Genomic DNA, 56,352 nt, shown 5'->3' with positions numbered 1-56,352 from the left:
GCCGGCACCGTCGCGGTCACCAACCCCAACACGTACAAGGGCATGGCGGCGACGGCTGGCCTGGACCACACGCTCGGCGGCGGCGGGGCGTGCCGGTTCGACGGCGGATCGGGGGACGTGGTCCTGGCCGCGGGGGAGACCGCGGTGCTCGCGTACGGCTGCACGTTCGCGCAGCGGCCCGCGTCGACGGGCCGGAGCCTGGCGTCGGTGGAGTGGCGGGGCGCGTCCGGCGGGGCGGCGGCGGAAGAGGCGACCGACGTCGTGTTCGCCCCCGCCGCAGAGGCGCACCGGACCGTCACGGTGGAGGACGACGGCGCGCGTCCGGGTGCCCGGCCGCTGGTCCTGGGCAGCGCCGCGTGGAACGCCGAGGGCGCGCCGCAGATTTTCGCCTACGACCTCGAGCTCGGCGTCGAGGCCGGAACCTGCGAGCCCCGCATCAATACGGCCACGATCGTGGAGACGGGCGACTCGGCGTCGGCCACGGTCACGTTCTGCGGCGTCGCCGGCCGCCTGCAGGCCGTCCAGCCGTCGACGGCCCTGCCCAGCACCGGCGCCGACGTGGGCGCCCTGGTCGCCGCATCCCTCGCGATGCTCGCCGCGGGGACCGTCGCTCTGCTGGCCGGGACGCGGAGGCGCCGATGACCTGACGGGACGAGGACACGACGGCAGGTCCCCCCGCTGCCGCCGCCCGCCCGCAGGAGGGGCCCGGACCGCGTCCGAGCCCCAGGGGGGAGGAATCCGCTCCTGGCTGCGGACTCCTCGTCCCCCGGCCGGGGCCCGGCAGGCGCCACGCCTCCCAGGCCCCGGCCCTGGGCGGCGCCACTCTCCCTGATCCCGGCCCTGCGAGGTGCACCGTCTCGAAACCCGCGTGGCGGCGCCACTCTTCCGAGCCCCGGGCGTAGGAGGCGCCAGCACCGGTCCGCGCCAGCGCAGACCCTCCGGATCAACGGAGCCCGCGCGGAGCCAGCGGATTTCCACCCCCTCAGGGGAGCCGCTTGTGTCCGGCGGTTAGACATGGTAGGTAAGGCCGTGTAGAGTAGATCTTTGCGTCTTCCCTCTTTACCTTCGGCCTTCATATAGCGGTGGGCTTGATTAAACGGTGGTCTCCCGGGTTCCTCATCCCGGGTGGGGGTCGGCGCCGGAAACCTGACGGTCTGTGGAAGGATCCATCTTGGTCGCCTCGAGCACCTCTCATCAAGAAACCGCTAGTTCGGCCCGCAGTGCGGAAGCTGCCGGCCGAATCTCATTCGCAAAGATCCACGAACCGCTGGACGTGCCCAACCTGCTGGCGCTCCAGACGGAGAGCTTCGACTGGCTCGTGGGCAACCAGCGCTGGAAGGCCCGCCTCGAGCGTGCCATCGCCGAAGGCATCCAGGGCGTAGCCTCCACCTCCGGACTCGCCGAGATCTTCGAAGAGATCTCCCCGATCGAGGACTTCCAGGGCACCATGTCCCTGAGCTTCTCCGAGCCGGAATTCGCGGACCCGAAGTACACCATGGCCGAGTGCAAGGACCGCGACGCCACGTACGCCGCGCCGCTGTACGTCAAGGCCGAGTTCATGAACAACAACACGGGCGAGATCAAGCAGCAGACCGTGTTCATGGGCGACTTCCCCCTGATGACCGACAAGGGCACGTTCATCATCAACGGCACCGAGCGTGTCGTCGTCTCCCAGCTGGTCCGTTCCCCGGGCGCCTACTTCGAGCGCACCCCGGACAAGACCAGCGACAAGGACATCTTCACCGCGAAGATCATCCCCTCGCGCGGCGCCTGGTTCGAGCTCGAGATCGACAAGCGCGACCAGGTCGGCGTCCGCCTCGACCGCAAGCGCAAGCAGTCCGTCACCGTGCTGCTCAAGGCCCTCGGCTGGTCCGAGAGCCGCATCCTGGAGGAGTTCGGCAGCTACGACTCCATCCGCGCCACCCTGGAGAAGGACGCGACGGAAACCAAGGAGGAGGCGCTGCTGGACATCTACCGCAAGCTGCGTCCGGGAGAGCCGCCGACGGTCGACGCCGCCGAGGCCCTGCTCGACAACCTCTACTTCAACTCCAAGCGCTACGACCTCGCGAAGGTCGGCCGGTACAAGATCAACCGCAAGCTCGGTGTCGACAAGTCCCTGGCCGCGCCCGACGCGTCCGTCCTGGACATCGACGACATCGTCGCGATGATCAAGTTCCTCGTCGCCCTGCACGCCGGCGAGAAGACCGTCCCGGGCACCCGCGAGGGTTCCGAGGTGGAGCTGCGCGTCGAGGTCGACGACATCGACCACTTCGGCAACCGCCGCATCCGCGCGGTCGGCGAGCTCATCGAGAACCAGGTCCGCACCGGCCTGTCCCGCATGGAGCGCGTGGTCCGCGAGCGCATGACGACCCAGGACGTCGAGGCCATCACGCCGCAGACCCTGATCAACATCCGCCCTGTCGTGGCCGCGATCAAGGAGTTCTTCGGAACCTCCCAGCTTTCGCAGTTCATGGACCAGAACAACCCGCTGGCCGGCCTGACGCACAAGCGTCGCCTGTCCGCGCTGGGCCCGGGCGGCCTGTCCCGCGACCGCGCCGGCATGGAAGTCCGCGACGTCCACCCGTCGCACTACGGCCGCATGTGCCCCATCGAGACCCCTGAAGGCCCGAACATCGGCCTGATCGGCTCGCTGGCCACCTACGCGCGCATCAACGCGTTCGGCTTCATCGAGTCCCCGTACCGCAAGGTCGTCGACGGCAAGGTCACCGAGCAGGTCGACTACCTGACCGCCGACGAGGAGCTCGAAAGCCTCATCGCGCAGGCCAACGCCCCGCTGCGCGACGGCGTCGAGTTCGTCGAGGACCTGGTCCTCTGCCGCGAGCGCGGCGGCGGCGGCGAGCCCGTGCTCGTCGAGCCGTCCGAGATCGACTACATGGACGTCTCCCCGCGCCAGATGGTCTCCGCGGCCACCGCGCTGATCCCGTTCCTGGAGCACGACGACGCCAACCGCGCGCTCATGGGCGCCAACATGCAGCGCCAGGCCGTGCCGCTGCTGGCCTCCGAGGCGCCGCTGGTCGGCACCGGCATGGAGAAGTACGTAGCCGTCGACGCCGGCGACTCGATCACCGCCGTCCAGCCGGGCGTCGTCACCGAGGTCTCGGCCGACCTGGTCACCGTCATGAACGACGACGGCACCGAGTCTGCGTACCCGATCATGAAGTTCGCCCGCTCCAACCAGGGCAACGCGTACAACCAGCGTGTCCTGGTCTCCGAGGGCGACCGCGTCGAGTACCAGAGCATCATCGCCGACGGCCCGTCCACGGACAACGGCGAGCTCGCGCTCGGCAAGAACCTGCTGGTCGCGTTCATGTCGTGGGAGGGCCACAACTTCGAGGATGCGATCATCCTCTCCCAGCGCATGGTCTCCGACGACGTCCTCACCTCGATCCACATCGAGGAGCACGAGGTCGACGCCCGCGACACCAAGCTGGGCGCCGAGGAGGTCACCCGGGACATCCCGAACGTCTCCGAGGAGATCCTGGCGCAGCTCGACGAGCGCGGCATCATCCACATCGGTGCCGAGGTCGAGGCCGGGGACATCCTGGTCGGCCGCGTCACGCCCAAGGGCGAGACGGAGCTGACCCCGGAGGAGCGCCTGCTGCGCGCCATCTTCGGCGAGAAGTCCCGCGAGGTCCGCGACACGTCCCTGAAGGTGCCGCACGGCGAGTCCGGCACGGTCATCGGCGTGCGCATCTTCGACCGCGACAACGACGACGAGCTGCCCCCGGGCGTCAACCAGCTCGTCCGCGTGTACGTGGCGCAGAAGCGCAAGATCACGGACGGCGACAAGCTGGCCGGCCGCCACGGCAACAAGGGCGTCATCTCCAAGATCCTGCCCATCGAGGACATGCCGTTCCTCGAGGACGGGACCCCGGTCGACGTCGTCCTGAACCCGCTGGGTGTTCCGGGCCGCATGAACGTCGGCCAGGTCCTGGAGATCCACCTGGGCTGGGCCGCGAAGCAGGGCTGGAAGATCGAGGGCGAGCCGGAGTGGCTCAAGAACCTCCCGAACCTTCCGCGCGAGTCCGGCTCGACGACGGTCGCCACCCCGGTGTTCGACGGCGCGGCCGAGGACGAGATCCGCGGCCTGCTGGACCACACCGCCGTGACCCGCGACGGAAACCGCCTGATCGGCAACTCCGGCAAGGCGCGCATGTTCGACGGCCGCTCCGGCGAGCCGTTCCCGGACCCCGTGTCCGTGGGCTACATGTACATCCTGAAGCTGCACCACCTGGTGGACGACAAGATCCACGCCCGCTCCACGGGCCCGTACTCCATGATCACCCAGCAGCCGCTGGGCGGTAAGGCGCAGTTCGGCGGACAGCGCTTCGGTGAGATGGAAGTCTGGGCCCTCGAGGCCTACGGCGCGGCGTACACCCTGCAGGAACTGCTGACCATCAAGTCCGATGACATCCACGGTCGCGTGAAGGTCTACGAGGCGATCGTCAAGGGCGAGAACATCCCCGAGCCGGGCGTTCCCGAGTCCTTCAAGGTCCTCATCAAGGAAATGCAGTCGCTCTGCCTGAACGTGGAAGTGCTCTCCACCGATGGCACCACCATCGAAATGCGGGACTCGGACGAAGAAGTCTTCCGGGCCGCGGAAGAACTGGGCATCGACCTCTCCCGGGCCGAGCCGAGCTCCGTCGAGGAGGTCTAGCGGCGGGGCGGGCGCCCGGCACACCGGCCGGGCGCCCGCCTCTCGTACCAGACTTTTTCCCGTCCCCGACGGGCCCAGAGCCCCTCGGAAGCACAGACTTCTTTAGAACAAGAGAGAGACAGGGACCATATGTCCAGCGAATCCTCATTCGGCCTTATGCGCATTGGCCTCGCAACCGCGGAAGAGATCCGCGGATGGAGCTACGGCGAGGTTAAGAAGCCGGAAACCATCAACTACCGCACGCTCAAGCCGGAGAAGGACGGGCTCTTCTGCGAGAAGATCTTCGGCCCCTCCCGCGACTGGGAGTGCTACTGCGGCAAGTACAAGCGCGTGCGCTTCAAGGGCATCATCTGCGAGCGCTGCGGCGTCGAGGTCACCCGCGCCAAGGTGCGCCGCGAGCGGATGGGCCACATCGAGCTCGCCGCCCCCGTGACCCACATCTGGTACTTCAAGGGCGTCCCCTCGCGCTTGGGCTACCTGCTCGACCTGGCGCCGAAGGACCTCGAGAAGGTCATCTACTTCGCCGCCTACATGATCACCTCGGTCGACGAGGACCGCCGCCACGCGGAGCTTCCGAACCTGCAGGCCCAGCACGACCTGCAGCGGAAGAACCTCGTCGACAACCGCGACTCCGACATCGCGGCGATCGCCCGCGACCTGGAGAACGACCTCGCCAAGCTCGAGGCCGACGGCGCGAAGGCCGCGGAGAAGAAGAAGGTCCGCGACCTCGCCGACAAGACGATGGCGCAGGTGCGCAAGCGTGCCGACGCCGAGATCGAGCGCCTCGAGCAGGTCTGGGACCGGTTCAAGAACCTCAAGGTCGCCGACCTCGAGGGCGACGAGGGCCTGTTCCGCCAGCTGCGCGAGAAGTACGGACTGTTCTTCGAGGGCTCCATGGGCGCCGAGGCCATCAAGAAGCGCCTCGAGGGCTTCGACATGGAGGCCGAGGCCGAGCTGCTGCGCGACATCATCAAGAACGGCAAGGGCCAGCGCAAGACCCGCGCCCTGAAGCGCCTGAAGGTCGTCAACGCGTTCCTGACCACCACCAACAGCCCCCTGGGCATGGTGCTGGACGCCGTCCCGGTGATCCCGCCGGAACTGCGCCCGATGGTCCAGCTCGACGGCGGCCGCTTCGCGACGTCGGACCTGAACGACCTGTACCGCCGCGTCATCAACCGCAACAACCGCCTGAAGCGCCTGCTGGACCTCGGGGCCCCCGAGATCATCGTGAACAACGAGAAGCGGATGCTCCAGGAAGCGGTCGACTCGCTGTTCGACAACGGCCGCCGTGGCCGTCCCGTCACCGGTCCGGGCAACCGTCCGCTGAAGTCGCTCTCCGACATGCTCAAGGGCAAGCAGGGGCGCTTCCGCCAGAACCTCCTCGGCAAGCGCGTCGACTACTCCGGCCGTTCGGTCATCGTCGTCGGCCCGCAGCTGAAGCTGCACCAGTGTGGCCTGCCCAAGCAGATGGCCCTGGAGCTCTTCAAGCCGTTCGTGATGAAGCGCCTGGTTGACCTCAACCACGCGCAGAACATCAAGAGCGCCAAGCGGATGGTGGAGCGCTACCGCCCGCAGGTCTGGGACGTTCTCGAGGAGATCATCACGGAGCACCCGGTGCTGCTGAACCGCGCACCGACCCTGCACCGCCTCGGCATCCAGGCGTTCGAGCCGCAGCTGGTCGAGGGCAAGGCCCTCCAGCTGCACCCGCTCGTCTGCGCCGCGTTCAACGCCGACTTCGACGGCGACCAGATGGCGGTCCACCTGCCGCTGTCGCCGGAGGCCCAGGCGGAGGCGCGCATCCTGATGCTGTCCTCGCACAACATCCTGAAGCCGTCCGACGGCCGACCGGTGACCCTGCCCTCCCAGGACATGATCATCGGCCTGCACCACCTGACGACCAAGCGTCCCGGCGAGAAGGGCGAGGGCCGCGTGTTCGCGACCCCCGCGGAGGCCATCATGGCCCTCGACGCCGGCTCGCTGCACCTCAACTCGGTCGTCAAGATCCGCGTCGAGGGCTTCGTCCCGTCCGCCGAGCAGCCCGCTCCGGAGGGCTGGGAAGAGGGAACCCCCGCCCTCATCGAGACGTCGCTGGGACAGGTCCTCTTCAACGAGACCCTGCCCGCCGACTACCCGTGGGTCGAGCGCGTGGCCGGCAAGGACGCCCTCTCCGAGATCGTCAACGACCTCGCCGAGCGCTACCCCAAGGTCGTCACCGCGGCGACGCTGGACAATCTGAAGGACGCCGGCTTCCGCTGGGCGACCCGCTCGGGCGTGACCGTGGCCATCTCCGACATCACGTCGAACATGGACAAGGCCGCGATCCTGGCGCCGTACGAGGAACAGGCGCTGAAGGTGCAGGCCCAGTACGACAAGGGCCTCATCGCCGACGAGGAGCGCCGCACGGAGCTCATCGACATCTGGAACAAGGCGACCGACGAGGTCGCCGAGGCCATGCGCGCCGGCATGGAGGAGCTGAACACCATCAACCGCATGGTGACCTCCAAGGCCCGAGGCAACTGGCTGCAGCTGCGCCAGATCGCCGGTATCCGTGGCCTGGTGTCCAACCCCAAGGGCGAGATCATCCCGCGCCCGATCAAGTCCTCGTACCGCGAGGGCCTGTCGGTCCTGGAGTACTTCATCGCGACCCACGGCGCCCGCAAGGGCCTGGCGGACACCGCGCTGAAGACCGCCAACTCGGGTTACCTGACCCGTCGTCTGGTGGACGTCTCGCAGGACGTCATCGTGCGCGAGTCCGACTGCGGCACCGAGCGCGGCCTGACCGTGCCGATCGCCACGGTCGACGAGATGGGCACCGTGCGCATGCACGAGACCGTCGAGAACTCCGCGTACACCCGCACCCTGGCCGTCGACGTCGTCGACTCCGAGGGCAAGGTGCTGGCCCCGGCCGGCTCCGACGTGGGCGACGTCCTCATCGACGAGCTCTTCAACGCCGGCGTCACCGAGATCAAGATCCGCTCGGTGCTCACCTGCGAGTCCGTCGTCGGAACCTGCGCGCTCTGCTACGGCCGCTCCCTGGCCACGGGCAAGACCGTGGACATCGGCGAGGCCGTCGGCATCATTGCCGCGCAGTCCATCGGCGAGCCGGGCACGCAGCTGACCATGCGTACCTTCCACACCGGTGGTGTCGCCTCCGCGGAGGACATCACCCAGGGTCTGCCCCGTATCCAGGAGCTCTTCGAAGCCCGTACCCCGAAGGGTGTCGCCCCGATCTCCGAGGTCGCCGGCCGCATCACCATCGAGGACAGCGAGAAGCAGCTGCGGATCGTGGTCACCCCGGACGACGGCTCGGAAGAGCTGGCGTACCCGGTCCTGCGCCGTGCCCGCCTTCTGGTCGCCGACGGGGACAGCGTGGCCGTCGGCCAGCAGCTGGTCTCCGGCGCGATCGACCCGAAGCAGGTGCTGCGCGTGCTCGGCCCCCGCGAGGCCCAGAAGTTCCTGGTCCGCGAGGTGCAGGAGGTGTACCAGTCCCAGGGTGTGGGCATCCACGACAAGCACGTGGAGGTCATCGTCCGCCAGATGCTGCGGCGCATCACGGTCATCGAGTCCGGCGAGACGGGCCTGCTGCCCGGCGAGCTGGCCGAGCGCAGCCGCTTCACCAACGAGAACCGCCGCGCGGTCTCCGAGGGCAAGCAGCCTGCATCCGGTCGCGACGAGCTGATGGGTATCACGAAGGCCTCGCTGGCCACGGACTCCTGGCTCTCGGCGGCGTCCTTCCAGGAGACCACCCGCGTCCTGACGCAGGCGGCCATGGAAGGCAAGTCGGACCCGCTGCTGGGTCTGAAGGAGAACGTGATCATCGGTAAGCTGATCCCGGCCGGCACCGGCCTGGACCGCTACACGCAGGTCACGGTGGAGCCCACGGACGAGGCGAAGGCCAACCTCTTCACCGGCCCCAGCGCCTTCACCGGCTTCGACTACGACGGCGTCGAGCCGGGCATGGCGCCCGAGTTCCATGCCATTCCGATGGACGACTACGACCTCGGCAACGACTTCCGCTAGGAGGTCTCCGGCGGGCTGACGCCCGCCGGAACCGAAGTGGCCGGCACCCCTCTGGGTGCCGGCCACTTCTCTTTGTTCGGTGTCTCTATGTTCGGTGTCTCTTTGTTCGGTGCGGGCGCATTTCTGCCATGCCTACGATGGCCGGATGCCGGATGCCGGATGCCGGATGCCGGATGCCGGATGCCGAAGGTCGGAGGCCGGATGGCCGGAGATGGCCGGAGATGGCCGCGGGCGACGGGATGGCCGGACGCGGCGCCAGAAAACGGGATGACCGGCGGCGACCGGCGGCGACCGGCGGCGCCCTGATGGACTGGATGATGGACAGTGGGCGACGGATGCGCGTCCTGGAGCTGAATTCTCATGGTCCACTAGCTGACTTGTCGACTCGATTGCCTGCCGTATGGGTGGTCCCGGCGCCCGCTCGGCGGCGTTCCGCGCCGCGTCCGGCCCGGTCCCGGCGTTGGGCGCGGACACCAGGCCAAGGGTTCGTTGCCGGCCCGGTCCTGGCGTCGGGCGCGGCCTTCGGGCCATGGGTTCGTTTTACCCCGGCCCCCGGGAGAGCCCCCGGTTTCAGGCGACACCCCGTGCCGTGGTAGTCTTAAGTCAATTGTTTTAGGTGTGGCAAATGGACTCGGTCCGGGTTGCGGGGAACTTGCGCAACGGATGCCACACTTTTGCACGCCTACGGTCGAATCCGCGGACGGTGCGATGAAACGACCAAAAGCGCAGTGCCCCCGGCCCAACGCGGCTCGGGGCGCGGCAGAACCAAGAAACCGGAGGACACGAAAGTGCCTACTATTCAGCAGCTGGTCCGCAAGGGCCGCTCGCCGAAGGTCAACAAGACCAAGGCCCCTGCCCTGAAGGGCAACCCGATGCGCCGTGGCGTGTGCACCCGTGTGTACACCACCACCCCGAAGAAGCCGAACTCCGCGCTCCGTAAGGTCGCCCGCGTCCGCCTCGCCGGCGGCATCGAGGTCACCGCGTACATCCCGGGCGTCGGCCACAACCTGCAGGAGCACTCCATCGTGCTCGTCCGCGGCGGCCGCGTGAAGGACCTCCCGGGTGTCCGTTACAAGATCGTCCGTGGAGCACTCGACACCCAGGGTGTGAAGAACCGTCAGCAGGCACGCTCCCGCTACGGCGCCAAGAAGGAGAAGAAGTAATGCCTCGTAAGGGTCCGGCGCCCAAGCGCCCCCTCGTTTCCGATCCGGTCTACGGATCCCCGCTCGTCACCCAGCTGATCAACAAGGTCCTGGTCGACGGCAAGAAGTCCACCGCCGAGCGCATCGTCTACGGCGCGCTCGAGGGCGCGCTGGCCAAGACCGGCAGCGATCCGGTGGCGACCCTCAAGAAGGCCATGGACAACGTCCGCCCGGCCCTCGAGGTCCGTTCACGCCGCGTCGGCGGCGCCACCTACCAGGTCCCGGTCGAGGTCAAGCCGGGCCGCTCCACCGCGCTGGCACTCCGCTGGCTCGTGGGCTACTCCAAGGCCCGCCGCGAGAAGACCATGATCGAGCGTCTGCAGAACGAGATCCTCGACGCCTCGAACGGCCTCGGCGCCGCGGTCAAGCGCCGCGAAGACACGCACAAGATGGCAGAGTCCAACAAGGCCTTCGCCCACTACCGCTGGTAACAGCGAGCCGAGCACGACGGCGGTCGCGGCACCCAGGTGCCGCAGCCGCCGTCGTACGGGATTCAACAGACTAAGGGAGACACCGTGGCACTCGACGTGCTCACCGACCTCAAGAAGGTCCGCAACATCGGCATCATGGCCCACATCGATGCCGGTAAGACCACTACGACGGAACGCATCCTCTTCTACACGGGTGTGAACCACAAGATCGGCGAGACGCACGACGGCGCTTCGACGACCGACTGGATGGAGCAGGAGAAGGAACGCGGCATCACGATCACGTCCGCCGCCGTGACCTCCTTCTGGAACGGCAACCAGATCAACATCATCGACACGCCGGGCCACGTCGACTTCACGGTCGAGGTCGAGCGCTCCCTGCGCGTGCTCGACGGCGCCGTCGCCGTCTTCGACGGCAAGGAAGGCGTCGAGCCCCAGTCGGAGACCGTCTGGCGCCAGGCCGACAAGTACGACGTCCCGCGCATCTGCTTCGTCAACAAGATGGACAAGCTGGGCGCCGACTTCTACTTCACCGTCGACACCATCATCAAGCGCCTCGGCGCCAAGCCGCTGGTCATGCAGCTGCCGATCGGCTCCGAGAACGACTTCGTCGGCGTCGTTGACCTGATCGAAATGCGCGCGCTGGTGTGGCCGGGCGACTCCAAGGGCGACGTCACCATGGGTGCCGCCTACGAGATCCAGGAGATCCCCGCGGATCTCAAGGAGAAGGCCGACGAGTACCGCGCGCAGCTGGTCGAGGCCGTTGCCGAGTCCTCGGACGAGCTGATGGAGAAGTTCCTCGAGGGCGAAGAGCCCACGATCGCGGAGCTGAAGGCCGGCATCCGCAAGATGGTCATCGACTCCGTCGCGTACCCGGTGTTCTGCGGTTCCGCGTTCAAGAACCGCGGCGTGCAGCCGATGCTGGACGCGGTCGTCGACTACCTGCCGTCCCCGCTGGACGTCCCGCCGATGATCGGCCACGATCCGAAGAACGAGGAGATCGAGCTCACCCGCGCGCCCTCCTCCGACGAGCCGTTCTCGGCCCTGGCCTTCAAGATCGCGACCCACCCGTTCTTCGGGCAGCTCACGTTCATCCGCGTGTACTCGGGCAAGGCCTCCTCCGGCCTCCAGGTGATCAACTCCACCAAGGGCAAGAAGGAGCGCATCGGGAAGCTCTTCCAGATGCACGCCAACAAGGAGAACCCCGTGGACGAGGCCTTCGCCGGCCACATCTACGCGGCCATCGGCCTCAAGGACACCACGACGGGCGACACTCTGTGCGCGACCGACGCCCCGATCGTCCTCGAGTCCATGTCCTTCCCGGATCCCGTGATCTTCGTGGCAATCGAGCCGAAGACGAAGGGTGACCAGGAGAAGCTCTCCACGGCCATCCAGAAGCTCTCCGCCGAGGACCCGACCTTCACCGTCTCCCTCAACGAGGACACCGGCCAGACCGAGATCGGCGGCATGGGCGAGCTCCACCTGGATATCCTGGTGGACCGCATGCGCCGCGAGTTCAAGGTCGAGGCCAATGTCGGCAAGCCGCAGGTGGCCTACCGCGAGACGATCAAGAAGAAGGTCGACAAGGTCGACTTCACCCACAAGAAGCAGACGGGTGGATCCGGCCAGTTCGCGAAGGTCCAGGTGGCCTTCGAGCCGCTGGACACCACGGACGGCACCATGTACGAGTTCGTGAACGCCGTCTCCGGCGGCCGCATCCCGCGCGAGTACATCCCCTCCGTGGACGCGGGCATCCAGGACGCCATGCAGTTCGGTGTCCTCGCCGGCTACCAGATGGTGGGCGTAAAGGCGACCCTGCTCGACGGCGCCTACCACGACGTCGACTCCTCGGAAATGGCGTTCAAGATCGCCGGTTCCCAGGTGTTCAAGGAGGGCGCACGCCGCGCCACCCCGATCATCCTGGAGCCGGTCATGGCCGTCGAGGTGCGTACCCCGGAGGAGTACATGGGCGACGTCATCGGCGACCTGAACTCCCGCCGTGGCCAGATCCAGTCCATGGAGGACGCCGCGGGCGTCAAGGTCATCAAGGCCTCGGTCCCGCTGTCCGAGATGTTCGGCTACATCGGCGACCTGCGTTCCAAGACGCAGGGCCGCGCCGTGTACTCGATGACCTTCGAGAACTACGCCGAGGTCCCCAAGGCTGTCGCCGAGGAGATCATCCAGAAGTCCCGCGGCGAGTAATCGCCCGGTTCAACGACTCGCCGCCACCCCGGATCCCCGGGGTGCGGCACCGTGGAGGCCGGCCGGCCGCCAGCCGGACGGCCGGCCTCCACGAGGCAGACTGAGGGGCCCGATTAGCGGGGCCCGACGGAAACCGCAATTTAAAGAAATATCAAGCCCACAGTAGACTTGCATGAGTTTCGCCCACGAACCGCGTGGGCGGGGTAAGTCTTCTGTATACGTTCTAGGAGGAACCTGTGGCGAAGGCAAAGTTCGAGCGGACTAAGCCGCACGTCAACATCGGCACCATTGGTCACGTTGACCATGGCAAGACGACGCTGACTGCTGCCATTTCCAAGGTGCTTGCAGACAAGTACCCCGATCTCAACGAGAAGCGCGACTTCGCGGCGATCGACTCCGCCCCGGAAGAGCGCCAGCGCGGCATCACCATCAACATCTCCCACATTGAGTACCAGACGGAGAAGCGCCACTACGCGCACGTTGATGCCCCGGGTCACGCTGACTACATCAAGAACATGATCACCGGTGCTGCCCAGATGGACGGCGCGATCCTCGTGGTTGCCGCCACCGACGGCCCGATGGCCCAGACCCGCGAGCACGTTCTGCTCGCCCGCCAGGTCGGCGTTCCCTACCTGCTGGTCGCGCTGAACAAGGCCGACATGGTCGATGACGAAGAGCTGCTGGACCTGGTGGAAATGGAAGTTCGCGAACTTCTCTCCGCCCAGGGCTTCGACGGCGACAACGCTCCCGTCGTTCGCGTTTCGGGCCTGAAGGCCCTCGAAGGCGACCCGAAGTGGGTTGCCTCCATCGAGGAACTGATGGAAGCCGTCGACGAGAACGTGCCGGACCCGGTGCGCGACCGCGACAAGCCGTTCCTGATGCCGATCGAGGACGTTTTCACGATCACCGGTCGTGGCACCGTCGTGACGGGCCGCGCCGAGCGTGGCACGCTGCCGATCAACTCCGAGGTCGAGATCGTCGGCATCCGCCCGGTCCAGAAGACCACGGTGACCGGCATCGAGATGTTCCACAAGCAGCTCGACGAGGCATGGGCCGGCGAGAACTGTGGCCTGCTGCTTCGCGGCATCAAGCGTGAAGACGTCGAGCGTGGCCAGGTCATCGTGAAGCCGGGTTCCATCACCCCGCACACCGATTTCGAGGCCAACGTCTACATCCTGTCCAAGGATGAGGGCGGGCGTCACAACCCGTTCTACTCGAACTACCGCCCGCAGTTCTACTTCCGCACCACGGACGTGACCGGCGTTATCACCCTGCCCGAGGGCACGGAAATGGTGATGCCCGGTGACAACACCGAGATGACCGTTGCGCTGATCCAGCCCATCGCGATGGAGGACGGCCTCGGCTTCGCCATCCGCGAAGGCGGCCGCACTGTTGGCTCCGGCCGCGTCACCAAGATCATCAAGTAGTTTCTCTTGATGTTCTGACCTGACGGTCGACGAAAGGACCCCGTTGCTTCGGCAACGGGGTCCTTTTGCGTGCCCGCCCGTTGCCGGCGCGCGCCCAGGGCGCGGAGACGGAACAGGGCGCGTCCCGCCTTTCGCGGTACGCGCCCGGGATGGCCGGAGGGTCCGGCGTGGGGGACTAGATATTCTGATGCAGGCAGAGGATGTTGCCCTCGCTGTCGGCGAACCACGCGCACTTCTCGTGCGTCGTGGTGGCGATGTGGTCCACGGTCTTCAGCCCGGGCAGGTCGTAGTCCGCGAAGACCACCCCGTTGCCCTCCAACCGCTTCATCTCCACGGGCAGGTCCTCGACCTCGAAGCTCACGGACGTGTGGTCGGACGTGTCGGCGCCCGGCTTGACCATCAGCTCGATCGCGGTGGCGCCGTCGCTGGAGAACAGCTCGCTGCCGTCCTCCATGGTGGCCGTCGGTGTGAGGCCCAGCGTCTTCTGGTAGAAATCGCGTGCGCGGTCGATGTCCTTCACGGGCAGGACCGCGGTCATTTTCGCGGTGCTCAGCATGATTGTTCACTCCTCGAAACGCAACATGCGGACGCTACAAGAATAGGCGCGGGGGAGTGGCGGGGATCCCTCTTCCGACCACAAAGAATGCGCCCAGACGCGGTAGTCTCGGCCTATGGAGTGGCTCGTTTTGTGGATCGTCGTCGGTGTCGTGGTCGCGGCGGGTTCCGCCGCCATCTGGGGCCGGAGGTATTTCCGGCACGAGATCGACCGCGCCAAGCGCATTCGTCGCGCCAACCGCGGCGGCGGCCGTTAGGGGGCGGTCTCGGCTTTCGCTCTCAGAATGTTTTGCGTAACGCACGGCACCGGCTTCGGTACCCGTCGCCCGCCCCGATCCGGGCCCGATCCGGCGACAGCCGGGAGTGCTCCGGCGCCGGTCCCGCGCGTGCGCCGGCGTCGTTCCGGCGTCGGGCCCGGTCGTCGTTACGGCGCCTTCCGGCCCCGGACCCGGGCGTTCCCTCGAGCGCCTTCCGGCCCCGGTCCGCGCGTCGCCGAGAACCCCGCCGATTGGCGTTTGGGCGCCCGATCTGCCAGACTAGACAAGTTGTTCAAGCGCCTCTCCATGTCTTGTGCTCGCCGCTCGGTCTACCGATAGCGGAGCCAGGGCCGGTTTCGACCGAGATCGCGTCCCGCCCGGGATAATGCCCGGGGCGGGGGCGGATACGACGGAAACGGCGGGGCCCATAACGACACCGCCCCCAATCTCTTCGGGTTGTGTAACGGATATTCCGCGACACGCCCGACCGCGGGGGTCGGAGCCTCGGCGGGGTGAGGAACCCGGATCCGTCCGGATTCAGCCCGTGCGGGGAGTGCCGGTCCGCAAGGACCCGTAAGGGCACAGGAAATGTACGTGAAGAGTGCTATCGAGAAAGAGGCATGACGCCATGGCGGGACAGAAAATCCGCATCCGGCTGAAGTCGTATGACCACGAGGTCATTGACGTTTCAGCACGGAAGATCGTTGAGACGGTCACGCGCGCAGGTGCAACCGTGGTTGGCCCCGTGCCGCTGCCGACGGAGAAGAACGTGTACTGCGTGATCCGTTCGCCCCACAAGTACAAGGACAGCCGTGAGCACTTCGAAATGCGCACGCACAAGCGTCTGATCGACATCATCGATCCGACCCCGAAGGCTGTTGATTCGCTGATGCGTCTCGACCTGCCGGCGGACGTCAACATCGAAATCAAGCTCTAGGGGAGGTGCTGAGAGACTATGACCGCAACCCGTAATGTAAAGGGCCTGCTGGGCACGAAGCTCGGCATGACCCAGGTCTGGGACGAGAACCACAAGCTCATTCCCGTGACCGTCGTCCAGGCCGACTCCAACGTCGTGACCCAGCTCCGCAACGCGGACCGCGATGGCTACACGGCCGTCCAGATCGGCTTCGGCCAGATCGACCCGCGCAAGGTCACCAAGCCGCTGGCCGGCCACTTCGAGGCAGCCGGGGTCACCCCGCGCCGCCACGTGGTCGAGCTGCGCACGGCCGACGCCGAGTCCTACGAACTGGGACAGGAACTGTCCGTCGAGGTCTTCGAGGCCGGCCAGAAGGTCGACGTCGTGGGCAAGTCCAAGGGTAAGGGCTTCGCCGGTGTCATGAAGCGCCACGGCTTCCACGGTGTTGGCGCCTCGCACGGTGCCCACAAGAACCACCGTAAGCCGGGTTCCATCGGTGGCGCGTCCACCCCGGGCCGCGTCTTCAAGGGCCTGCGCATGGCTGGCCGCATGGGCGCCGTCCGCCACACGACGATGAACCTCACGGTTCACGCCGTTGACGCCGAGAAGAACCTCCTGTTGATCAAGGGTGCCGTTCCCGGCGCCCGCGGCCAGGTCGTCCTCGTGCGCACCGCCGTGAAGGGAGCATAAGTAACATGGCTATCTCTGCACTGAAGGTCGAGCTTCCCGCGACGATCTTCGACGTTCAGACCAACGTCCCGCTGCTGCACCAGGTCGTCGTGGCCCAGCTGGCCGCGGCCCGCCAGGGCACGCACAAGACCAAGACCCGCGCCGAGGTTTCGGGCGCCGGCCGCAAGCCGTTCAAGCAGAAGGGCACGGGACGCGCCCGCCAGGGCTCGATCCGCGCTCCGCACATGACCGGCGGTGGCGTGGTCCACGGACCGACGCCGCGCGACTACAGCCAGCGGACGCCCAAGAAGATGAAGGCCGCCGCCCTGCGCGGAGCCCTCTCCGACCGTGCCCGCCACGATCGCATCCACGTGATCGAATCCCTGGTCTCCGGCTCCGTGCCGTCGACCAAGGAGGCCCTGGCCACTCTGCGCGCTCTTTCCGAGCGCAAGAACCTGCTCGTCGTCATCGAGCGCGCCAACGACGTTGCAGCACTGTCCGTGCGCAACCTCGAGGCCGTCCACGTCATCTACGTTGACCAGCTGAACACTTACGATGTTCTGGTCTCCGACGAGGTCGTCTTCACCAAGGCCGCATTCGATTACCTGGTCAACAAGGAGGACTCCAAGTGAGCGCCGCCCTCACCAAGTCTCCGCACGACGTCGTCCTGGCGCCCGTCGTTTCGGAAAAGAGCTACGGACTGATCGACGAAGGCAAGTACACCTTCCTGGTCGACCCGCGCTCGAACAAGACCGAGATCAAGCTGGCGGTGGAGAAGATCTTCTCCGTCAAGGTTGAGTCCGTCAACACCATCAACCGTGCCGGTAAGCGCAAGCGCACCAAATTCGGATGGGGAACCCGCAAGGCTACCAAGCGTGCGATCGTCTCCCTCAAAGAAGGCACGATCGACATCTTCGGCGGTCCGCTTTCTTAAGCGGAGACCACTTTAACGAGGAAATAAACCATGGGAATCCGTAAGTACAAGCCGACTACGCCGGGCCTTCGCGGCTCCAGCGTCGCCGACTTCGCAGAAATCACCCGGTCGACCCCGGAAAAGTCGCTGCTCCGCCCGCTCACCAAGACCGGCGGCCGCAACAACTCGGGCAAGATCACGACCCGTCACAAGGGTGGTGGACACAAGCGTCAGTACCGTCTGATCGACTTCCGTCGCCACGACAAGGACGGCGTGCCCGCCACGGTCGCTCACATCGAGTACGACCCCAACCGCACGGCGCGCATCGCGCTCCTGCACTACATCGACGGCACGAAGCGCTACATCATCGCGCCGAACAAGCTGAAGCAGGGCGACGCGATTGAGGCCGGCGCCAGCGCCGACATCAAGCCGGGCAACAACCTGCCGCTGCGCAACATCCCCGTGGGTACGGTCATCCACGCGGTGGAGCTGCGTCCGGGTGGCGGCGCCAAGATGGCCCGCTCCGCCGGCGCCTCCGTGCAGCTGGTGGCCCGCGAGGGCCGCTTCGCGCAGCTTCGCCTGCCGTCCGGCGAGATCCGCAACGTCGACGTCCGCTGCCGCGCGACGATCGGCGAGGTCGGCAACGCCGAGCAGTCGAACATCAACTGGGGCAAGGCTGGTCGCATGCGCTGGAAGGGCGTTCGCCCGACCGTCCGCGGCGTCGCCATGAACCCGGTCGATCACCCGCACGGTGGTGGCGAGGGCAAGACGTCCGGTGGACGTCACCCGGTCAACCCGAACGGCAAGCGCGAAGGCCGCACCCGCCTCGCGAACAAGGAAAGCGACAAGCTCATTGTGCGTCGCCGTCGTACCGGCAAGAACAAGCGATAGGAGCCTGGAAACATGCCACGCAGCCTGAAGAAAGGCCCCTTCGTCGATCAGCACCTCTTTGTCAAGGTCGCTGCTGAGAACGAAAAGGGCACCAAGAACGTCATCAAGACGTGGTCCCGCCGTTCGATGATCGTGCCCGACATGCTCGGACACACGATCGCTGTTCACGACGGCCGCAAGCACATTCCGGTGTTTGTCACCGAGTCGATGGTCGGGCACAAGCTCGGCGAATTCGCTCTGACGCGGACTTTCCGCAGCCACGTGAAGGACGACAAGAAGGGCAAGCGCCGCTAACCCGCAAGGGTTAGCGAGTGCTTAGCACTTCTTCGATAGACGAGAGAAGGAAAGCAATGGAAGCCAAGGCAATTGCGCGTCATATCCGCGTAACGCCTATGAAGGCCCGGCGCGTCGTCGACCTTGTTCGTGGCAAGCAAGCGAATGAGGCTCTGGCGATTCTGAAGTTTGCCCCACAGGCAGCTTCGGAGCCGGTATTCAAGGTAGTAGCGTCGGCAATGGCTAACGCCCGTGTCGCCGCAGATCGCGACGGAGTCGCGTTCAACGATGATGAGCTGTTCATCAGCGAGGCCTTTGTCGACGAGGGCGCGACCATGAAGCGGTTCCGTCCGCGGGCCCAGGGCCGCGCGTTCCGCATCAACAAGCGGACCAGCCACATCACCGTGGTCGTCGCAACCCCGGAGAAGGGTGGGGAAAAGTAAATGGGACAGAAAGTCAACCCGAATGGGTTCCGTCTCGGCATCACCACGGACCACGTGTCGCACTGGTTCGCCGACAGCAGCAAGCCGGGTCAGCGCTACAAGGACTACGTCCGCGAGGACGTCAAGATCCGCGAGCTCATGACCATCGGCATGGAGCGCGCCGGCATCGCCAAGGTCGAGATCGAGCGCACCCGTGACCGCGTCCGCGTGGACATCCACACGGCGCGCCCGGGCATCGTCATCGGCCGCCGCGGCGCCGAGGCCGACCGCATCCGCGGCGAGCTCGAGAAGCTCACGGGCAAGCAGGTGCAGCTGAACATCCTCGAGGTCAAGAACCCCGAGATCGAGGCCCAGCTGGTCGCCCAGGGCATCGCCGAGCAGCTTGCTTCCCGCGTGGCATTCCGCCGCGCGATGAAGAAGGCCATGCAGTCGGCAATGCGCGCCGGCGCCAAGGGCATCCGTGTCCAGTGCGCCGGTCGTCTCGGCGGCGCCGAGATGTCCCGCAAGGAGTTCTACCGCGAGGGCCGCGTGCCCCTGCACACCCTCCGCGCGAACATCGACTACGGCAAGTTCGAGGCCAAGACCACCTTCGGCCGCATCGGCGTGAAGGTCTGGATCTACAAGGGCGACGTGACCGCCAAGGAGCTCGCGGCCCAGGCCGCAGCCGCTCCGGCGCGTGGCCGCGGCGACCGCCCCGGCGGACGCCCGGCAGCCGCCGCAGGTGGCGAGCGTCGTCGTCGTACCGACCGCAACACCGGCGCGCCGGCAACCGAGGCAGCTCCGGCCGCCGAGGCCCCCGCGGCGGCCGCAGAAGGAGGACAGGCTTAAATGCTTATCCCACGCCGAGTCAAGTACCGCAAGCAGCACCACCCGACCCGTTCGGGCGCTGCCAGCGGAGGCACGACGGTCACCTTCGGTGAGTACGGTATCCAGGCCCTGACCCCGGCCTACGTCACCAACCGTCAGATCGAAGCAGCCCGTATCGCCATGACCCGCCACATCAAGCGTGGCGGCAAGGTCTGGATCAACATCTATCCGGACCGCCCCCTCACCAAGAAGCCCGCCGAAACCCGCATGGGTTCCGGTAAGGGTTCCCCCGAGTGGTGGGTTGCAAACGTCAAGCCGGGTCGGGTTCTCTTCGAACTCTCCGGTGTCAGTGATGAGGTAGCTCGCGAGGCCCTGCGCCTGGCGATCCACAAGCTTCCGTTGAAGGCACGCATCGTGCGTCGTGAGGGTGGTGAATAGGGAATGGCAATCGGATCCAAGGATCTCGCAACCGAGCAGCTCGACGGTTACGACAACGGCCGCCTGGTCGAGGAACTGAAGAAGGCCAAGGAGGAGCTGTTCAACCTCCGCTTCCAGTCCGCCACCGGCCAGCTGGAGTCCCACGGACGCCTGAAGTCTGTCAAGCGCGACATCGCCCGCATCTACACGGTGCTGCGCGAACGCGAGCTCGGCATTCGCCAGGAAGTCGTGGTCCCGGTCGAGGAGACCACCAAGAAGACCAAGAAGTCTTCGAAGAAGGCCTCCGACGCCGAAGCGACTGAAGTCACTGAAGCGACTGAGGAAGCCAAGTAATGACCGAGAAGGAGAACGCAGTGGCTGAAGCTACCGAAGCTCGCGGTGACCGCAAGACCCTCCGCGGGTACGTGGTTTCCGACAAGATGCAGAAGACCATCGTTGTCGACGTTGAGGACCGTGTGAAGCACGCCCTGTACGGCAAGGTCATGCGTCGCAACAAGAAGATCAAGGCCCACGACGAGAACGGGATCGCCGGCATCGGCGACCTGGTCCTCATCGCGGAGACCCGCCCCTTGTCCAAGGACAAGAACTGGCGCCTGGTCGAGGTCATCGAGAAGGCCAAGTAGCCTTTTCGGGACCTTCCGAAGATCGGTGCACGACGCCGGTGCGCACCCCTCACGGGTCGCGCGCCGGCGTCGTGCTGTTTAACGGCGGCGCTCCCGATCACTTTCGGGTCAACCTTCCGCGCCGGCGCATGTCAGCGCGGGGCAGCCCGCGGAAACCTGCTCGGGAGGCGCCAAAACCGCCCGGCTGGACGCCCGCAGGGACCGCTGAGGCGCGCCGCGCACCCTATATCACGCGATTATGGATGGCGGCATTCCTCGCGTAGACTGGGTGGTCTGTGCGCTCTGCGTGTCGAGACTATCCACCTCCCACGCAGGCAATCGTGCGCGGCGATCGGGTTCAACCCCGCCGGCGCGCGGCACGGCTCCCCGGCGCATCGCCTCGGCCCTGCTTCCCCAGCAGTGCGGAACCCCTTGGTTCCACACGGTTTGGAGGTGGGGGTAAGCGACAGCCGGGGGTGGACCATATCCGTTCCGCAAGGCTCCCAGAGAGAACCAGCGAGACGACAGGAGTTAATAGTGATTCAGCAGGAGTCGCGACTCAAGATCGCCGACAACACCGGTGCTAAGGAAATCCTTACCATTCGTGTTCTCGGTGGATCCGGACGTCGCTACGCAGGCATTGGCGACGTCATCGTCGCCACCGTCAAGGATGCAATCCCTGGCGGCAACGTCAAGAAGGGCGATGTCGTCAAGGCCGTCATCGTCCGCACCAAGAAGGAACGCCGTCGCATCGACGGCTCCTACATCAAGTTCGACGAGAACGCAGCCGTCATCCTCAAGGGCGATGGCGAGCCGCGCGGTACCCGTATCTTCGGCCCGGTCGGACGCGAGCTTCGCGACAAGAAGTTCATGAAGATCGTTTCCCTGGCTCCGGAGGTGCTGTAACCATGGGTGCAAACATCAAGAAGGGCGACCTGGTTCAGGTCATCACCGGCGCCAAGCAGGACCGCGGCGGAGACCGCGGCAAGCAGGGCAAGGTCCTCAAGGTCTTCACGGCGACCGAGCGAGTCCTCGTAGAGGGCATCAACCGCGTCACCAAGCACACGAAGGCCGGCCAGACCGAGCGCGGCACGAAGACCGGTGGCATCGAGGTCGTCGAGGCCCCGATCCACGTGTCCAACGTTGCGATCGTCGATCCCGAGTCAAAGAAGCCGACCCGCGTTGGCTTCCGCGAGGAGATCGTTGAGAAGAACGGCGTGAAGAAGACCGTGCGCGTGCGCTACGCCAAGGCTTCCGGGAAGGCACTGTAATGACTGAAGCAGCTGTGAAGACCCAGCCCCGCCTGAAGGCCAAGTACGCCTCCGAAATCCGCGAATCCCTGAAGAGCGAGTTCGGCTACTCCAACACCATGCAGATTCCGGGCCTGGTCAAGGTCGTCGTGAACATGGGTGTTGGCGAGGCCGCCAAGGACTCCAAGCTCATCGAGGGCGCTGTCCGCGACCTGACCCAGATCACGGGTCAGAAGCCGCTGGTGACCAAGGCACGCAAGTCGATCGCACAGTTCAAGCTGCGCGAGGGAATGCCCATCGGCACGCACGCCACGCTTCGTGGCGACCGCATGTGGGAATTCGTCGACCGCCTGGTGACCCTGGCGCTGCCGCGTATCCGCGACTTCCGCGGCCTGAGCCCGAAGCAGTTCGACGGCAACGGCAACTACACGTTCGGCCTCACGGAGCAGTCGATGTTCCACGAGATCAACCAGGACGCCATCGACCGCGTCCGCGGCATGGACATCACCGTGGTGACCACCGCCAAGACCGACGACGAAGGCCGCGCGCTCCTCAAGGCGCTGGGCTTCCCGTTCAAGACCGAAAACTAGATCAACTACGTTACAGGTCCGCCGTCGTGCGGAAACCGTAGCGAGGAAGGGCAGAAGCCCACATGACAATGACAGATCCAGTCGCAGACATGCTGACTCGTCTGCGCAACGCCAACTCGGCATACCACGACACCGTGGCCATGCCGTCCTCCAAGCTGAAGGTGCGCGTTGCGGAGATCCTCAAGGCGGAGGGCTACATCGGCGATTTCGCCGAAGAGGCCGCCGAGGTAGGCAAGAAGCTGACCATCAACCTGAAGTTCGGTCCGAACCGCGAGCGTTCCATCGCTGGCGTCCGCCGCATTTCCAAGCCGGGCCTCCGCGTGTACGCGAAGTCCACCAACCTGCCGCACGTGCTGGGCGGGCTGGGCATCGCCATCCTGTCGACGTCGTCCGGTCTGCTGACCGACCGCCAGGCCGCCAAGAAGGGTGTGGGTGGGGAAGTCCTCGCCTACGTCTGGTAACGGGAAGGGAGAACACACCATGTCACGTATTGGACGTCTTCCAATCACCGTCCCCGCCGGCGTCGAGGTCAAGGTCGACGGCGCGCTCGTCTCCGTCAAGGGTTCCAAGGGCGAGCTGAGCCACACCGTGGCCAGCCCGATCGCCGTGGTCCTCGAGGACGGCACGCTCACCGTCAGCCGCCCGAACGACGAGCGGGAGTCCCGCTCGCTGCACGGCCTGACCCGCACCCTGATCGCCAACATGATCCAGGGCGTCACCGAGGGCTACTCCAAGCGCCTCGAAATCCACGGCACCGGCTACCGCGTGCTGGCCAAGGGTTCGAACCTCGAGCTCGCCCTGGGCTACTCGCACCCCGTCTCCGTCGACGCTCCGGAGGGCATCACGCTCACCGCCGAGAGCGCCAACAGGGTCCTCGTCTCCGGTATCAGCAAGCAGCAGGTTGGCGAAGTTGCAGCCAACATCCGCAAGCTCCGTAAGCCGGATCCCTACAAGGGCAAGGGCATCCGCTACGAAGGCGAAGTTATCCGCCGCAAGGTCGGAAAGGCTGGTAAGTAATCATGGCTATCGGAATTAAGGGTAAGAGCAAGGCCGCTGCGCGCGGCCGCCGCCACCTGCGCGTCCGTAAGCGGATTGAGGGCACCGCGGTTCGTCCGCGCCTGGTCGTCAACCGCTCCGCCCGCCACATGTTCGTCCAGGTTGTCGATGACAGCAAGGGCCTGACCGTGGCGTCGGCATCCACCATGGAAGCCGACCTGCGCGTGTTCGACGGCGACAAGACCGCCAAGGCCAAGCGCGTTGGCGAGCTCGTCGCAGAGCGCGCCAAGGCCGCCGGCATCGAGTCGGTCGTCTTCGACCGCGGCGGCAACAAGTACCACGGCCGCGTGGCCGCGGTCGCCGACGGCGCGCGGGAAGGTGGGCTGGCACTGTGAGCGAAGCTACTAACGAGAAGGAAACTCAGGTGTCTGAAGCTACCGAGACCGCTCCCGCGACGACGACGGCTGACGCCGGCGCGCGTCGCGGTGGCGACAACCGCGGTTCCGACCGCGGCGGACGCGGCGAGAGCCGTGGCCGTGGCGAGGGACGTGGCCGTGGCGGCCGCGACTCCCGCGACAGCCGGAACGACGACAAGGACAAGTTCCTCGAGCGCGTCGTGAACATCAACCGCGTCTCCAAGGTCGTCAAGGGCGGCCGTCGCTTCAGCTTCACCGCCCTCGTGGTGGTCGGAGACGGCAACGGCATGGTCGGCGTCGGCTACGGCAAGGCCAAGGAGGTGCCCGCGGCGATCGCCAAGGGCGTCGAAGAGGCCAAGAAGACGATGTTCCGGGTTCCCCGCGTCGGCTCCACCATCCCGCACCTGGTGCAGGGTGAGGCAGCCGCAGGCGTGGTCCTGCTTCGTCCGGCCGCCCCGGGTACCGGCGTTATCGCCGGCGGTCCGGTTCGCGCCGTCCTCGAATGCGCCGGCATCCACGACGTCCTCTCCAAGTCCATGGGGTCCTCGAACCAGATCAACATCGTCCACGGCACCGTGGCGGCGTTGAAGGCCCTCGAGGAGCCGGCATCCGTCGCGGCTCGCCGTGGTCTGCCCCTGGATCAGGTCGTTTCGTCGCAGATGCTGCGCAACATCCAGAACCAGAAGGTAGGTGCGTAGTTATGGCGAAGAACTTTGTCGCTAGCGACGCCACACTGGCAATCACCCAGATCAAGTCCACCATTGGTGGCAAGCAGAACCAGCGCGACACCCTGCGCTCGCTCGGCCTGAAGCGGATCGGACACACCGTGTTCCGCACCGCCGACGCCGTCACCGTAGGGATGGTCAACACGGTTCCGCACCTCGTGAAGGTTGAGGAGGCGAAGTAATCATGGCTATCAAGGAAAATGCACTCAAGGTGCACCACCTCCGTCCGGCCGCAGGCGCCAAGACCGCCAAGACCCGCGTGGGTCGTGGCGAAGGCTCCAAGGGCAAGACCGCGGGCCGCGGCATGAAGGGCACCAAGGCGCGCTACCAGGTCAAGGCCGGCTTCGCCGGTGGCCAGCTGCCGCTGCACATGCGCCTTCCGAAGCTCCGCGGCTTCAAGAACCCGTTCCGGGTCGAGTTCCAGGTCGTGAACCTGGACAAGATCGGCGAACTGTTCCCCGAGGGTGGCGACGTCACCGTCGAGGCCCTGGTCGAGAAGGGCGCCGTTCGCAAGAACCAGCCCGTCAAGGTCCTGGGCACCGGCGACATCGACGTGAAGGTCAACGTGAAGGTCAACGCCTTCTCCGCGTCCGCCGCCGAGAAGATCGCCGCCGCCGGCGGAACGGTGACCGCGCTCTAAGGTCCCCGTGATCGCACGGTACAGCTGAAGGCCCCTGGCGGGCCGGGATATCCCGGCCCTCCGGGGGCCTTTCGCTTCCCTTCCGTCCGCCCCACCACTCAGTCCCCAGATTTGCCCGTAGACTTCCCCACAGAACGACGCCGGTGCGGCGGTGTCCCATTAGCGGACTAGCCGTCCCGTACCGGTAGACTCAGGACGTCAATCCCCGGCCACCTGTGGCCGGCACCACACCACTCAGGAGGACGCTTGCTCAGCGCCATAGCCCGGGTCTTCCGGACGCCTGACTTGCGACGCAAGTTGTTGTTCACGCTCGGCATCATCGCGATCTACCGCCTCGGCGTGTTCATCCCGACCCCGGGCGTCGACTACGGCAACGTCCAGCAGTGTCTCGCGGCCGGCAACACGACCGGCGGCCTGTACCAGTTCGTGAACCTCTTCAGCGGCGGCGCCCTGTTGCAGGTCTCCATCTTCGCGCTGGGCATCATGCCGTACATCACCGCGTCCATCATCGTGCAGCTGCTCCGGGTGGTCATTCCCCGGTTCGAGGAGCTGCACAAGGAGGGGGCGGCCGGCCAGTCCACGCTCACCCAGTACACGCGCTACCTGACCATCGCGCTCGGCCTCCTGCAGGCGACGACGCTGGTCTCCCTCGCGCGCAGCGGCAACCTGTTCCAGGGCTGCACCCTGCCGATCGTGCCCGACGACTCGCTGGTCAACATCCTGCTGATGATCATCGTCCTGACCGCGGGCACCGGCCTCATCATGTGGTTCGGCGAGCTCGTGACCGAGCGCGGCGTCGGCAACGGCATGTCCATGCTCATCTTCGTCTCCATCGCGGCGGGCTTCCCGTCCTCGATGGCCGCGATCGCCTCCAGCCAGGGCTGGGGCGTCTTCGCCGGCGTGATCGCGATCGGCCTCGTCGTCGTCGCCCTCGTCGTGTTCGTCGAGCAGTCCCAGCGCCGCGTGCCGGTGCAGTACGCCAAGCGCATGGTGGGCCGCCGCACCGTCGGCGGGACGTCCACGTACATCCCGATCAAGGTCAACATGGCCGGCGTGATCCCCGTGATCTTCGCGTCCTCGATGCTGGCGCTGCCGAGCATGCTGGTGCAGTTCAACGTCCGGTCCGACGGCACCCTGCCGGACTGGGCCCTGTGGCTGCAGACCCACTTCAGCGGCAGCAGCCCGCTGTACATGGTGGTCTACCTCCTGCTGGTCATCTTCTTCACGTACTTCTACGTGGCCATCACGTTCAACCCCACCGAGGTGGCGGACAACATGAAGAAGTACGGCGGCTTCATCCCGGGCATCCGGGCCGGCCGCCCGACGGCGGAGTACCTCCAGTACGTGCTCAGCCGCATCACGTTCCCGGGATCCATCTACCTGGGACTGATCGCGCTGACCCCGCTGATCGCGTTCGTGCTTATCAACGCCGACCAGAACTTCCCCTTCGGCGGCGTCTCGGTCCTCATCATGGTCGGTGTGGGTCTGGAGACCGTCAAACAGATCAACGCCCAAATGCAGCAGCGACACTACGAAGGACTTCTGCGATGAAACGAATGCTGATCATTGGCCCTCCCGGTTCCGGCAAGGGCACCCAGGCCGCACGCATCTCCGAGAGCCTCGGCGTCGTGGCGATCTCCACCGGGGACATCTTCCGCGCCAACGTCAAGGAGATGACGCCGCTGGGCGTGGAGGCCAAGAAGTACATCGACGCCGGCAACTTCGTCCCCGACGAGGTCACCAACCGGATGGTCCGCGACCGCCTCACGCAGGACGACGTCGCCGACGGCTTCCTCCTCGACGGCTACCCGCGCACGTCCGCGCAGGTCGACGAGCTGGACGACATCCTCGCCGAGGGCGGCCACGAGCTCGACGCGGTGCTGCAGCTGACCGCCGACGACGACGAGCTCGTCGCGCGCCTGCTCAAGCGCGCCGAGATCGAGGGCCGCGAGGACGACAACGAAGAGGTCATCCGGCACCGCCTGGGCCTCTACAAGGAGCAGACGCAGGTCGTCGTCGACCGCTACCTCGAGCGCGGCATCGTCCGCCCCGTGGACGGCCTCGGCGATGTCGACGAGGTCACCGAGCGCGTGCTCGGGGCCCTGGAGACCCCGGCCAAGTAGCGGCGCACCCCCCACGGCACGATCCGGCAGCCCTCGCCCCCACGGCGGGGGCTGCCGCCGTCGTACCGGCAGACACACCCAGCAAACCGGAGGAAGACCCCCATGCAGTTCGGCCAGGCCAAGATCGAGTACAAGACCAACGGGCAGATCCTCAAGATGCGCGAGGCGGGCCTGGTGCTGGCCGAGGCGCTGGACACCGCCGTCGTGGCCGCGCAGGTCGGGACCACCACGGCGGAGCTGGACGCGCTGTTCGCCGGCGTGCTGGAGAAGCACGGCGCGCGCAGCAACTTCAAGGGGTACCACGGGTTCCCGGCGACGATCTGCGCGTCCGTCAACGAGGAGGTCGTCCACGGCTTCCCGAGCGGCTACGTGCTCGCCGACGGGGACGTCCTGAAGATCGACGGCGGCGCGATCGTGGACGGCTGGCACGCCGACTCGGCGCGGACCGTGATCGTCGGGACCGCGGATCCCGCGGACCAGCGGCTCTCCGACGTCACCCAGGCTGCGATGTGGCGGGGGATCGCCGCGCTGGCGAACGCGCGCTTCCTCGGCGAGGTCGGCGACGCCATCGACGAGTACGTCTCCGCGCAGGACGGCGAGCCGCTGGGGATCCTCGAGGACTACGTGGGCCACGGCATCGGATCCGAGATGCACATGGCCCCCGACGTCCTGAACTACAGCACCGGGCACCGCGGGCCCCGCGTGAAGCCGGGCATGTGCCTGGCGATCGAGCCGATGCTCGTCCGCGGCTCGATCGAGACGCGCGTTCTCGACGACGACTGGACCGTGGTCACCACCGATGGCGCACGGGCCTCCCAGTGGGAGCACACCGTCGCCGTGCACATGGGCGGCATCTGGGTCCTCACCGCGCACGACGGCGGCGCTGCCGGCCTGGCCCCGCTCGGGGTGACGCCCTCTCCGCTCCGCCCGTAGCAGGACGCCCTCTCCGCTCCGCCCGTAGTAGGGAGCTACAGCCGGCGCAGGGTAGCTATGGGGCGCTCGGCCCATTGGTCCCGCCCTGTCCAGCCGTCTTCCCCCTCCCTCCGCGACGCTCCCCGGCTTGAGCAGGCCATGCGGAACCCAGGGGATGCCCATCCCGGAGACCGTTGACGGCCAAACGGACGCTCTCCGGCTTGAGCAGGTCATGGGGGGTCCAGAGGGTGTCGATCCCGGGGAGCGTTGACGGCCAAGGGGACGCTCCCCGGCTTGGGCAGGCTATGCGGAGTCCAGAGGGTGTCGATCCCGGGGAGCGTTAACGGCCAAGGCGACGCTCCCCGGCTTGCGCAGGTACCGAGGCGGCCGGAGGATGCTGATCCCAGAGAGTCATCGCGGGCGACGCGCCTCGAGCACGGCCTCCGCCACTCGGTGGCACGCTCGGGCGAACCCGTTGGCCAAATCGGGTGACCCGAACTTGAAGTAGCGCCAACGCGCGGCATCGAAGCGTCCGTCACGGTCGTTGTCCCGGGCCTGCTGTAGCGGGTCCCGATGCGTTTCCCCGTCGTACTGGATGGCGATTCGATAGCGCCGGTAGCCCATGTCTGCCTGGGGAGAGAAGTCGTCGCGCGGGTTGAGGCGAAGTTGGAGTTCCGGCTCCGGCAGCCCGTAGCGGACGATCGCGAGACGCAACTGGGTCTCCGGAGCGGAGTCCGCGCCGACCCGCATGAGTTCCAACGCCTCGCGGGCGCGGACGATGCCCTGAAGGTTCGGGTGCGTTGCCAGGAGTCGGACGAGCCCATCACGTGTTGCCCACGGTGCGGCCCGTTCCTCAAATTGCGAGCGGGGGTTCCGAAGGAGTTGATCGCCCATCGACACCAAATCGTCGAGGGACATCGCACTCGCGAGGTCCAGCCACGTGCGGGCAGGCGAGGCGAAGGGAATGCCATCGTGAGCGACGAGTTCGTCCGGGTACTGGAGCACGCTGTGACAGGTGACGCCGCGGAGCGTGAGCGCGGGGCTGCTCCGGTGCCGGCTGACGTGAAGAGCATGCTCCTGTTCCAGCCGACGCGGCAGCCATAGTCCGTGGATGCGCGCGGCAGTCTGATGTGAAGCCCAGATTCCCCGATGCAGCTGCGTGAGTCCGCGGAGAACCTGAAGCGGATCCGGCGGACCGGATCCGTGGAGGTACAGGCCGCGACCGAGGTTGGTGATGTCCGAAGCCTGTAGGCGGCCACGGCCGACGCCGAGCACCCGCGCCTCAACCAGCGTGAACGTGCGCTGCTGCAGCTGCGGTGGCAGGGGAGCGGGGCGTCTCATACGCCCATGGTGTCGGATCCGTCGAGAGTCCGCTGGCGGTATCCACAGCCCGGACTCGACCTCCACAGGCCCACCTACGGGCCGACCGGTTTTCCGCCTAAGGTCCGCGGCTCGTACCGGCACAAGCACCCTGGCGAGTTGGTACCTTGCGTAAGCCAGTGAGCGCCGGGGGAGTGGGAACGCTTCCCGGGACAGAAGCCCCTTGGAGAGTGCATACGCTGCCGAAGTCGGGGAGCGTCCCCGGCGCTCTGGAAGAAGCCACGGAAAACGGCCCAAACCGAGCGCGATCGGCGCGTCGGCGTGACGGATCGCCCCGATTTCCGTTATGCGGGACCACCGGGTAGGCTTATTTGTTGGTTGTCTCTACGTCTGTGCCCAAAACGTCCGGTGTCAAAAACCGGGCCGGGGCGGGGGCTCGAGCAGTCGAAATATATACACGCCGGAAGCACCCTAGCGACCGGCACAAACGTTAGCGGAGGATATGGCCAAGAAAGAGGGTGTCATCGAGGTAGAAGGCACCGTGTCGGAGGCGCTTCCCAACGCGATGTTTCGCGTTGAGTTGCCCAACGGACACGTGGTACTTGCCACTATCTCGGGAAAGATGCGTCAGCACTACATTCGAATCCTCCCCGAGGACCGTGTAGTGGTGGAGCTCAGTCCTTACGACCTCAACCGCGGCCGAATCGTCTACCGCTACAAGTAGGTCTTGGGCCTCCGGAAATCCGGGGCGCCGAAGGTAGTTACAGCTCCACTGAAACAGCAACCGCAAAGGAACAGAGCCGTGAAGGTCAACCCTAGCGTGAAGCCGATCTGCGAAAAGTGCAAGGTGATCCGCCGCAACGGCCGGGTCATGGTGATCTGCGAAAACCCACGCCACAAGCAGCGTCAGGGCTAGTTTCCGCTCGGAAATCTAGGCCTGCGCGTAGTTAGTTAACACGGCAGCACAGCGTCCACTACGCGGGACGCACACCCCCGGCACGGAGGCCGGGGACCTGGCGACAGGGATGTGCTGCTCCACACCTCCGCGAAACACGTAAGGAAGACAACCACTATGGCTCGTCTCGCTGGCGTAGACATCCCGCGCGAAAAGCGCGTGATCATCGCGCTCACCTACATCTACGGCGTGGGCAAGACCCGTGCAGAACAGACCATTGCCGAGACCGGGATCTCCCCGGACACTCGTGTCAAGGACCTCACCGACGCTGAGCTTCTCCAGCTGCGTGACTTCATCGAAGGCAGCTTCAAGGTCGAGGGTGACCTCCGCCGTGAAGTCGCTGCCGACATCCGCCGCAAGGTGGAGATCGGCTCCTACGAGGGCATTCGCCACCGCAAGGGCCTGCCGGTCCGCGGACAGCGCACCAAGACCAACGCTCGCACCCGCAAGGGCCCGAAGCGCACCGTCGCCGGTAAGAAGAAGACCCGCTAAATCTAGCGGATCCCATAGCCAATTCATCGTAGGAGTAAGCAATGCCCCCCAAGACTCGTGGAGCGGTACGCAAGCCGCGTCGCAAGGACAAGAAGAACATCGCGCTGGGCCAGGCGCACATCAAGAGCACCTTCAACAACACCATCGTGTCCATCACGGACCCGTCCGGTGCGGTCATCTCCTGGGCTTCCGCCGGAGAGGTCGGCTTCAAGGGCTCCCGCAAGTCCACCCCCTTCGCCGCGCAGATGGCGGCCGAGGCTGCCGCCAAGCGCGCGCAGGAGCACGGCATGAAGAAGGTTGACGTGTTCGTCAAGGGACCGGGCTCCGGTCGCGAAACGGCCATCCGCTCGCTCCAGGCCGCCGGCCTCGAGGTCGGATCGATCCAGGACGTTTCCCCGAGCGCCCACAACGGCTGCCGCCCCTCGAAGCGTCGCCGCGTCTAAGTAGCCCTCGTCCGGCGCGTGTCGCCGTCGTGCTCTAGCGAGTACGACGGCGGTGCGCGCCATACGCGGCCCACTTGACCGACTGCCCTGACGAACGCCTTCGCGGCAGACGTCGTTTCCACCCCCTGTGTTGCGTCATATAGCGGATGCTCGCTGAAAGGAAATGTAAGTGCTTATTGCACAGCGCCCCACCCTCACCGAAGAAGTAGTAGCCGATAACCGTTCCCGGTTCATCATCGAACCGCTGGAGCCCGGCTTCGGCTACACCCTTGGCAACTCGCTGCGCCGCACGCTCCTGTCCTCCATTCCTGGTGCTGCTGTCACCAGCGTCCGGATCGACGGCGTGCTGCACGAGTTCACCACCGTTCAGGGTGTCAAGGAAGACGTCACCGAACTGATCCTGAACATCAAGAACCTTGCTGTGTCCTCCGAGCACGACGAGCCCGTCGTCGCCTACCTGCGTAAGCAGGGCCCCGGCGTCGTCACGGCCGCGGACATCACCCCGCCGGCCGGCGTCGAGTTCCACAACCCGGACCTGCACATCGCGACGCTGAACGCGAAGGGCAAGTTCGACATGGAGCTGACCATCGAGCGTGGCCGCGGCTACGTCTCCGCGTCGCAGAACAAGAGCTTCGATGCCGAGATCGGCCGCATCCCGGTCGACTCCATCTACTCGCCCGTTCTGAAGGTGACCTTCCGCGTGGAGGCCACCCGCGTCGAGCAGCGCACCGACTTCGACAAGCTGATCGTCGACGTCGAGACCAAGGATTCCATCGTGCCGCGCGACGCCGTCGCTTCGGCCGGAACCACCCTGGTCGAGCTGTTCGGTCTGGCGCGCGAGCTCAACTCGGCCGCCGAGGGCATCGAGATCGGCCCGTCCCCGACGGACGCCGCTCTCGCCGCCGACATGGCGCTGCCGATCGAGGACCTGGAGCTGACGGTTCGTTCGTACAACTGCCTCAAGCGCGAGGGCATCCACACTGTGGGCGAGCTCGTGGCCCGTTCCGAGGCCGACCTGATGGACATCCGCAACTTCGGCGCGAAGTCCATCGACGAGGTCAAGGCGAAGCTCGTCGAGCTGGGTCTGTCCCTGAAGGATTCCCCTCCAGGGTTCGATCTGGCAGCCCGCGCCGCAGCCATTGAAGAAGACGACACCGTCTACGGTGACGAAGAGGCCTAAAGGCCGCCTTCGACGTAATGTACTTTGCCCGTGGGTTCCGCGCCGTGAGGCGCGGGACCGCGGGCACCATATGAGGAGATAACACCATGCCTACCCCCCCTAAGGGAAAGCGCCTCGGAGGCGGAGCTGCCCACGAGCGCCTCATGCTCGCCAACCTGGCGGCACAGCTGTTCGAGCACAAGAGCATCACCACCACGCAGACCAAGGCCAAGCGCCTTCGTCCGTACGCCGAGCGCCTGATCACCTTCGCCAAGCGCGGAGACCTGGCCGCCCGCCGTCGCGTGCAGGGCACCATCGCGTCCCGCAACCGCACCAACAAGGGCATCGTCCACGAGCTGTTCGTGAACATCGCCCCGGTGATGGCCGAGCGCGAAGGCGGTTACACCCGCATCACCAAGATCGGCAACCGCAAGGGCGACAACGCCCCCATGGCCGTCATCGAGCTCGTTATGGAGCCCGTGTCCCCGAAGCAGGCCGTCGTGAAGGAGGCCACCCAGGCCGCCGCCACCGCCGCGCCCGCCGAGGAGCCGACGGTCGAGGAGACCGCGTCGGCATCGTCCGCTTCGGCTGAGTCTGCCGACTCCGCCGAGTCGGCCGCGTCGCCGGTCGAGGCCGCCGACGAGAAGAACGAGAAGAAGGACGAGGCCTAGGCCTTAGCCCCTCTCGAGGACCGAACACCGGGAAGGCCCGCCGCTCATTGAGCGGCGGGCCTTCCTTTCATACACGGCCGGTACTTCGCTACCGGCCGATACTGGTGCGAGTGAGACTGAGCGTACCTCTGTTGTCGCTGTTACAGAAGACTTGTAGCGGGACGAATGAGAACTTTTTTCTGCGATGAGCACGACGGCGGAGCAAGGGTCGCGGAGGCCACGCCGGCGGCGCGAGTCGCCGCGCTCGTTGAATCACCGTCCGCGCGTGGGCAGGGGCTGCACCCCGGCGACCGGGCCCTCCGCGGGGAGTCGCGTGCCAACGGAATGCCCTGCCGCGATCTGCCGCTTGACCTGCTCAAGCTCATTCTGGAGAAGGTCGACGGTCGCGCGGTACCTTTCGAACTCCGCCGTACGGCGCCTGGTCGCGCCGAGACTGATGCCGACGGCGAGAAGGGCCAGCGGGAACGACACCAGCAGGGCCCAGCCGGACGTGGCGAGGAAGTCCAGTGCTACGGGAAGTGCCTGCTGGAAGGCCAGGAACTCGTTCACTCCGCCGACCACCCCGTTCAGGGCGGAGTCCAAGGGACCCATGAACTGCCCCACGACCGGCGTCCCGGAAAGCGACGGAGCGGTCAGTGGCGGTTGTCCCCCTGGAGACCAGCGCGAATCACCGAGGTGGTTCAGGACGTAGATCCCGGCGCCTGCGTTGAGGGCGGCGAAGAGCAGGACGGATCCCAGCGCGGTCCAATGCAGCTTGCCAGGACGCCAGAGGCCGACCACCAGCGCGAAGACGGCGGCCGCAACCCATGAAAAGACCTGCAGTTCCTCGCGGTTCATGCCGCCCAGTAGTTCCAAGTGAATTCCTGCTCCTTACGCTTGCCATCGATGCCTGCTCAAGTCCTCAGGGAGCCTATCCCGGCCTTTCGGATCGCTGCGGCAGTGACTGGCGCACATTCCTGACATTGGCGCGTGCCAACGATGCGTGGTCCCCGCAAGCGGAGTGAGTGGCGGGCTATGTCCGGAGCCGCGCAGCTAGTCCGGCCGCCGGAAATGCTTCATGCCTGAGGCCGGTTGGATCGGAAGGGCTTACTGGTATCCGCTGGGCATGGAGAAGGCTGTCCCTGAATGTTCGGGTAATCCGCGCGGGACGCACAAGTAGAGGAGTCTACTAGTTGATATGGAGTACGCCCCAATTTTCGATGTGTGCAATGCGCCCGTCCGTGGACCGATAGGGGACCGAAGCGAGCCTTCGCGCGGAATCGCGCCCGCCGGGGGGGACTGACGACGTTACTGCTCCCGGAAGGCTCGGTGCCTGCCCGGACCTGACCCCCGTCGCGACGAGGGGGCGGAATCGCGGGCGGGTCCGGTCGCCTAGAATCGAGGGCATGGAAATCACGGCCCCGGCCAGCGACGACCCGTACGCGCTTGCCGGCGGGACCGTCCCCGACGCTTCCGCCCCGGAGCCCGCCTCCGTCCGCATCCGCATGACGCTGGCCTACGACGGCTCCGGCTTCTCCGGCTGGGCCGCGCAGCCGGGCCGCCTGACCGTGCAAGGCGCGCTCGAGGAGGCGCTGGAGATGCTGTTCCGTCGCCCGGTGCGCACCGCCGTCGCCGGACGGACCGACGCCGGGGTGCACGCCCGCGGCCAGGTGGTCCACTTCGACATCACGCCCGCCGAGTACGCGGGCCTGCCGCGCGGCAAAGACATCGCCCCCGACGTCGCCCTGCTGCGCCGCGTGCGAGGCGTGGTCTCGCGCCTGCGGGGGACCGTCGTCGTGCACGACGCCGGTGTCGCCGCCCCGGGGTTCGACGCCCGCTTCTCCGCGCTGTGGCGGCGGTACTCGTACCGGATCGCGGACGGAGAGGAGCGTTGGGACCCGCTGACCCGCAATGACACGCTCTGGCATGCGACGCACCTGGACGAGGACGCGCTCAACGCGGAGGCCCGCGCGGTCGAGGGACGCCACGACTTCCTGACCTTCTGCAAACCGCGCGAGCGCGCCACCACCATCCGCACGCTGGAGTCGTTCCGGTTCGCGCGCGGGGACGACGGGATCCTGGTCGCGCACCTCCGGGCCGACGCGTTCTGCCACAACATGGTGCGCACGCTCATCGGCGCCGCGCTCATGGTCGGTGACGGACGGCAGCCCCCCGGCTGGGTCGGGGAGCGGCTGGGGGAGCGCGTGCGGGACGCCAAGACCTACCTCGCCGCGCCGCACCCGCTGGTGCTGGAGGAGGTCGCCTACCCCCAGGACGACGACGTCGCGCACCGCGCGTCGCTCACGCGGGCCCGGCGGAAGCCCCACGACGTCTCCGCGCGGCGAGGCTCCGGGTCGTAGGATTGCGGGCCGTGCCGTCCTGCGGCGTGGCGTGTTGATTCACCGGCGCTCCAGGAATCTTGAGTCAAAATTGAGCCATTTCTGTTGCCTGCGGTGCAACTAGCGCTGTTACATTCCTGTCACAGCACCGATGGAAACGCCGACCAGTAGGTCGGCGGACGCATCGGACCGGGGCGGGGAACCCCCGGAACAGACTCAGCGGTAAACGGTTTTATGGCCTGCACCGCGCGAAGAATGGGGGAACGGTGAATCCAGCACTTCGATCCACTCGAGTACCACGGGGCCACAAGAGCGTCCCGATGAACCTGCAGCCTCGTATCCCGGGCGGTGCGCTATGAGAACGGGCGTACTCACCAAGATGGGCGCCGAGATGGCGCCGGCGGCCTCCGTCGGGCGCATCCACGCCCGGCCGCGACCCGCGGGCAGCAGGACGCGAACCCTGACGACGGTCGCCCTGTGGGTGGCTGTCTTGGCCGGATCGGCGCTCCTATTCTCAAACGTCGCCGCTCCACGCATCCTGACGCTGTTCCTGTAGACAGATCCTTTCCGTTCTTCAGACAGACTGCCTCCGCCCGCGGAGGAACCAAGTCCGTCCAGGACAACAACCACCGCAACACCCGGCCGTGACGACGGACCGGGTGTTGTTTGATGTCGAACCGCGTATCTTCCGGTGTTTGGTGGCCGCTCAGCCGCCAAAGACGCCGCTTTTCACGATGTTGATGACGGCGGGACCGAGGATGACGATGAAGAGCGCCGGGAAGATGAAGAGCAGCAGCGGGAAGAGGATCTTCACCGGGAGTTTCATGGCCTGTTCCTCGGCGCGCTGGCGGCGCTTGACCCGCATTTGCGCGGCCTGGGAGCGCAAAACCCGTGCCACCCCGATTCCGTATTTTTCGGCCTGTACGATGGCCCGGACGAAGGACCTGAGGTCGTCGGCGGACGATCGCTCCGCCATGGCGAGGTAGGCGTCGCGGCGCGAACGACCCACCTGCATTTCCTGGAGCGTACGGCTCATCTCCTCCGCCAGTGGTCCGGTCCCGTTCATGGCGACGCGGGACATGGCACCCTCTAGTCCTAATCCCGCCTCGACCGAGATCAACAGCTGGTCCAGGATGTTGGGGAGCTCGCGCTGGATCGCTTCCTGGCGCTTGATGCCAATGTTGTAGGCCAAGAGGTCGGGCAGAAAGTAGCCGAAGACGGTCAGGAAGGCGCCAAGGAGGAGCGTGGTGCCACTCGGATTTCCGAAGAGGAGCAGCAGACCGATGATTGCACCCGCGATCCCGAGCAGCGGCTTCATGACGAGAACCCGTTCCAGCGGCCACGCGGCCGGGCGCCCGGCGCGCGCCAGCAGACGGTCGAGTTTCGCGGCGTAGGTCCCGCTGGTCAGCCTCCGGGCCAGGGCCGCGAAGTCGGACTGCCCCCCGGGCGCCTCCGCGCCCGGTGTGGGCGCGGCGCGGTTGAGGTTCCGTTGGATGAGGACCATCTCGTTGCGGTCGACCGCAACGAAGCCCCAGACCAGGAACGCCAGCGGGAGCACGACCATCAGGATGGCCAGCCAGGCGAGGGTTTCGATGCCCATGGAACGTCCTAGAACTTGATCTGGATGATGCGGCTCATCCACAGCGTGCCGATGGCCATGGAGATGCCGCCGACGACGAGCATCAGGATGCCGAGGGTTTCGGTGAAGAGGGAACCGATATAAGACGGATTCATGACGAACATGATGGCGGTGATCGCGAACGGCAGCCCCACCAGGATGTAGGCGGAGAACTTCCCCTCCGCGGCAAGAGCCCGGATCTGGCCCTTGATTTGGGAGCGTTCGCGGATGGTGTCGCCGACCTGGTCCAGAACCTGAGAGAGGTCGCCGCCCACCTCCCGGTTGATGCGGATGGCGTCGGCCACCCAGGAGAAATCCTCCGACCGCATCCGATGCGCGGACTCCAACATGGTTTGGTCTGGGTCCCTGCCTACGCGGGACTCGTTGACGATCCGACTCAGCTCCTCGGACAGCGGCGCGTCGAATTCCTGCGCGGCGCCGTCGATGGCCCGCATGACGGAGTGCCCGGCGCGGAGGCTGCCGGTTAGCGTCATGATGAGGTCGGGTAGCTGGTCGGCGAACCGGGCGCGGCGCTTGTCCACTTTGAGCCGCAGCGTGAGCCACGCGGCGAACGGGACCAATGTCGCCAGCAGGAGCCCCATGCCCGGACCGCCGATGACGAGTCCGGCGAGCCCCGCGATCAACATGCCGGCCGCGACCACTACGAGGAGCTCCGCGGGAGCCATCTTGACCCCGGCCAGCTCAAGCATCTGTCGGTTGAAGGGGCCGCTCCCGGCCGCGCCGACGCGGCGTTCCATGGCTTGCACGGTGACTCCGCTGAGGCGGGTGAGCGCGGAGGCCTCCGTGGCGTGGTCGCGGTGCACCCGCCTGCGGCTCAGCGGAACCTCGGCGCTGGCGGGCCGCAGGACCACGAAGAGCGTGAGGAGGCAAGCGCCGAGGCACGCGGCGATACCCGCGGCGGGGATCAGCAGGTCCACGGTCAGCGCCTCCCGTGTGCGGGAGGGGTGGCGAAGATGCTCGCCGGCACGGTGATCCCGACCTTCTCGAAGTGCTCGAGGAAGCGCGGACGTACCCCCGTGGAAATGGGCTTCCCGAGGAAACGGCCGTTGGCGTCTACCCCGGCGGAGTAGTCGAAGACGAACGCGTCCTGCAGCGTGACGACGTCGCCCTCCATACCCTGCACCTCGGTCAGGTGGGTTACCCGCCGCGTGCCGTCGCGGAGTCGGGTCAGCTGGACGATCAGATCCACGGCGGAGGTCACCTGTTCGCGGATGGCGCGCAGCGGCAGGTCCATGCCCGCCATGAGCACCAGCGTCTCGAGGCGGGAAACGGCGTCGCGGGGCGAGTTGGCGTGCACCGTGGAGATGGAGCCGTCGTGGCCGGTGTTCATGGCCTGCAGCATGTCGAGGGCCTCGCCCCCGCGGACCTCGCCCACGACGATCCTGTCCGGCCGCATGCGCAGGGAGTTCTTGACGAGGTCCCGGATGGTGATGGCGCCCTTGCCCTCGATGTTGGCGGGACGGCTCTCGAGGCGGACCACGTGGTCCTGCTGCAGCTGCAGCTCGACCGCGTCCTCGATGGTGACGATGCGCTCGTTGTCGGGGATGAAACCGGAGAGCACATTGAGCAGCGTGGTCTTTCCCGTACCCGTGCCGCCGGACACGATGACGTTGAGCCGGGCCTCCACGCAGGCCTCCAGCAGCACCGCCATCTCGCTGCTGAGCGTGCCGAAGTCGATGAGGTCCCGGACGGTGTACGGAGTGGCGGCGAACTTACGGATCGTGAGCGATGGGCCATTGACGGCCAGCGGGGGGATGATGGCGTTGACGCGACTGCCGTCCTCGAGCCGCGCGTCGACGAGCGGCGACGACTCGTCGATCCGCCGACCGACCCGCGACACGATGCGTTCGATGACACGCCGCAGCTGTTCGTCCGAGCTGAATGCGGCGTCGGTGAGATGCAGGCCACCCGAGCGCTCCACGTAGATCTGGTCCTTGTGGTTGACCATGATCTCGGAGACCTCGGGATCGTCCAGGAACCTTTGCAGGGGTCCCAGTCCGAGTACCTCGTCGCCAACATCCCGGATCAACCGCCGCCGCTCTTCCGGCGAGAGCGGGACCTGCTCGGCGTCAATGACCTCGCTCAGCTCGTCGCGCGCGAGCTTGCGCAGCGCCTCCTCCGTGAGAGACGGGTCCGTGATGCGGGAACCGAGTCGTTGGAACAACGCCTCGGCAGACCGGGCCTTGAGCCCGGCCAAGGCGTCGACCGTGCTTCGTTGGCCGCCCGTGGCCTGAGGCGAAGGGGCGGCCCGCGATTTCAGGAGGGGTCCCGGGAGAACCTGGGTTTCCTCCCAGACCGCGGACGAAATGTCGCCGTCGGTCGCATCGACGACGCCGTCGAGGTCTTCGAACAGATCCACCGCCTGGACAGCGGCGAGCCGGGCCGCGAGACCTTCTGGGGCGGCGGGCTCCGCTCCGGCGACGTGTCGGGAAGAAGCCGCGATCGTGCTGGCTGGCTCCGGCGGCAGACCGCGAGCGGCATGGAGCCGATCGGACAGCCTCACGAGACCACCTCCCGACGGTGGAGCCCGCGCCCGGAGGCCTTCGACGAGTCGTCGTCGAACCGTCGCACGAGCTTCTCGAGCCCGCGTGTGGCGCCGTCGCGGACGCGGTCGGCAAGCAGCGGAACCCCCTTATTGGTGCTCAGTGGCACGGCACGGGACCACGGGATGGCGGCGTCAACCGGGAAACCGATCGAGGACTCGATGTCCTGGATGGACAGTCCGCTGCGGCGGTCCGCGAAGTTCAGGACCACGTGGCGGCCCTGCGGAATCAGCTGGAGCTCGCCGAGGACGCTCAGTGCCTTGTTCATGCCGCGGACGCTGGGGACGTCCATCCCGCAGACCCATACGGCGTCGGTGGTCTGTTCGAGCGCCGCGAGGAGGTGCTCGCCGAGTCCCGGGGAGGTGTCCAGGACGACGTACCGGAACTCGGCTGCGAGCTGCGCCACCAGCGCTGCGATCTGGCCGGGGCCGATGAGATCCGCATCGGCGGGTGTCCGCGGACCGCACAGCGCGTAGACCCCCGACTCGTCGACACTCAGATAGGCCTTCAGCACCATGGAATCCTGGGCCGCGGCCCCGAATACGGCGTCGGTGATGGTGTGCTCGGGATCAAGGTGGAGCGCGCTGGCGACGTCCCCGAACTGGAGGTCCAGGTCCACGATGACCACGCCCATGGGAGCGATCTTGGCGAGACCGACCGCCAGGTTGGTCGCGATCGTCGTCTTTCCCACGCCGCCCTTGGGCGACATGATCGAGATGACGCGTCCCCGGCCGCGGTCCGAGCGCGACGGGTCGCCCTGCTGGCGGCGTCGGCCTTCGGCCGTGAGGCACGAGCGCTCCAGCAGCACGCGGAGCTGCGCGGGATCGGCCTTGGGGTCGGCGATGTCGCGGACACCGGCCCGCATCGCCCTCAGGACCAGGTCGGGATCGGAGACCGCGGTGATGACGACGGAGACGTCCGGGTGCTGCAGATCGAGGGCGGTCGAGAGCCAGAGGGCCGCCTCGCGGTCCACGTCGGGACCGACCAGCACGACGTCGGTTGGTTCGCCGCCGCTGCGGGTCAGCAGCTCCGCCGGCGGGAGGCGAACGGCCGCTCCGGCCAGACGGTGGATCGAGCCGACCATCGCCCCGCCGACAGCCGCGCGTACGGTGGCTTCGAAACCAAGGTCGTCGGTCAGTACAAGAAACCTGCTCACTTCAGCACCTCGTTGATGTCCCAGACCTTGGTGTTGCCGGCCTTGGTGTCGTCGTTCTGTTTGGTCAGCCACAGCGATCCGAATTCGCGGGTGTGGATGATTTTCGCCGCTTGGGTCGAGTCGGCCGCAAGGGTCACGTACGCGGAGCCGGTCGGCAGGGCGGTCGTCCCCTCGGCCGTTTCGGTCGACACTTCGCCGGGTGCGACCTGGATGGCGGTCACCAGCACCTTGTCGTAGAGCAGCTTGGTGAGTTTGACCTCGTCGTCGTCGTCCGAGTTCTTTTCCTTGACCGTGTAGTTCCCGTAGAGCCCGACCTGGTCGCCGGCGCGGAGTTTGCCGCCGACCACGCGCTCGGGCTCCAGCACTACCGTGACTTCCTGCAGGCCGGTCGGCACGGGGATCGTTCCGGGAACCAGAAGGGCATCTTCGGCGATCAGCTTCGCGGTGAGCAGTTGCTCGCCCGCGACCAGATCGTGCGCCAAGACTTGACCGTCGTGACCGTCCAAGGACTCCACGGCGCCGTCGGTGACGGCCGCGTTGGGCAGGGTCTTCCGGGTGAGGGAATCGGCGGCCTCGCCGATGGGGGTTCCCGCGGCTATGTCGGCGGTCGCGACCAGCACTTCCACCGGGCTGAGGGACGCCTGGGCGCGGGCGTCCGCGGCCTTCACATAGGTGAGCAGCAGGACGGTGCCCACGATCGCCAGCACCAAGGCCACGACTCCGCCTAGTACGCGACTTTTCATCAGGTTCCCTCGGTCTTTCTCGGATGTGCATGCCGGCCGGAAGGACCGGCGGTCTCACGTGGATGCGGGCGTTAGCCCGTCAGGCTGACGATGTTGGCGCCGTAGGGCGAACCGTCGGTTCCCGGTTCGCCATCGATTTCATCGAAGACGTAGCGCGTGAATCGGCCGATGATGCCCAGGTCGGAATTCTTATAGTTGCCGTCGTCGAAGACCTTCTGGGCGTCGGTGGGCAGATAGTCGTTGCCGCTTTGGAAGTTCCAGCCCCGGACGTCGACGGCTGCGTAGCCGTGAATCCGGTACCTACCGTTGTTCCCCGAGCCTTCGGTCTTGTCGAAGACGGGTAGCAGAGCAATGATCTTGCCGCCCTTCTGGAGGACCGTCTTCCACTCGGCTAGCCGCGTGGGACATCCGGACTTCAGGTTGTTGCCGGTGTCCGAGGTTGCCCACGCTCCGATCGTGGTCTGCGCTTCACAACTACCCCCGGAAGCCTGGTCGATCCAGCCGAACCCGCCCGGCAGCTCTTGGCCGGACGAGGTGCTGTGGCAGGTGTCCTTCTTATCGTTGCCGTTGCCGTGGCTCAGCAGGAACTGGAGCTCCCCGTCGAAGGTCGGCGACGAATCGACCTCGCACTGCGAGAAAGCCAGGGGAAAGAGGGACGTGAGGGAGGACGGTCCTCCCCAGCGGGCCGTTGCGGCCGTTGCGACCTCGGCGCTCGCGAGAGACGGATCGAGAACCTTGGCGAACCATAGGGATACCCGATTCGTGGAGGTGCCGGTTTCGAGCGCGCCGGTTTCAACAACGACCCGGTTGGCCACTGTGTCGACGATGACGGACCGCACATTCGTTAGCCCGTCGACGGCATTCGCATTGGCTAGGCCCGACGTCAGACTGTTCGGGTTGATGCATTGGGGATCGGTTTCGTTCTTGCCGCATACGCTGGCTACGGCCAGCGCTCCGGCGTCGGCACCATTTTGGAGCTGAGCTTTTTCCCAGTAAAGCCGACCCACATCGATGCTCACCGCGGCGAATCCGAGGAGCGCCACCATCATGACGGCGACGAGAACGGCGGAAGCCCCCCGCTCGTCCCTCGCTTTGAGCTGGAGAACGGCGGCCATGAGAACTATCCGCCGCATCGCATCGCCGCCTTGCTCGTCAGCGTGACCGTGTTTCCGGCGAAATCGAACCAGCCAGTGAGTGAGGTGTAGTTCCGGATGGTGGTTACGGTCACGGAGGTGCCACTGGGACAGCCGGAGGCGGGCACAGAGCTGGCAACCAGGTCGGCAGCCATGGGTGCTGCCGCCCGGGCGGTGGCCGTCAGGGTGGCAGATGAGACCGGTGCGCTGGAAGCATGGATCGCATAGTGGCGGGCGGCTTCCCTCGCACCTTGCGTCAATGAGATCTGCTGGTTAAAGGCGTATCCGAATTCGACGATTCCCAAGATGAGGGTGAGGAGAACTGGCAGAAGCAAAGCGAATTCCACTGCTGAGGAGCCGAACTCTCGTTGATCGCTTTGAGTGCTCATTACTCCCAACTCACATAGGGTTGCCGATTTGTCTGATGCAACGGGTGGGTCCCGCCGAAGCGGAACCCACCCATTCCTACTTCCCCGAAGGCTCTGGAGTTACTGAGGGTCTACTTAGGCTTGATCGACGTCCCGACCTTGTTGAGCGATTCGGTCAAGTTCGTGCCGATCAAAGTAACGGCAGTGATCACGACGACGGCAATCAGCGCGACCATGATGCCGTACTCCACGGCCGTGGCGCCCTTCTCGTCGCGGCGCAGCTTGCCGGCGACGGTTTCCATAGCGATGTAGATGTTTGCGAACAGAGTGTTCATGTTGTACCCCAGCCTTGTCTCAAGAAAGTGCGGCCGGTCCGCCGCACCAGGTCGAACGAGTGATGATGGAGAGTTCTCGGGGGAACGACAGGTTCCTGGCTGGTACCACCGGTGCCATGCCGTCGCCGGCCATGCCCCCACGTGGTTCTCCAACCACTGGCACCTGAAATCAGAGCGTAAGCGCGCCGCAGGGTGGTGTCCAGAGTGATTTTCAGATCATCGATGCGCCACATCCCCGAGATGACGTGCAGAGTGGCGCGAAGACGTCTCGAGATGCCATAATCCCTTCACATATTTTTCGGAGATTTTCCTCGCCACTCTGATAACACTGACTACATTGCGCCACATGCGTCACGTGATTCCGCGATCTTGTCGCGCGCATGACAGACTCGCCGCGCACCGCAACTTCCCAGCATTCACACAGATTTAAGGGGCCCGGGGGATGGGGGCGCGTTGACGCCCAGCCGGACCAGGACTGGGCGACGGACTGCGACATGCACCGATTGACTCTTCCCAATCCCGCACGGGCCGCCCGCGCAGGCGGACGTGGGCATCCACGCACGCCAAATTGCTTCACATTTCAACGGCGCAAAGAGACCTTGGTCACGATTCGGCGACAGCTGCGACTTCCGAGCGCGACGGCCCCAAGGGCGCGCCGTGAGGGGCCGAGCCAGGCAACGAACGCGTCGGAGCCCGCAGACGCCCTTTTGGCCCCAGCCCACCCGTGCGGTATCGTTGCAAGCTGTTGTGCGTGTCCTATGCCTGACGAAACCTTCTCCGCGTGACGGCCCAGTTGCAGGGCCCTGGTCTGTGGGGATTGCAGGCAAATAAGGGATGGCCGGTTGGAGTCAGTCCTCACCTGATGAACTGGTACAGCGCATACCGATAACACAGTGCATTCTTGGCGGTGGATCTCACGCCGTTGCCCCGGAACGCGCTTGACCAGTATCCAAGGAAACGAAGGCAATAAACGTGCGTACGTACTCTCCGAAGCCGGGCGACCAGGATCGCCAGTGGCACGTCATCGACGCCACTGACATCGTTCTGGGACGCCTCGCCAGCCAGACCGCAACTCTGCTGCGCGGCAAGCATAAGCCGACGTTCGCCCCCCACATGGACATGGGCGACTTCGTCATCATCATCAACGCCGAGAAGGTGGCCCTCACCGGCGCCAAGCTCGAAAAGAAGCGCGCCTACCGGCACTCCGGCTTCCCGGGCGGCCTCAAGTCCGTGAGTTATGCGGAACTGCTTGAGAAGAACCCGGTCCAGGCCGTGGAGAAGGCCGTCCGCGGCATGCTCCCCAAGAACTCCATTGCGGCGCAGCAGCTCCACAAGCTCAAGGTCTACCGTGGCGCCGAGCACCCGCACGCCGCCCAGCAGCCCAAGACGTTCGAAATCACCCAGGTCGCGCAGTAGCGCTGGGCCCCGAAACAAGAGATAAGTTTTCAAGGAGAATCGTGGCTCAGAACACTGAAGAGCAGAATGAATTTGAGGGTGCTGCGCCTACCGCGTACACCTCCGAGTCGTCGGCGGCCGAAGAGACCGTCGTCAAGGAGCGCCCCGCGCTGACCGTTCCCGGTGCAGCCGTCGGCCGTCGCAAGCAGGCCATCGCCCGCGTCCGCGTCGTCCCCGGTTCCGGCAACTGGATCATCAACGGCCGCACGCTGGAGAACTACTTCCCGAACAAGCTGCACCAGCAGGAAGTCAACGAGCCGTTCAAGATCCTCGATCTTGATGGCGCGTACGACGTCATTGCCCGCATCCACGGCGGCGGCGACTCCGGCCAGGCCGGCGCGCTGCGCCTGGGCATCGCCCGCTCGCTGAACGAGATCGACCGCGACAACAACCGCGCGACGCTCAAGAAGGCTGGCTTCCTGACTCGCGACCCCCGCGCCGTCGAGCGCAAGAAGGCTGGCCTCAAGAAGGCACGCAAGGCCCCGCAGTACTCGAAGCGCTAAACCCGCTTTCCCGAAGGCCCCGCAGCTTTTTGCTGCGGGGCCTTTTGGCGTTCCGGGCACGACGGCGGTACAGGCACCTGAACGACGCCTCGGCCGCGCTGCCGCCGTCGCCCGGCGAACCTAGCCGACGCCGCGGGCGCGGGCGTAGGCTCGCGTCCATGACGACCCCACCAACGCCGCCGCCGAAAGTCGAAGTCCTGCCCGCCCACGAATGCTGGACCTACCTACGAGGGGAGACCGTCGGACGCCTCGGCGTGACCGTCGACGGCACGCCCCAGGTCTTCCCGATCAACTACGTGGTCGACCACGGGTCGTTGGTCTTCCGCACGGCCCCGGGCACCAAGCTGACGGCCCTGCTCTCCGGCCGCCCCGTCGCGCTGGAGACCGACGGCGTCGCCGCCGACACCGGCGACGCGTGGAGCGTTATGGCGACGGCGACCGCCGAGCCGATCGAGCGGATCGAGGACGTCCTGGACTCCGCGGCGCTGGAGCTCTTCCCCTGGCAGGAGGGGCAGAAGGACCACTTCATCCGGCTCGTCGTGGGCGAGGTCAGCGGGCGCCGCTTCGCCGTGGCCCCGAAGTCCGCGTGGTCCAACGAGGCGGACGCGCCCCGGGCCGCGTCGGAGTAGCGCCGGTCCCGGGTGGCGGCCCACGGGCCGGTCCCATCCCGGGAGCACGGGACCGCCGAGCCCGCCCGGCCCGGCGGACGGCGCGGCGAGGAGGCTGGCATGGCGGAACCGCGGGAGCCGCGGAGGACGGCGGCGATCCCGCACGCCGTCGAGCTCGGTGCCTCCCCGACGGCCGCTGCCGCGCTGGCGCCCTTTGACGCCGTGGTGTTCGACCTCGACGGGGTCGTCACCGACACCGCGCGCCTGCATCTGGAGGCCTGGCGGGAGCTCTTCGACGCCGTCTTGGCGGACCCGCGGCTGCGCGTCGACGGGCGCCCGGAACCGTTTACCGACGACGACTACTACGCCTTCCTCGACGGCCGCCCGCGGGAGGACGGGATCGCCGCGTTCCTCGCCGCCCGCGGCATCGCGCTGCCGGCCGGGTCCGCGGACCAGGTGGGGGATGAATCCCCAGGCGACGGCGCGCCGCAACGGGCGACCGTTGCCACGCAGCCGACGTCCGGAGCGTCAGCGCCGCCGCCGGACCCGACGCGCGGCCCGCGGGGCCCCGCGGACCTGACCCCGGGACCGGCCCCGGTGCACATCGCCCGTGCTCACGCAGACCTGACCGTCGCCGCGCTTGCCGCCGCCAAGGACCGCCTGTTCCGCGTCCGCCTCGCCGCCGAGGGCGTCGCAGTCCTGCCCGGGAGCGTCGACCTGCTGCGCCGGCTGCGCAACGGCGGCGTCCGGCTGGCGCTGGCATCCTCTAGCCGCAACGCCCGACCGGTCCTCGAAGCCGCCGGGCTCGCGGACGCCTTCGACGAGGTCGTGGACGGGCGGGACGCGGCCGCGCTGGGGCTCTCCGGCAAGCCCGCCCCCGACCTGTTCCTCGAGGCCGCGCGGCGGCTCGGGGCCACCCCGGCGCGCACCGCCGTCGTCGAGGACGCCGTGGCCGGCGTCCGGGCCGCCCGGGCCGGCGGGTTCGGCCTGGTGGTGGGCATCGACCGGCACGGGCACCGCGCGCTGCTGGAGGCCGCCGGGGCCGACGCGGTCCTGGGGAACCTGACCGAGTTCGACGTCGGACGCGTCGCCAGCGACCCGCTGGTGCTGGTCTACGAGGGCTTCGACCCCGCCCACGAGGGGCACCGGGAGGCGCTGACCGCGCTCGGCAACGGCTACCTCGGCACGCGCGGGGCCGCCCCGGAACGCGCCGCCGACGCCCTGCACTATCCGGGCACCTACCTCGCCGGCGTCTACAACCGGCTGGAGAGCGTGGTCCAGGACCACAGGGTCGAGCTGGAGGACATGGTCAACGCGCCCAACTGGCTGCAGTTCGACCTGCGCCTCGGCGCGGACTGGTGGTCCGCGGGCGGCCTGCGGATCGTCGAGGAGCGGCGCGAGCTGGACCTGCGGCGGGCCGTCCTGGGCCGCAGCGTGCTGCTGGAGAACCGCGCGGGGGACCGGCTGCGCGTCCGGCAGCGGCGGATCGTCTCGATGGCGGACAAGCACCTCGCCGCGCTGGAGACCGTGCTGACCGCCGTCGACCGGGACGTCCAGATCCAGGTCCGCAGCGGCACGGACACCACGGTGGTCAACGCCAACGTCCCGGAGGACGCGCTGCTGGCCAACCGGCACCTGGTCCAGCTGGGGCAGGGGACGCTGCCCGGCGGCACCCAGTACACGGAGGTCCTGACCAGCGACAGCGCGATCCGCATCGCCGTCGCCGTGCGCACCACGGCGCGGGACCCGGAGGGGGACCTGCCGCCCACGGCCGCCGGCAACATCGGGTGGACGCTACTGGTGAAGCTGCGCGCCGGCATCCCGGTGACGGTCCTGAAGACGGCCGCGTTCGTCACGTCGCGGGACAGCGCGATCTCCAGCCCGCGGACCGCGGCGCTGGCCGAGGTCGCCCGCGCGCCGGGCACGTTCGCGCAGCTCGCCACCCGGCACCACGCCGCGTGGCACCCGCTCTGGCGGCTCTTCGCCGTGCACATGGACGCGGACCCGCAGACCCAGCTGGTCCTGAACCTCCACGTGTTCCACCTGCTGCAGACCATCACCCCGCACACCGCGGACCTCGACGCCGGCGTCCCGGCCCGCGGGCTGCACGGCGAGGGCTACCGGGGGCACGTGTTCTGGGACGAGCTGTTCGTGCTGCCGCTGGTCACCACGCGGCTGCCCTCCCTGACCCGGGAGCTGCTGGGCTACCGCTGGCGACGGCTGGACGCGGCCCGGGACGCCGCGCGGGCGGAGGGGCTGGCCGGGGCGCTGTTCCCGTGGCAGTGCGGCAGCGACGGCCGGGAGGAGACGCCGGACCGCCTCTACAACGCCCGCTCCGGCCGCTGGATCCCGGACAACTCCCGCCGCCAGCGGCACGTGGGGCTCGCCGTCGCCTTCAACGCGTGGTCCTACGCCGAGGCCACGGACGACCGCGAGTGGCTCCTGGCCCAGGGAGCGGACCTGCTGGTGGAGGTGGCGCGGCTCTTCGCCTCGCTCGCCGAGCACGATCCGCGGACGGACCGCTTCCACCTGCGCGGAGTCATGGGCCCGGACGAGTACCACGACGGCTACCCGGGCCGCCCCGGCGCGGGCGTGGACGACAATGCCTACACGAACGTCATGGCGGCCTGGCTGTTCCGGACCGTCGCCCGGCTCCTCCTGCCCGCCCGGGACGGGGAGTGGCTGAGCGTGCGCCGGCGCCTGCTGATCTCGCCGGGGGAGGTGCGTGCCTGGGACACGCTGAGCCGGCGGATGTTCGTGCCGTTCCACGACGGGACCATCAGCCAGTTCGCCGGCTACGCGGACCTCGCCGAGCTGGACTGGGAGGGGTACCGCCGCCGCTACGGCAACATCGAGCGCCTGGACCTCATCCTGGAGGCCGAGGGGGACACCACCAACCGCTACCGGCTCTCCAAGCAGGCGGACGTCCTCATGCTCGTCTACCTGCTGGGCGCGGACGGGCTGCGGGACGAGCTGTCCCGGCTCGGCTACGACGTCGGCCCCGACGAGTTGCGCGCCACGGTCGCCTACTACCTGGCGCGCACGGCGAACGGCTCGACGCTCAGCCGGGTGGCGCACGCCTCGGTCCTGGCCACCGTGGACCCGGAGGCCGCGTGGGCGACGTACCGGGAGGCGCTGGACGCGGACCTCGACGACACGCAGGGCGGCACCACGCGCACCGGCGTACACCTCGGCGCGATGGCGGGCAGCATCGACGTGGTGCAGCGCAGCTTCGCCGGGCTGCGGATGGGCCGCGACGGTCTGGCGTTCGCCCCGCGCATGCCCGCCGGGCTGCGGCACGTGTCCTTCAGCGTGCGCTACCGCGGCCACCTCCTGCACGTGGGCCTCGGCGGCGGACGCCTGCAGCTGCGCTCCGAGCCGGGCACGCCGCCGCCCGTGCGCGTGCGCGTCGGCGCCCGCGTCTTCTCGCTGGCGCCCGGCGGCCGGCTCGACGTGCCGATCGACGACGGCGTCCGGGGCGAGGCGCCGCCCGACGCCGGGCCGGGCCCCGCCGCGGCGAAGAACGCGCGGGACCCGGGCGAGCCAGGCGACGCTCCGGCGTCGGACCCTAGGACCGGCTGATGACCACCTTCAGGGCCTTGGTTTCCGCGGCCCGGCCGAAGGTGTCGTAGGCGTCCATGAACTCGTCGAAGCCGAACCGGTGCGTGGCGAACCGCTCGGCCGGGATCTTCCCGCTGGCCACCAGCTTGAGCAGCAGCGGGGTGGTGTTGGCGTTGACCAGCCCGGTGCTGATGTTGATGTTCTGGATCCACAGCTGCTCCAGGTGCAGCTCCACGGACTTGCCGTGGACGCCCACGTTGGCCACGTTGCCGCCCGGGCGGACCAGGTCCACGGCCATCTGGAACGTCAGCGGGATGCCGACCGCCTCGATCGACACGTCCACGCCCTGCCCGTCGGTGAGCGCCAGGACCCGCTCCTTCCAGTCGGACGCCGCCGAGGAGACGGTGTCCGTGGCCCCGAACTGGCGGGCCTGCTCCAGGCGGTTCTCGTCCAGGTCAACGGCGATGATCCGCGCCGCGCCGTACAGCCCGGCCGTGGCCATCGCGGCCAGGCCCACGGGCCCGGCGCCGATCACGGCGACCGTGTCGCCGGGCTTGACCCGCCCGTACCGGACGCCGATCTCGAAGCCGGTGGGCAGGATGTCGGAGAGCATCACGGCCTGCTCGTCGGTGACGCCCTCCGGCAGCTTGTGCAGCGAGTTCTCCGCGTAGGGCACGCGCACGTACTCGGCCTGCGTCCCGTCGATGAGGTGCCCGAAGATCCAGCCGATCCCGGACTGCCCCTCGTCGCCCATGCAGTGCGAGTTCAGGCCGGCGACGCAGTTGGCGCAGTGCCCGCAGGACTTGATGCAGGAGACGATCACGCGGTCGCCCACCTTGATCCCGGTCACCGAGGATCCGGTCTCCGTCACGGTGCCGACGCCCTCATGGCCCAGGACGCGACCGGGCTGGACGGCCGGGACGTCGCCCTTGAGGATGTGCAGGTCCGTGCCGCAGATGGTAGTGGTGTCGATCCGCACGATCGCGTCGGTGGGACGCTGGATGGTCGGGTCCGGGACGTCGGTCCAGGACTTCTTGCCCGGACCCTCGTAGACGACAGCCTTCATGGTGCTTTCCTTCCGATGGTGGTTTCTTCCCCGGCGGTCTCTCCCGTTGCGGACTCCTCGCGGGCCGGCGGCGGAACGATCAGCACGGGGCAGTGGGCGTGCGCCGAGCAGGCGGCGGAGACGGATCCCAGCAGCAGGCCGGTGAACCCGCCCAGCCCCCGACTCGCCAGCACCAGCATCCGGGCGCCCCGGCTTGCCTCGATGAGGATCCGCGAGGGCTGGCCGCGCGAGATGGTGGTGCGCAGCCCCTCCGGCGGGCGCTCGCCGAACGCGGCGGCGAGGGCCGCGGAGAGGGCCTGCCCGGCGTCGCGCTCGGGGTCCCAGTCCGGCGGCGGGAAGGCGCCGGGCACCAGCTGGATCTCCCAGACCAGGTGGACGTCGAGGGTTCCACCGAGGGCCGCGGCGAGGCGCTGCGCCTCGAGCAGCGCGTCGACGGAGGCGTCGGATCCGTCCACCCCGACGACGATGCGGGGCGTGCCCGATTCCGGTGCGCTCATCGTGGTTCCCTGCGTGAGAGGAGGGCTCGCGTGGCCGTGCCGACCTGGGGACGGCCGCGCCTGAACAGGGCCAGTGTGGCACGCGCGGACGGGGTTGGGTACCCTTCGTGCGGCCCCGGTGCGGGGTTGTTGCCGGCCCGGTCTACGGTGTGGCGGGCTCCGCGGGCGGGGTGGTGACGGGATCGGCGGGCTCGGTGGTGCCGGGGTCGGCCGGATCGGCGGGCTCGGTGGTGCCGGGGTCGGCCGGATCGGCGGGCTCGGTGGTGCCGGGGTCGGCCGGATCGGCGGGCTCGGTGGTGCCGGGGTCGGCCGGATCGGTAGTGACAGGGTCGGCGGGCTCGACCGGATCCGGGCAGGCGGCGCCGACCCACCCGCCGCCCGTGTAGATGAAACACAGTCCCGGGAATTCCGGGGGCGGTTCGAGGGCGGGCGCCGGTGCGGCGGCGGCCGACAGCGGGACCACCGCGAGGAAGGCGACGGCGGCCAACAGTGCCGGGGCGGTGGTCTTGTTCATCGGATGCTCCTCGGTGGCCGGGCGTGCGTGCGGTTGGCGCCATGATGCGCCGCATCGCGTCCGAAAGCTAGGTTTGGCCACGGGTCGAACCGAGATCGTCACAAGCGCCAGCGGTTCGACGGCAGCGCGCGATCGGGACGGAACGCGTCCCGTGAGGCAGCCCGCAAAGGATGGAACGGGACCGCTATGGCACGCGCGGCCGGGGCGTGACGGGACCGGTATGGCACGCGGTGCCGGGGTTGGGTACCCTTCGAAAAGGGACGCGGGGCAATCCGTCTCCGACCAGCCGAATCGCGGGCTTTGGCGCCGCCGGACCTATGATGGACAACTATGGCAAGGTTATTTGGCACGGATGGCGTCCGTGGAAAAGCGAACGTGCTCATCACCCCCCAGCTCGCGATGCAGCTCGCGCAGGCCGCCGCGGTGGTGCTGGGCTTCGAGCAGGTCCCCCACGGCAAGCGGCCCGTGGCCGTGGTCGCGCGCGACCCGCGCATCAGCGGCGACTTCATCTCCGCGGCCATCGAGGCCGGCCTCGCGGCCTCCGGCGTCGACGTGTTCGACGCCGGCGTCCTCCCCACCCCGGCGGCCGCGTACCTGGTGGCGGACCTGGGCGCGGACTTCGGCGTGATGATCTCCGCCTCGCACAACGCGGCCCCGGACAACGGCATCAAGTTCCTGGCCCGCGGCGGCAAGAAGCTGGACGACGCACTCGAGGACGCCATCGAGGCCGAGATGGAGCGCGAACCCCGCCGCCCCGTGGCCGGCGACGTGGGGCGCGTGCAGCGCTTCGCCGACGCCGAGGACCGCTACGTGGTCCACCTGCTCGGCACCCTGCCCAACCAGCTCAACGGGCTCAAGGTGGTCCTCGACTGCGCCCACGGCGCCGCGAGCGGCTGTTCGCCCGAGGTCTTCTCCACCGCCGGCGCGGAGGTCGTGGTCATCGGGGCCGACCCGGACGGACTGAACATCAACGACGGCTACGGCTCCACCCACCTGCAGAACCTGCAGGCCGCGGTCCTCGCGCACGGCGCCGACCTCGGGATCGCGCACGACGGCGACGCCGACCGCTGCCTCGCCGTGGACCACGAGGGCACCGTGGTGGACGGCGACCAGATCATGGCCATCATGGCCACCACCCTGAAGGACCAGGGCAAGCTCAAGGACAACACGCTCGTGGCCACGGTCATGAGCAACCTCGGCCTGAAGATCGCCATGCGCGAGGCCGGGATCGAGATCCGGGAGACCGGCGTCGGGGATCGCTACGTGCTGGAGGCCATGCGCGACGGCGCGTTCAACCTCGGCGGCGAACAGTCCGGCCACGTCATCTTCGCGGACTACGCCACGACCGGCGACGGCGTGCTGACCGGCCTGCAGATCGCCGCGCGCGTCGCCGGCACCGGGCGGACGCTCAAGGACCTGGCCGGGATGATGACCGTGCTCCCGCAGGTGCTCATCAACGTCAAGGGCGTGGACCGCGCCGCCGTGGGGCACAACCCCGCGGTGGCCGCCGCCGTCCTCGAGGCGGAGATCGAGCTCGGCGAGTCCGGGCGCGTCCTGCTCCGCCCCTCCGGCACCGAACCCGTGGTGCGCGTGATGGTCGAGGCGCAGGACCAGGCGGCGGCGGACTCGATCGCGCGGCGCCTCGCCGACGTCGTGCAGGGGGAGCTGGCGCTCACGCCACACCTGGCCTGAGACCGGCCACGCAGCGCGCATGGCCCGAGGCGGCCCCACGCCGCGCGCCTGGGACCAGTGCGGCCCCATGCGCCACACCCGGCCACAGCGGCCACCTCCGCGATCGGCGGCCACGGGCCGGTAATGTTCAGCACGGGATCGGCTGAACACCACCGGCCCCAACCGCCCCTCGACGCAGCACCTTTGCCGACCGGAGGACCACCACCCATGCGACTGCTGGCCGGCATCCGGCAACTCAACAGCATCATCGGCCTGCGCGAAGAGGCGCCCGCCGTCTCGGGGCGTGCCGCGCTGATCCTGAACCAGGGGCCCACCGTGGCCGCCACCGTCGTCGTGCTCGCGCTGATCGCCGTCGTGCACCCGCACCACGCGCTGACCGACCCCGCGCTCTGGGCCGGCGTCGCGATCATCGCCGCCGCCACCGCCGCGGCGTGCCTGGCCCCCTGGGACCGCCTCCCGTGGCGCGCGCAGCTGCTGCTGCCCGTCGCCGACGTCGTGGGGCTGTCCCTGCTGGCGGTCGGGGGCCACCACTCGCTGGCCGGGCTGTCCGTCCTGCTGGCGCTCCCGTTCTTTTGGCTCGCCTGGTCCCGCGTCCTGCCGCGCACGGTGCGCGCGGCCTCGTTCCTGCTGCCGCTGGCCGTGGTCTACGTCCAGCGCATCAACGAGGACGCCGGCGAGGGCCTGGACTACCTGCTCCGCCCGCTCCTGATGCCGGTGATGGTCCTGGCGTTCACCGTCTCGGTCTCGGTGATGTCCTCGATCGTCGCGGGGACCGAGCGCCGGCTCGGGGACGCGCTGCGCGAGGCCGAGCAGCGCAGCATGCTCCTGGACGGCATCCTGGACGCAGCGAACGCCGGTGTCGTGGTGGTCGACCAGAACGGCAGCGACCTGCTGATGAACGCGCGGCAGAAGGAGATCCACCGCAAGGCCACCCCGCCGGGGGCGGCGGACCCCCGCGAGGACGAGCTGCTGGTCTTTGGCGCCGGCCGGAGCGATCCGCTGGAGGCGCAGGACCGTCCCGTGCGCCGGGCGGTCCAGGGCGAGGAGTTCACCGGGCAGCTGGTGTGGATCGGCCCGCCGGGGGACCAAGGCGCGTACTCGGTGTCCGCGCGGAACATGCTGGACTCCGCGGGGGAGTACCGGGGCTCGGTGGTGGTGTTCCACGAGGTCACCGACCTGCTGGAGGCGCTGTCGGCGAAGGACGACTTCCTCGCCAACATGAACCACGAGCTGCGCACGCCGCTGACCTCGATCGTCGGGTACCTCGAGATGGCGCAGGACGATCCGCAGGTGACCCCGTCGCTGGCCATGTACGTCTCGGTGGCCCGGCGCAACGCCGAGCGGCTGCTGGGCCTGGTGGGGGACATGCTGGACGCCGCCGTCGGCAAGCTGGACGTCACCGCGGAGCCCGTGGACTTCGCCGAGATCGTGGACGCGTGCGTCCGGGCGCAGTCGGTGCGGGCCGAGCGGTCCGGGATCGAGCTGGCCGCGCGCATCGACGGGCCGCTGAAGATGGCGGGCGACGCCCGGAGGCTCGGGCAGGTCGTGGACAACCTGGTCTCCAACGCGCTGAAGTACACCCGGCGCGGGGGGACGGTCACGATCACTGCCGGGTCCGAGGCCGGGAACGCCGTGCTCGAGGTCTCCGACACCGGGATCGGCATGAGCGAGGATGAGCTGGAGCGCGCGTTCACGCGCTTCTTCCGGACCGCGTCGGTGCGCAACTCGGCGATCGCGGGCGCGGGCCTGGGGCTGGCGATCGCCAAGGACCTCGTGGAGGCCCACGGCGGCGCCATCGTCGCGCGGAGCACGCTCGGCGAGGGCACCACGTTCCGGGTCACGCTGGGCCCGACGGCGGCCCGGCAGGGGTCCGCGAGCGCGGTGCTCGGCGCGCCGACGGGCGACTAGCTCCGGGGTCAGGAGCGGCTGCGGAGCGCGTCGCGGATCTCCGTGAGCAGGACGATCTGCGCGTCGGCCTCCTCCTCGGCGGGCGCCTGCCCCGCGGCGAGCCGGGCGTTGCGCCGCTCGATCACCTTGTTCATCGGCAGCACGACGGCGAAGTACACGGCCGCGGCGACCAGCAGGAAGTTGACGAGCGCGGTGAGGAAAACGCCCACCTTGATGTCGCCGAAGGCGAGGAACTCGTCGAAGTTGGGGGTCCCGGTGAGCAGGGCGATGAGCGGCATGAGCACGCTGGCGACGAACGCGTTGACGACCGCGCCGAACGCGGCGCCGATCACGACGGCCACGGCGAGGTCCACGACGTGGCCCTTGAGGATGAAGTCCCTGAATCCCTGGATCATGCGGCCACCGTACCGCCGGCGCCGCGCGGCGGGGAAGGTCCTCAGATCTTGCGGAGCAGCATCCGCCGGATCGAGTGGTCCGCGTCCTTGGTCAGCACCAGCTGCGCGCGGCCGCGCGTGGGCAGCACGTTCTTGCGCAGGTTGGGCTCGTTGATGCTCTTCCAGATCCCCAGCGCGGTGGCGCGGGCCTCGTCGTCGCTCAGCGCGGCGTACTTGTGGAAGTACGACGCCGGGTCGGCGAACGCGCCGCTGCGCAGGCGCATGAAGCGGTCGATGTACCACTCCTCGATGTCCGCGGTCCGCGCGTCCACGTAGATCCCGAAGTCGAAGAAGTCGCTCAGCGTCAGCCCGGCGGTGCCGTCCGAGCGGATCCGGGCGGGCGCGAGCACGTTCAGGCCCTCGACGATCAGGACGTCGGGGCGGCGCACCACGACCTCGCGGTCCGGGACGATGTCGTAGGTCAGGTGCGAGTACCAGGGGGCGCGGACCTCGTCGGCGCCGGACT

General features: G+C 67.6%; 60 protein-coding genes (2 of these 60 cut by a window edge). 44 read left to right on the top strand and 16 right to left on the bottom strand.

All coding sequences use genetic code 11. From position 1 onward, the window contains the following. The 7 genes from ACETWP_RS05570 to tuf form a co-directional block, all read left to right on the top strand. Positions 1–642: the 3' end of a hypothetical protein gene (locus ACETWP_RS05570; protein WP_373971220.1), read on the top strand. 4,380 nt of this gene lie to the left of the window's left edge; 642 of the gene's 5,022 nt are visible here — the last part of the coding sequence; its start codon lies beyond the left edge, outside the window; the stop codon is at positions 640–642. A 529-nt stretch (positions 643–1,171) separates the two neighbouring features. Beyond that, complete coding sequence (rpoB, locus tag ACETWP_RS05565) at positions 1,172–4,678, top strand: DNA-directed RNA polymerase subunit beta (RefSeq protein ID WP_373971219.1); 3,507 nt, start codon at positions 1,172–1,174, stop codon at positions 4,676–4,678. 129 nt (positions 4,679–4,807) lie between these two features. Continuing rightward, complete coding sequence (locus tag ACETWP_RS05560; protein ID WP_373971218.1) at positions 4,808–8,698, top strand: DNA-directed RNA polymerase subunit beta'; 3,891 nt, start codon at positions 4,808–4,810, stop codon at positions 8,696–8,698. A 788-nt stretch (positions 8,699–9,486) separates the two neighbouring features. Next, positions 9,487–9,861, top strand: coding sequence for a 30S ribosomal protein S12 (rpsL, locus tag ACETWP_RS05555; protein WP_071894958.1), 375 nt, complete (start codon positions 9,487–9,489; stop codon positions 9,859–9,861). After that, a complete protein-coding gene (rpsG, locus tag ACETWP_RS05550) occupies positions 9,861–10,331 on the top strand; it encodes a 30S ribosomal protein S7 (RefSeq protein WP_373971217.1) in 471 nt (156 codons plus the stop codon). The genes rpsL and rpsG overlap by 1 nt, the downstream gene beginning before the upstream one ends. 84 nt (positions 10,332–10,415) lie before the next feature. Further along, a complete protein-coding gene (fusA, locus tag ACETWP_RS05545; protein WP_373971216.1) occupies positions 10,416–12,530 on the top strand; it encodes an elongation factor G in 2,115 nt (704 codons plus the stop codon). Positions 12,531–12,766: 236 nt separating this feature from the next. Beyond that, positions 12,767–13,957, top strand: coding sequence for an elongation factor Tu (tuf, locus tag ACETWP_RS05540; protein ID WP_373971215.1), 1,191 nt, complete (start codon positions 12,767–12,769; stop codon positions 13,955–13,957). 175 nt (positions 13,958–14,132) lie between these two features. Here the strand turns inward: tuf and ACETWP_RS05535 are convergent, their stop codons facing one another. Further along, on the bottom strand, positions 14,133–14,513 hold the full coding sequence (locus ACETWP_RS05535; protein ID WP_373971214.1) for a VOC family protein: 381 nt from the start codon (positions 14,511–14,513) through the stop codon (positions 14,133–14,135). A 115-nt stretch (positions 14,514–14,628) separates the two neighbouring features. On the opposite strand from ACETWP_RS05535, the gene ACETWP_RS05530 reads away from it, so the two are divergent. The 24 genes from ACETWP_RS05530 (at position 14,629) to map (ending at position 28,394) form a co-directional block, all read left to right on the top strand. Next, positions 14,629–14,769, top strand: coding sequence for a hypothetical protein (locus tag ACETWP_RS05530; protein ID WP_373971213.1), 141 nt, complete (start codon positions 14,629–14,631; stop codon positions 14,767–14,769). Positions 14,770–15,397: 628 nt separating this feature from the next. Then, entirely contained in the window at positions 15,398–15,706 is a 309-nt protein-coding gene (gene rpsJ, locus ACETWP_RS05525) for a 30S ribosomal protein S10 (protein ID WP_003803825.1), read from the top strand. Between the two features lie 18 nt (positions 15,707–15,724). Continuing rightward, a complete protein-coding gene (gene rplC, locus ACETWP_RS05520) occupies positions 15,725–16,375 on the top strand; it encodes a 50S ribosomal protein L3 (RefSeq protein WP_373971212.1) in 651 nt (216 codons plus the stop codon). A gap of 5 nt (positions 16,376–16,380) precedes the next feature. After that, on the top strand, positions 16,381–16,986 hold the full coding sequence (gene rplD, locus ACETWP_RS05515) for a 50S ribosomal protein L4 (protein ID WP_373971211.1): 606 nt from the start codon (positions 16,381–16,383) through the stop codon (positions 16,984–16,986). Next, positions 16,983–17,288: a 50S ribosomal protein L23 gene (rplW, locus tag ACETWP_RS05510; RefSeq protein WP_373971210.1), complete on the top strand. Its 306-nt coding sequence runs from the start codon at positions 16,983–16,985 to the stop codon at positions 17,286–17,288. The genes rplD and rplW overlap by 4 nt, the downstream gene beginning before the upstream one ends. Before the next feature lie 30 nt (positions 17,289–17,318). Continuing rightward, positions 17,319–18,158, top strand: a complete 840-nt coding sequence (gene rplB / locus ACETWP_RS05505) for a 50S ribosomal protein L2 (RefSeq protein WP_373971209.1) — start codon at positions 17,319–17,321, stop codon at positions 18,156–18,158. A 12-nt stretch (positions 18,159–18,170) separates the two neighbouring features. Beyond that, positions 18,171–18,452 carry a 30S ribosomal protein S19 gene (gene rpsS, locus ACETWP_RS05500; RefSeq protein WP_373971208.1) on the top strand — a complete coding sequence of 94 codons (282 nt, stop codon included), beginning with the start codon at positions 18,171–18,173 and terminating at the stop codon, positions 18,450–18,452. A gap of 56 nt (positions 18,453–18,508) precedes the next feature. Beyond that, the gene (rplV, locus tag ACETWP_RS05495; protein ID WP_373971207.1) at positions 18,509–18,874 is read left to right on the top strand and encodes a 50S ribosomal protein L22; all 366 of its coding nucleotides are present in this window, start codon (positions 18,509–18,511) and stop codon (positions 18,872–18,874) included. Continuing rightward, the gene (gene rpsC, locus ACETWP_RS05490) at positions 18,875–19,702 is read left to right on the top strand and encodes a 30S ribosomal protein S3 (protein ID WP_373971206.1); all 828 of its coding nucleotides are present in this window, start codon (positions 18,875–18,877) and stop codon (positions 19,700–19,702) included. Then, positions 19,703–20,119, top strand: coding sequence for a 50S ribosomal protein L16 (gene rplP, locus ACETWP_RS05485; RefSeq protein WP_373971205.1), 417 nt, complete (start codon positions 19,703–19,705; stop codon positions 20,117–20,119). A 3-nt stretch (positions 20,120–20,122) separates the two neighbouring features. Beyond that, a complete protein-coding gene (gene rpmC, locus ACETWP_RS05480; protein WP_373971204.1) occupies positions 20,123–20,452 on the top strand; it encodes a 50S ribosomal protein L29 in 330 nt (109 codons plus the stop codon). Beyond that, a complete protein-coding gene (gene rpsQ, locus ACETWP_RS05475; protein WP_373971203.1) occupies positions 20,452–20,742 on the top strand; it encodes a 30S ribosomal protein S17 in 291 nt (96 codons plus the stop codon). Before rpmC ends, rpsQ begins: the two co-directional genes overlap by 1 nt. Positions 20,743–21,258: 516 nt before the next feature. Next, positions 21,259–21,627 carry a 50S ribosomal protein L14 gene (rplN, locus tag ACETWP_RS05470; protein ID WP_373971202.1) on the top strand — a complete coding sequence of 123 codons (369 nt, stop codon included), beginning with the start codon at positions 21,259–21,261 and terminating at the stop codon, positions 21,625–21,627. A 2-nt stretch (positions 21,628–21,629) separates the two neighbouring features. Further along, on the top strand, positions 21,630–21,992 hold the full coding sequence (rplX, locus tag ACETWP_RS05465; protein WP_373971201.1) for a 50S ribosomal protein L24: 363 nt from the start codon (positions 21,630–21,632) through the stop codon (positions 21,990–21,992). Next, the gene (rplE, locus tag ACETWP_RS05460; protein ID WP_373971200.1) at positions 21,992–22,561 is read left to right on the top strand and encodes a 50S ribosomal protein L5; all 570 of its coding nucleotides are present in this window, start codon (positions 21,992–21,994) and stop codon (positions 22,559–22,561) included. The genes rplX and rplE overlap by 1 nt, the downstream gene beginning before the upstream one ends. 62 nt (positions 22,562–22,623) lie before the next feature. Then, positions 22,624–23,022, top strand: coding sequence for a 30S ribosomal protein S8 (rpsH, locus tag ACETWP_RS05455; RefSeq protein WP_373971199.1), 399 nt, complete (start codon positions 22,624–22,626; stop codon positions 23,020–23,022). A gap of 19 nt (positions 23,023–23,041) precedes the next feature. Continuing rightward, positions 23,042–23,578: a 50S ribosomal protein L6 gene (rplF, locus tag ACETWP_RS05450; protein WP_373971198.1), complete on the top strand. Its 537-nt coding sequence runs from the start codon at positions 23,042–23,044 to the stop codon at positions 23,576–23,578. A gap of 2 nt (positions 23,579–23,580) precedes the next feature. Continuing rightward, positions 23,581–23,952: a 50S ribosomal protein L18 gene (rplR, locus tag ACETWP_RS05445; protein ID WP_373971197.1), complete on the top strand. Its 372-nt coding sequence runs from the start codon at positions 23,581–23,583 to the stop codon at positions 23,950–23,952. Beyond that, on the top strand, positions 23,949–24,671 hold the full coding sequence (rpsE, locus tag ACETWP_RS05440) for a 30S ribosomal protein S5 (protein WP_373971196.1): 723 nt from the start codon (positions 23,949–23,951) through the stop codon (positions 24,669–24,671). Before rplR ends, rpsE begins: the two co-directional genes overlap by 4 nt. A 2-nt stretch (positions 24,672–24,673) precedes the next feature. Beyond that, on the top strand, positions 24,674–24,880 hold the full coding sequence (gene rpmD, locus ACETWP_RS05435; protein ID WP_373971195.1) for a 50S ribosomal protein L30: 207 nt from the start codon (positions 24,674–24,676) through the stop codon (positions 24,878–24,880). A 2-nt stretch (positions 24,881–24,882) separates the two neighbouring features. Then, positions 24,883–25,338 carry a 50S ribosomal protein L15 gene (gene rplO / locus ACETWP_RS05430; RefSeq protein WP_373971194.1) on the top strand — a complete coding sequence of 152 codons (456 nt, stop codon included), beginning with the start codon at positions 24,883–24,885 and terminating at the stop codon, positions 25,336–25,338. A 246-nt stretch (positions 25,339–25,584) separates the two neighbouring features. Beyond that, complete coding sequence (gene secY, locus ACETWP_RS05425) at positions 25,585–26,889, top strand: preprotein translocase subunit SecY (protein WP_373971193.1); 1,305 nt, start codon at positions 25,585–25,587, stop codon at positions 26,887–26,889. After that, the gene (locus ACETWP_RS05420) at positions 26,886–27,461 is read left to right on the top strand and encodes an adenylate kinase (RefSeq protein ID WP_373971192.1); all 576 of its coding nucleotides are present in this window, start codon (positions 26,886–26,888) and stop codon (positions 27,459–27,461) included. The genes secY and ACETWP_RS05420 overlap by 4 nt, the downstream gene beginning before the upstream one ends. A 102-nt stretch (positions 27,462–27,563) precedes the next feature. Next, positions 27,564–28,394, top strand: a complete 831-nt coding sequence (gene map, locus ACETWP_RS05415) for a type I methionyl aminopeptidase (protein ID WP_373971191.1) — start codon at positions 27,564–27,566, stop codon at positions 28,392–28,394. Between the two features lie 390 nt (positions 28,395–28,784). Here map and ACETWP_RS05410 read toward each other — a convergent pair whose 3' ends face one another. Next, positions 28,785–29,714 carry a hypothetical protein gene (locus tag ACETWP_RS05410; protein WP_373971190.1) on the bottom strand — a complete coding sequence of 310 codons (930 nt, stop codon included), beginning with the start codon at positions 29,712–29,714 and terminating at the stop codon, positions 28,785–28,787. A gap of 481 nt (positions 29,715–30,195) precedes the next feature. Here ACETWP_RS05410 and infA point away from each other — a divergent pair, with 481 nt between their 5' ends. The 6 genes from infA (at position 30,196) to rplQ (ending at position 33,413) form a co-directional block, all read left to right on the top strand. Further along, positions 30,196–30,417, top strand: a complete 222-nt coding sequence (gene infA / locus ACETWP_RS05405; protein WP_068731548.1) for a translation initiation factor IF-1 — start codon at positions 30,196–30,198, stop codon at positions 30,415–30,417. A gap of 78 nt (positions 30,418–30,495) precedes the next feature. Beyond that, positions 30,496–30,609, top strand: a complete 114-nt coding sequence (gene rpmJ, locus ACETWP_RS05400; protein ID WP_030148013.1) for a 50S ribosomal protein L36 — start codon at positions 30,496–30,498, stop codon at positions 30,607–30,609. A gap of 156 nt (positions 30,610–30,765) precedes the next feature. Then, positions 30,766–31,140: a 30S ribosomal protein S13 gene (gene rpsM / locus ACETWP_RS05395; protein ID WP_373971189.1), complete on the top strand. Its 375-nt coding sequence runs from the start codon at positions 30,766–30,768 to the stop codon at positions 31,138–31,140. A 41-nt stretch (positions 31,141–31,181) separates the two neighbouring features. Continuing rightward, positions 31,182–31,583, top strand: a complete 402-nt coding sequence (gene rpsK, locus ACETWP_RS05390; RefSeq protein ID WP_373971188.1) for a 30S ribosomal protein S11 — start codon at positions 31,182–31,184, stop codon at positions 31,581–31,583. 169 nt (positions 31,584–31,752) lie between these two features. Then, complete coding sequence (locus ACETWP_RS05385) at positions 31,753–32,763, top strand: DNA-directed RNA polymerase subunit alpha (RefSeq protein ID WP_373971187.1); 1,011 nt, start codon at positions 31,753–31,755, stop codon at positions 32,761–32,763. A gap of 86 nt (positions 32,764–32,849) precedes the next feature. Further along, on the top strand, positions 32,850–33,413 hold the full coding sequence (rplQ, locus tag ACETWP_RS05380; protein ID WP_373971186.1) for a 50S ribosomal protein L17: 564 nt from the start codon (positions 32,850–32,852) through the stop codon (positions 33,411–33,413). Positions 33,414–33,665: 252 nt separating this feature from the next. Here the strand turns inward: rplQ and ACETWP_RS05375 are convergent, their stop codons facing one another. Further along, positions 33,666–34,268: a hypothetical protein gene (locus tag ACETWP_RS05375; protein ID WP_373971185.1), complete on the bottom strand. Its 603-nt coding sequence runs from the start codon at positions 34,266–34,268 to the stop codon at positions 33,666–33,668. 629 nt (positions 34,269–34,897) lie between these two features. Here ACETWP_RS05375 and ACETWP_RS05370 point away from each other — a divergent pair. Then, complete coding sequence (locus ACETWP_RS05370) at positions 34,898–35,752, top strand: tRNA pseudouridine synthase A (protein WP_373971325.1); 855 nt, start codon at positions 34,898–34,900, stop codon at positions 35,750–35,752. Between the two features lie 685 nt (positions 35,753–36,437). Here ACETWP_RS05370 and ACETWP_RS05365 read toward each other — a convergent pair. The 8 genes from ACETWP_RS05365 to ACETWP_RS05330 all read right to left on the bottom strand — a co-directional run bounded on the left by ACETWP_RS05365 (position 36,438) and on the right by ACETWP_RS05330 (position 43,648). Then, positions 36,438–37,331, bottom strand: coding sequence for a type II secretion system F family protein (locus tag ACETWP_RS05365; RefSeq protein WP_373971184.1), 894 nt, complete (start codon positions 37,329–37,331; stop codon positions 36,438–36,440). An 8-nt stretch (positions 37,332–37,339) separates the two neighbouring features. After that, positions 37,340–38,287 carry a type II secretion system F family protein gene (locus tag ACETWP_RS05360; protein ID WP_373971183.1) on the bottom strand — a complete coding sequence of 316 codons (948 nt, stop codon included), beginning with the start codon at positions 38,285–38,287 and terminating at the stop codon, positions 37,340–37,342. Positions 38,288–38,289: 2 nt separating this feature from the next. Continuing rightward, positions 38,290–39,630: a TadA family conjugal transfer-associated ATPase gene (locus ACETWP_RS05355; protein WP_373971324.1), complete on the bottom strand. Its 1,341-nt coding sequence runs from the start codon at positions 39,628–39,630 to the stop codon at positions 38,290–38,292. A gap of 239 nt (positions 39,631–39,869) precedes the next feature. Beyond that, positions 39,870–41,069 carry a CpaE/TadZ family protein gene (locus tag ACETWP_RS05350; RefSeq protein ID WP_373971182.1) on the bottom strand — a complete coding sequence of 400 codons (1,200 nt, stop codon included), beginning with the start codon at positions 41,067–41,069 and terminating at the stop codon, positions 39,870–39,872. Further along, the gene (gene cpaB, locus ACETWP_RS05345; RefSeq protein ID WP_373971181.1) at positions 41,066–41,785 is read right to left on the bottom strand and encodes a Flp pilus assembly protein CpaB; all 720 of its coding nucleotides are present in this window, start codon (positions 41,783–41,785) and stop codon (positions 41,066–41,068) included. The genes ACETWP_RS05350 and cpaB overlap by 4 nt, the downstream gene beginning before the upstream one ends. Before the next feature lie 98 nt (positions 41,786–41,883). Next, complete coding sequence (locus ACETWP_RS05340) at positions 41,884–42,927, bottom strand: TadE/TadG family type IV pilus assembly protein (protein ID WP_373971180.1); 1,044 nt, start codon at positions 42,925–42,927, stop codon at positions 41,884–41,886. Between the two features lie 5 nt (positions 42,928–42,932). Continuing rightward, entirely contained in the window at positions 42,933–43,334 is a 402-nt protein-coding gene (locus ACETWP_RS05335; RefSeq protein WP_373971179.1) for a TadE/TadG family type IV pilus assembly protein, read from the bottom strand. Between the two features lie 110 nt (positions 43,335–43,444). Further along, positions 43,445–43,648 (bottom strand): Flp family type IVb pilin, encoded by a 204-nt coding sequence (locus tag ACETWP_RS05330; protein WP_373971178.1) that lies wholly within the window; start codon positions 43,646–43,648, stop codon positions 43,445–43,447. A gap of 972 nt (positions 43,649–44,620) precedes the next feature. Between ACETWP_RS05330 and rplM the strand changes: the two genes are divergently transcribed. From rplM to ACETWP_RS05310, 4 genes are all read left to right on the top strand, one after another. Next, complete coding sequence (gene rplM / locus ACETWP_RS05325; RefSeq protein ID WP_373971177.1) at positions 44,621–45,064, top strand: 50S ribosomal protein L13; 444 nt, start codon at positions 44,621–44,623, stop codon at positions 45,062–45,064. 41 nt (positions 45,065–45,105) lie between these two features. Next, positions 45,106–45,606, top strand: coding sequence for a 30S ribosomal protein S9 (gene rpsI / locus ACETWP_RS05320; RefSeq protein WP_373971176.1), 501 nt, complete (start codon positions 45,106–45,108; stop codon positions 45,604–45,606). A 158-nt stretch (positions 45,607–45,764) separates the two neighbouring features. Next, positions 45,765–46,235 carry a pyridoxamine 5'-phosphate oxidase family protein gene (locus ACETWP_RS05315; protein ID WP_373971175.1) on the top strand — a complete coding sequence of 157 codons (471 nt, stop codon included), beginning with the start codon at positions 45,765–45,767 and terminating at the stop codon, positions 46,233–46,235. A gap of 99 nt (positions 46,236–46,334) precedes the next feature. Further along, positions 46,335–49,796 (top strand): HAD-IA family hydrolase, encoded by a 3,462-nt coding sequence (locus ACETWP_RS05310; RefSeq protein ID WP_373971174.1) that lies wholly within the window; start codon positions 46,335–46,337, stop codon positions 49,794–49,796. On the opposite strand, the gene ACETWP_RS05305 is transcribed toward ACETWP_RS05310, so the two are convergent. From ACETWP_RS05305 to ACETWP_RS05295, 3 genes are all read right to left on the bottom strand, one after another. After that, positions 49,783–50,841, bottom strand: a complete 1,059-nt coding sequence (locus ACETWP_RS05305; RefSeq protein ID WP_373971173.1) for a zinc-dependent alcohol dehydrogenase family protein — start codon at positions 50,839–50,841, stop codon at positions 49,783–49,785. The two genes, ACETWP_RS05310 and ACETWP_RS05305, sit on opposite strands and share 14 nt — an antisense overlap. Further along, entirely contained in the window at positions 50,838–51,338 is a 501-nt protein-coding gene (locus ACETWP_RS05300) for a universal stress protein (protein ID WP_373971172.1), read from the bottom strand. Before ACETWP_RS05300 ends, ACETWP_RS05305 begins: the two co-directional genes overlap by 4 nt. Before the next feature lie 142 nt (positions 51,339–51,480). Then, entirely contained in the window at positions 51,481–51,852 is a 372-nt protein-coding gene (locus ACETWP_RS05295; RefSeq protein ID WP_373971171.1) for a hypothetical protein, read from the bottom strand. Between the two features lie 330 nt (positions 51,853–52,182). Between ACETWP_RS05295 and glmM the strand changes: the two genes are divergently transcribed. After that, the gene (gene glmM, locus ACETWP_RS05290) at positions 52,183–53,544 is read left to right on the top strand and encodes a phosphoglucosamine mutase (protein WP_373971170.1); all 1,362 of its coding nucleotides are present in this window, start codon (positions 52,183–52,185) and stop codon (positions 53,542–53,544) included. A 207-nt stretch (positions 53,545–53,751) separates the two neighbouring features. Next, a complete protein-coding gene (locus tag ACETWP_RS05285) occupies positions 53,752–55,452 on the top strand; it encodes a sensor histidine kinase (protein ID WP_373971169.1) in 1,701 nt (566 codons plus the stop codon). Positions 55,453–55,460: 8 nt separating this feature from the next. Here ACETWP_RS05285 and mscL read toward each other — a convergent pair whose 3' ends face one another. Continuing rightward, positions 55,461–55,847 carry a large conductance mechanosensitive channel protein MscL gene (gene mscL, locus ACETWP_RS05280; RefSeq protein ID WP_373971168.1) on the bottom strand — a complete coding sequence of 129 codons (387 nt, stop codon included), beginning with the start codon at positions 55,845–55,847 and terminating at the stop codon, positions 55,461–55,463. Positions 55,848–55,888: 41 nt separating this feature from the next. Next, on the bottom strand, positions 55,889–56,352 hold the end of the coding sequence (coaA, locus tag ACETWP_RS05275) for a type I pantothenate kinase (RefSeq protein ID WP_373971167.1). The gene runs 496 nt beyond the window's last position; the window shows 464 of its 960 coding nt (coding positions 497–960); its start codon lies off the right edge, out of view; its stop codon occupies positions 55,889–55,891.

The organism is Arthrobacter halodurans (assembly GCF_041877255.1).
Classification (GTDB): domain Bacteria; phylum Actinomycetota; class Actinomycetes; order Actinomycetales; family Micrococcaceae; genus Arthrobacter_N; species Arthrobacter_N halodurans.
This window is presented reverse-complemented; position numbering and strand designations above follow the sequence as displayed.

Bases quoted from the DNA above. Each gene is read 5' to 3' on its own strand.
- ACETWP_RS05560 (WP_373971218.1), top strand. From the start codon at position 4,808: ATGTCCAGCGAATCCTCATTCGGCCTTATGCGCATTGGCCTCGCAACC.
- rpsG (WP_373971217.1), top strand. From the start codon at position 9,861: ATGCCTCGTAAGGGTCCGGCGCCCAAGCGCCCCCTCGTTTCCGATCCG.
- ACETWP_RS05535 (WP_373971214.1), bottom strand. From the start codon at position 14,513: ATGCTGAGCACCGCGAAAATGACCGCGGTCCTGCCCGTGAAGGACATC.
- ACETWP_RS05530 (WP_373971213.1), top strand. From the start codon at position 14,629: ATGGAGTGGCTCGTTTTGTGGATCGTCGTCGGTGTCGTGGTCGCGGCG.
- rpsJ (WP_003803825.1), top strand. From the start codon at position 15,398: ATGGCGGGACAGAAAATCCGCATCCGGCTGAAGTCGTATGACCACGAG.
- rplC (WP_373971212.1), top strand. From the start codon at position 15,725: ATGACCGCAACCCGTAATGTAAAGGGCCTGCTGGGCACGAAGCTCGGC.
- rplD (WP_373971211.1), top strand. From the start codon at position 16,381: ATGGCTATCTCTGCACTGAAGGTCGAGCTTCCCGCGACGATCTTCGAC.
- rplB (WP_373971209.1), top strand. From the start codon at position 17,319: ATGGGAATCCGTAAGTACAAGCCGACTACGCCGGGCCTTCGCGGCTCC.
- rpsS (WP_373971208.1), top strand. From the start codon at position 18,171: ATGCCACGCAGCCTGAAGAAAGGCCCCTTCGTCGATCAGCACCTCTTT.
- rplV (WP_373971207.1), top strand. From the start codon at position 18,509: ATGGAAGCCAAGGCAATTGCGCGTCATATCCGCGTAACGCCTATGAAG.
- rpsC (WP_373971206.1), top strand. From the start codon at position 18,875: ATGGGACAGAAAGTCAACCCGAATGGGTTCCGTCTCGGCATCACCACG.
- rplP (WP_373971205.1), top strand. From the start codon at position 19,703: ATGCTTATCCCACGCCGAGTCAAGTACCGCAAGCAGCACCACCCGACC.
- rpmC (WP_373971204.1), top strand. From the start codon at position 20,123: ATGGCAATCGGATCCAAGGATCTCGCAACCGAGCAGCTCGACGGTTAC.
- rpsQ (WP_373971203.1), top strand. From the start codon at position 20,452: ATGACCGAGAAGGAGAACGCAGTGGCTGAAGCTACCGAAGCTCGCGGT.
- rplX (WP_373971201.1), top strand. From the start codon at position 21,630: ATGGGTGCAAACATCAAGAAGGGCGACCTGGTTCAGGTCATCACCGGC.
- rplE (WP_373971200.1), top strand. From the start codon at position 21,992: ATGACTGAAGCAGCTGTGAAGACCCAGCCCCGCCTGAAGGCCAAGTAC.
- rpsH (WP_373971199.1), top strand. From the start codon at position 22,624: ATGACAATGACAGATCCAGTCGCAGACATGCTGACTCGTCTGCGCAAC.
- rplF (WP_373971198.1), top strand. From the start codon at position 23,042: ATGTCACGTATTGGACGTCTTCCAATCACCGTCCCCGCCGGCGTCGAG.
- rplR (WP_373971197.1), top strand. From the start codon at position 23,581: ATGGCTATCGGAATTAAGGGTAAGAGCAAGGCCGCTGCGCGCGGCCGC.
- rpmD (WP_373971195.1), top strand. From the start codon at position 24,674: ATGGCGAAGAACTTTGTCGCTAGCGACGCCACACTGGCAATCACCCAG.
- rplO (WP_373971194.1), top strand. From the start codon at position 24,883: ATGGCTATCAAGGAAAATGCACTCAAGGTGCACCACCTCCGTCCGGCC.
- ACETWP_RS05420 (WP_373971192.1), top strand. From the start codon at position 26,886: ATGAAACGAATGCTGATCATTGGCCCTCCCGGTTCCGGCAAGGGCACC.
- map (WP_373971191.1), top strand. From the start codon at position 27,564: ATGCAGTTCGGCCAGGCCAAGATCGAGTACAAGACCAACGGGCAGATC.
- ACETWP_RS05410 (WP_373971190.1), bottom strand. From the start codon at position 29,714: ATGAGACGCCCCGCTCCCCTGCCACCGCAGCTGCAGCAGCGCACGTTC.
- infA (WP_068731548.1), top strand. From the start codon at position 30,196: ATGGCCAAGAAAGAGGGTGTCATCGAGGTAGAAGGCACCGTGTCGGAG.
- rpsM (WP_373971189.1), top strand. From the start codon at position 30,766: ATGGCTCGTCTCGCTGGCGTAGACATCCCGCGCGAAAAGCGCGTGATC.
- rpsK (WP_373971188.1), top strand. From the start codon at position 31,182: ATGCCCCCCAAGACTCGTGGAGCGGTACGCAAGCCGCGTCGCAAGGAC.
- rplQ (WP_373971186.1), top strand. From the start codon at position 32,850: ATGCCTACCCCCCCTAAGGGAAAGCGCCTCGGAGGCGGAGCTGCCCAC.
- ACETWP_RS05370 (WP_373971325.1), top strand. From the start codon at position 34,898: ATGACGCTGGCCTACGACGGCTCCGGCTTCTCCGGCTGGGCCGCGCAG.
- ACETWP_RS05365 (WP_373971184.1), bottom strand. From the start codon at position 37,331: ATGGGCATCGAAACCCTCGCCTGGCTGGCCATCCTGATGGTCGTGCTC.
- ACETWP_RS05340 (WP_373971180.1), bottom strand. From the start codon at position 42,927: ATGGCCGCCGTTCTCCAGCTCAAAGCGAGGGACGAGCGGGGGGCTTCC.
- ACETWP_RS05335 (WP_373971179.1), bottom strand. From the start codon at position 43,334: ATGAGCACTCAAAGCGATCAACGAGAGTTCGGCTCCTCAGCAGTGGAA.
- ACETWP_RS05330 (WP_373971178.1), bottom strand. From the start codon at position 43,648: ATGAACACTCTGTTCGCAAACATCTACATCGCTATGGAAACCGTCGCC.
- ACETWP_RS05315 (WP_373971175.1), top strand. From the start codon at position 45,765: ATGACGACCCCACCAACGCCGCCGCCGAAAGTCGAAGTCCTGCCCGCC.
- ACETWP_RS05310 (WP_373971174.1), top strand. From the start codon at position 46,335: ATGGCGGAACCGCGGGAGCCGCGGAGGACGGCGGCGATCCCGCACGCC.
- ACETWP_RS05305 (WP_373971173.1), bottom strand. From the start codon at position 50,841: ATGAAGGCTGTCGTCTACGAGGGTCCGGGCAAGAAGTCCTGGACCGAC.
- ACETWP_RS05300 (WP_373971172.1), bottom strand. From the start codon at position 51,338: ATGAGCGCACCGGAATCGGGCACGCCCCGCATCGTCGTCGGGGTGGAC.
- ACETWP_RS05295 (WP_373971171.1), bottom strand. From the start codon at position 51,852: ATGAACAAGACCACCGCCCCGGCACTGTTGGCCGCCGTCGCCTTCCTC.
- glmM (WP_373971170.1), top strand. From the start codon at position 52,183: ATGGCAAGGTTATTTGGCACGGATGGCGTCCGTGGAAAAGCGAACGTG.
- ACETWP_RS05285 (WP_373971169.1), top strand. From the start codon at position 53,752: ATGCGACTGCTGGCCGGCATCCGGCAACTCAACAGCATCATCGGCCTG.
- mscL (WP_373971168.1), bottom strand. From the start codon at position 55,847: ATGATCCAGGGATTCAGGGACTTCATCCTCAAGGGCCACGTCGTGGAC.